Raw genomic sequence first — 57,671 nt, 5'->3', positions numbered from 1 at the left:
CAACCCAGAGGTGGTTAGCATCTCGCTCGGCACCAATGATGCTAAAAGTCCTGATCTTGAGGGTTTCCGTTCGTCCCTGAGTGAGTTGGCCAGGCGGGCTCTCGACGGCGGCGCGCAAGTTATCCTGCACACCCCGGTCACGATGTCGCTGAGCGCAAGCCAGAAGCATCCGCTGCTGGCAGACTATGCCCAGATTGCCCGGGATATCGCCTCGGAGTCCGGGGCGATTCTGGTGGACCACTACGCGCATTGGTCGGAGGCTTTTGGTTCCGAGGAACCTATCCCCTGGCTCGACGATCCGCGGCATCCGAATACGGCAGGGCACCTGGAGATGGCCGAGCTGACTCTCCGAACTCTGGGTCTTGGTCCGCTCGTCGATCGTCCTTAGGATTCTTCTCGGCGGGAACGCTAACTTGGCCGAGCATTTGACCTCAAGAAGACTTGAGGTTCTAGGGTCCTTGTTATGGACAATGAAAAGCCTATGCAGCCAGCCATTCGTCAACCGCTAGGGTTCTGGACTGCGCGCGCCGGGGAGGCAATTCGTAACCGCACGCGCGGCGCACTCGCGGGCCTTGGCGTCAGCCAACCGGAATGGTGGGTGCTGCATCAGCTCTCGCAGCACCCTGAGGGGATCGAGCGTGCGGCGATGGTTGAGGTGGTGGGGCCTAATGAGAGCCTGGAAGCCATTGAAATCGCGATTGCGTCCTCCGCATCGAAGGGCTGGCTGGTGGAGAGCGGTGAGCTGCTTGTTCCCACCGAGGCTGGTTTTGAAATCTTCGCTCGGGCAGCTGGGCTGCAAGCCGAACTTCAGGCCGAGCGGATGCACGGCATTAGCGAAGAAGACTTCGTGACCACCATTACGGTGCTACAACGGACCATCAAGAACGTGGGCGGCCAGGCCTGGCACTGGTGAGTTTCCGCGCCGTGCGGCTGCGACAATTTGTGTACGACGGCGAGCTAAGCCAGGCGGCACAGTCTAGTTTGCAGGATTCGAGGGGAAACTGTCAGTGGCAGCTGAGAGGTTTGATTCTTAGGGATTTTCGATTTGATGCCGCCTCTTGTGTTTGCTTAGCTCCTGTCCGGGCGAGCTTTCACCATGGGCTCGGATAGGCTGGAACCATCATCGAAAAGCCCTCCCGGTTATCGCCATGTTGGCTGTCCGGGACGTCCCGGACAGCCATTAAATAGGAGGAATTATGACTAGACTCCCCATTCATCAACATGCCCCCGAAGGATATAAGGCAGTTGCGGCGCTGGATCAGTACGTCACCAAGAACATCGACCATGTGCTGCTGGATCTGGTGAAACTGCGCGCTTCCCAACTCAACGGCTGCGCCTTCTGCGTGGACATGCATGCGACCGACCTGGAGAAAACTGGCGTGCCTAGCCGCAAGATCTTCGCGGTGAGCGCTTGGCGGGAGACCGACTTCTTCAGCGACCGTGAACGGGCTGCCCTCGCCCTCACCGAGCAGGTGACTTTCATTTCCTCCGGGGTGGATGAAAAGACCTGGCAGGAAGCGGCAAGGCTCTTCTCGGAGCGCGAGCTGTCCGATCTGATTCTGGCCATCGGCACCATCAACCTGTGGAATAGGATCGGGGTTTCGACGCATCTCGCTCCGCCGGCGTTGGGGTAGGTGCGTTCGCGGGTCAACGGACTGTCCGTGAGAAAGCACCGAAACAACGACTGTGAGAATCGGCGACGGTTAAGTGATTATGTCAGCCTCACATGAGTTCGCCAGGACCAATTGATGTGTACCCATTTGATCACCCTGGCTGCCTTTATAACAACCCAGATTAAAAATACAACATTTGGCTACAGCGTGAAAACCTTGACAGGTCGCATATCTGCGCGTAGCTTTCGAGCAAGCCCAATTCAGGGGGTTCGATGAAGCATTTTCTGTGGTGGTCAAAAGCATTTTCCGCGTTATTCCTATGTCTGCTCCTAACTTCCTGCGGATCTGGTCCGGTTGGTGGACCAGGAACGGCGGTGAACACGCCGTCTGCAAGCAGTTCTACACCGCCTCAGGAATCCTGTGCCGTTTTCCTTCCCGCGACTCCGTGCTCTCAATATGTCAGCGTTTCAGGTGCATCACATGGCGTGGTTTTGCCTTGGCTCGCGAAAGGCGGGCTCATCGTGGGTCTGACATCTGTCAATGGCGGGCTTCAGTTCACCGCAAAAACTCCATGTGACCCGATCAGCGGGCCTGCAACTCTTAGCGGAAACTCTCTCACTGTTGGGAAGCTTGCCGTTGGAGCGGCGGGATGTGTAGGAGACCAGTCACAGCAACAGCAATGGATGATGCAGTTTTTGAAACAGCCCATAACCATGACCTTTAGCCAAAATGTGTTGACCTGGACCAGCGGAACGGACACCCTTAGCTTCAAAAGCAGATGACTGTCCCGCGGACTGAATCCTGGACCAAAACAAAATATCTGTATCCGACCCATGTGTGAACTAATCAAACGGGGGACAAGTTGAAATTCATATCGTATGCAGTCCGTGTTTCGGCAGTGGCTTTCCTGGTATCCACCGGGATCGGAAGCGGCACCGCTCTTGCAGCAAGTACCTCGCCTAACATTCCAGGTTTCAGCGAGATAGATAGCTTCATCGCTAATTCTGGTCCTACTTTCATAGCTAACCAACAAAAATTATCGGACTTCAAGCATTGGGTCGCCTTGGTGCCCGGTATTGAAGAGGCGGGCTATGTCGAGCAGGTCAACGACGCAGAAAACCTGTCCACGAAGATTCTTTGGAAAGGACCATCTCGTTTACGTGAAACCGTCCTCGCTGAGGGGCTATCGCGTGGAATAATCACAACCTTTTCAGAGCGGCCATATTCCTTACCGCAAATCCGGACTGCCATTACAAAAATTGATGCTCAGAGCAAGGTCCTTGCGGAACTTGGATTCCAAATTGATGGAATCGCCGGTGTGCGCGACGACGACGGGGCCATTGCCATTGAAGGCCACCCGCTTGACCAGCTGACACCGAATCTAAGCAAAGTGTCAGAAATCGTACAGTTAGCCGCAGGCGGACCAGTGCGAGTAACCGATAACCGCCGGACGACTCCCGCGACCGCAACTCGTTCCAATGACACCGCGCCGTTCGACTCTGGTGGCTACATGATCGAATCAGGTCATGTTTGCAGCACAGGTTTCTCGCTCGCGGACAGTAGACGCACTTATGCGGTTACTGCCAGGCACTGTCCACAGGGCTCGTACTACGATCGCGATAACCCAGGAGTCTATGTAGGCTATGAACTCCGGGATTCGCCCGACGGCCAAGCATCTCTGCTTGACGGAACCGGGAGCAAATGGATGTTCGACGGCGTTTGGAACAACAGTGCGGGATACGCAAAAGGGGTCTCGGGGTTCCAAGACGTTGCTCTAGGTGACAGGGTCTGCACCAGTGGTGGTAACTCAGGAGTTCACTGCAATATCAAGATCATCGGCATGAACTACTGGTGGAACGATGGCTACGGTGGCGCCAATACTATTGAGGCCTACCAGCAGACGGCAGGCCAGATCGCCACTATTCAAGGTGACAGTGGTGGACCCGTCCTCATGCCGCTCTCTAACGGAACGGTTGGCGCTGTGGGTATGATCCAGGCAGTCATCACCGGGCACACGACTGGCTGCGGATCAGTGCATGATCAGGGGGGGGAACCTCTGCTCAGCAGACATGCTGTTCACTTCAACCCGGACTATCGCCAACAGCCTAGGCATGAATCTGGTCACTTGGTAAACGACTTATTGCGAAATCCTGATGAATTGTCCCAGAATTCCGCTCTCTTTGAACCTGCGACCCCCTGACCCCCAGTCAGGTGCGCTACCAAGCTGCGCCACAGCCCGTGGCTTCAATTTTCAGTTACTTCGGGCCGACTGGAAGGGGTGAACCCCTTAACCCCCAGGTGTCAAAACACTTGCTCAGAGCCGGTTTCCCGCGTGATCCTGCGGCGCTAACTGCCCACCTGCACATCATGGGATGCCTGCAATGCATGGTTCTGGTCCCCTTTTGGTCCCCCACGCGCGTGCTGAGAGGTCCGCGGCGGGCGGTCGCTTCCTTCATGCGAACCCGTGCGAGCAGGACGAGGCTGACCGGTCCCATGATGAGGAACTTGAGTGCGTTCCAGATGAACAACAGCACCAGCAGGTTGAGCCATCCTGGACCGTCCCTCTCGATCAGGTTGGTGCAGATGCTCGCGCCGAGTAGATACGGGACCGCGAGAAGCATTGCGGGGACGCCCCATTTGCCTGTTCGTAGGGCCTCGGTCGGCCTTCATATGCCGCGCGTGGCGGTTGCTGTATCGATTCGCCAGATGTCGTGGTAGGCGTCGTGGCAGTTGTTGCGGGCGACGTTCTCGGCACGTTGGAGTCCGTGCGTGGCGTGTTGCAGTTCCACTCCTTCCTCGATCGCCGTGGCGAGCACGTCGGCCCATCGCGCGGCGGCATTGCCCGCCGACCACAGCCCGACTTCGAGCGGGATGGAGGGTAGCCTCTCGCGTCGCCCAGCGCATCGGGGTCGTATCCGGCGACGTCTCGTTGTCCTGCCAATCGGGCGGCTTGGATCCGCTCGCTCCATTGGCGGAGGTTGTCGCCCACGTGGCACACGTATTCGGCAATCGACCAACCCTCAAGGCGTTCGTCGCCGGTCAGGGAGTCAGCCGCTTGCCGGGCGTGTTCCTCGAAGCCGCGCACCCAGGTGACTGCCTCCTGCGGGGTGATCGACCAACCGAAGCCGCATTCGCGACATGGTTCGCGGAAAAGGGCCGCTCCCCCAGAGTTCCACGGTGCCCACCCTAGAGCGAGGGCGTGGTTCGAGGTTCGTGCGGCGGGCTCAGTCGCGCTGCGTCGAGAGCTCAGTTGGGAGAGGGCAGGTGAGGATGTCCTCGGCGTCCTGCAGCGCGTTAACAACCTCGTCCGCGGTGGAGACGTATACGTGCGGGTAGACCCGCTCGCCCTTGGCTTCGTCGATAACGTGGGCAAGTTGCTCGGTGTCGAGCGAGAACCGCGCGTCGATGCCGTCCTTGTTGCCGCGTGGGTCTTGCCGATGCCAGGCGCCGTCGAGGTAGATGGCGACGAGGCCATGGAGGACGCGTCCGTCCTCGGGGTCGCCGAGGCGCTGGTAGCAGAGGCCGGTGGGGATTCCTTGGCTGCGAAGGACCGCTGCGAGGAGGTTCGACTTGGCATTGCAGAGGCCGACGCCCGCGGCGAGGACCTGGGATGCGGTGAGGGTGAGGCGGTGGTCTTGGGTGTCGTACGCGTGGGCGATGTTGTCTCGCACCCAGTTGAAGGCGGCACGCGCGAGGCTGATGTCGTCGGAGTGCTCGTCGCGGAGCCGCTTGCCGAGGGCGATCACGTCGGCGTGGTCGGTCTCGATGACTGCGTCGGCGCCGAGGTAGTGGTTCGGGGGTCCGGTATGCAACTGAACCGCTGGGTGCCGGAGGTCGGTGCGGTGCCGTTGGCCCAGCGTCGAGCGGCGGTCGGCCCAGGCACGCTGGGAGTCGCGAGCCTGGTGCACCGCGGCGGGGTCGATGTCGGCGATCGCGAGGCCCGCCTCCCGTCCGATCCGTGCGATGGGTTGTCCCAGCGGGTCGTAGACGGCCGAGCCTCCAACGAACTCCCCGGTGAGCCCACCGAAGAGCACGTACATGCCGTTGTCAAGCGCTCGGGTCGCGTAGCGGAGAGCGCGCCGCTGCTCACTCCCGGGGAAGTAAGCGCCGGAGTTGACGTAGACGGTGGTGCCATCGGAGGCCGCTGCCGCCGCGTGCTCCGGGAAGTCGACGTCATAGCAGACCGACAGCGCGATCTCGTGTCCGCCCAAGTGATGCTGCCTCCGGCATCGCCGCGGTGAAGGTGCCGACCTCGAGCGGGAAGAGATGCTGCTTGTCGTACACCGGCCGAGGGTCCACACCCGTGGTGAGGACGATCGTCGTTAACCTCTTGCTTCCGCTCGGCGCGCTGAGAGCGGCATTGAGGAGAACGACGATCCCTGTGCGGTCGACGGCTTGTTGGAGCGGCGCCAGCCAACTCAGGTCCTCTGCGCTCGGCAGTTCCGATTCGAACAACTCGGTGTCGTAACCGGTGTTGTTCCAGGCTTCAGGGAAGACCAGCAGCTCGACGCCGGCGTCGGCTGCCTGCTCGCACCATCCGGCAGCCGACTGCATGTTCGCGGCAATGTCACCAGTGACGGGGCGGCGTTGACGGCGGCAACTCGGAGCGGTCGGATCTGCACTGCTCCAGCCTATGACCGCGGGATTCGTGGCTGGACTCGTTTCCGGCCCGGCCCTTCATGTCCGGGTGCTCGATCGTGGCGAGGTAGCGGGTGGCACCTTCGACGCTCCTGCCGAAGAGGTCGGCGATTCCGCGGACAGATAACCTTCGTGTGAACGATGGCCGGGTCTCAAATACCCAAAGCAAAGCGATCTTGAAGTTCAGCCAAGGATTGGCCGTCCTTGAATACGAATGTGACTTCAGTGTCGTCGAACTCGAGCTCACAAACTGGACATTCAAACGCGAATGAGTAGAAAACGTTTGTCGAGACCTCATCAGGGCCTTCATATTCATACTCAACGTCATCTATCATGGCGACAATTTGAGCTTGACTCTCGCATGCTGGGCAGACCTCCGCAATCAAATCTCCTAACTCATGAAGTTCGAGCTTTGACTGCTCGCGATCTTGCCTCCACTTGCTGAAGCTGAGCCTCGAAACATCCTTTTGATGCGCATCAATGATCGCGCTCTTCATCCTTTCGAATTTGGCCCGCGCGTCTGTTATTGCTTCACGGATGCCGACAGTGAAGGCGTTGAATCGGCTGTACTGTGCAGCGGATGCTGAACTGGATAGCCAGTCTGATTCTTTCAGCCCTGAACTCTCTTGTAGGTAGTAAATCCACAAGCTAATGCGATCCAGAATCTCGCCCAGATCGTGGTCTGAGTATCCCAAATGAACGGCTTGGTTCCTATCGCGAAGTATTGACTTGCCAAGATTCACGATCCTCTTGTCTAAAGATAGATGCCTTGCCGCCAATGCATACAGCTCGTTGGCATCGCTGGTTCGCTTGCCAACGAGGTCGTTAACGGTGACGGGGCGCGGCAAAGCGTCGGGGAGGTTCTGAAGGATGAGCGCGGGGTGTTCTCGAGCAAGGATCGACTTAGAAAGAAGCTCGATAGCAGCTCCCGCATGTTGGCTGGCACATGCAGCCACGAAGGACTCTGCCTCGGGGGTTGCGGATGCATCATTCAGTTCGTAAATCGCTGATGCGTGCTGACCTGCGAACACTTGCAACGCCTCGTGAAGGGGCAGCGAGACTCGCCATTTCTTCACATCACTTTTCATGCGGGGTCCTCCGTTAGGGGTTGGCTGTTAAGGTCCGAGAGCGCTTGCCAAAAGGGTATCGATCGCTTGGGCGCGACAGCCTGATCAGACCTGTTTTTCGCGTGGTTCTGCGGTGCTAGTGGCCCATCTGCGCGCCATGGGATGCAGCAAACCATGATTCTGGTCCCCCTTTTGGTCCCCTGGAACATCAGCCCAGTCGGCATGGCTGCGACCGGTCAGCTAGACCCGCTACTGCTCGGAACGGTCTCCAAGTACTCAGCAACAAGGTCGTGGTCAAAGACGTCGAGCGACTCCCGGATCTCCACATATAGGGCGGCAGGCGTCGCGTTCAACGCTACATAGCGCCCATCGGTGAACACAGACTTGGGCGCAAGCGCTGCTAGACCTCGGACCAGCGCTTCAATCTCCGGAACGTCCATGTCATGACCTTTGGTTGCCAAGAACGCGGCGAGACTCTCGAACACAATCGGGGCCTTGCGCTCACTGTTCTCGACCAAGGTCTCGACCAACACTGCGACTGGCGGACGTGGTACGCGTGCCTGAGTCGACTGCGTATCCACCCACGCACGGGTCTCCTCCGGCTTGCGCGTGTCGAACAAGGGGCGGAGGTCAGATGGGTTTAGACCTTGAAGCGCGAAGAGCTCGACGAGCCTGGCAAGATCATCGACGCGGATCGCGGTGATCTCATCATTCACGCATACGTCGTTGATCAAGCCTTCCTCATCCATTGCACCCTGGAAATCTGGCGCCACCAGCAAGGTGAAGCTTGGCGCTACCTCAAGGTTGTGCCGTTCAGCCGCCCTGTCGCGGTGCACACGCAGCACAGAGGTTCGTGCGGTGTCAGCCCGAATCTTGCCAGGAACCTTCACCTGCGAACTTGAGTCATCTGCCAGCACTGCGCGAACGGCGTCCTTGGTTGACTTCGCGTCGTAGGTAAATGCGTACGACGCGCTTAGCTCACCGCGCTTTCCGAGACGAGCAGTCGCGATGCCGTCTGCGCTGTGACTCGCGCCACCTAGGCGAGTCACAGAGAAACCGAGGAGTTCGAGAGCGTCACCAACGGCGTCCTCAAGTGCATTCTCGTCGTTTGTAGCGTCACGCAAACGCTGAGCGATGATCGGGGCCGACCGTGGGAAACGAAGCGTGAGTTCACGTAGGAACGCATCTCGCCTGCGCATGACCCTCGCGATCACTTCAGGAGAGATGTTTTCGTCGAGCAAGTACGCCTGGGTCAATACTTCGCTCAGCCCGAGCAACTTAAGTGGCTCTGCGACCGTTTTGCCGCCGATGTAGTTGTTGACAAACGGGTGGGTTTGGTTGAGGACGACGGCGCGCCGGATGGGGTCATAGACCGCCATCGGACCGCTGGAGTCTTGCTCCTCCAACAAGACGCTTTCGATGACGTCCCCGCCCTCAGCGAGGACCTTCTCCGTGTCCTCGACTGCAGCCTCATCTAGCCCAAGGCTGTCCGCAACTGCCGATTCCCCCGCGACAGCCCGCTGGAGCATTCGGCGCAGCGGTCCTTGGCTTAGAGCTGTACTTGGCTTGGCCAGCCTTCCATTTTTGCCAATGTTGGAGATGACATCTCCATCATCTTCCTCGGCCGACGCGACCCGTGCCTTGTTGAAGACGGCCAGTAGATAGTTCTTTAGTTCCTGGAGTTGAGCCGATTCCTTCAACGTCTCGCGCGCACTTGCGACCTGCTCATCCAAATCGTCAGCGTTGATCTCCATGCGGAATCGAGTGAGCGTTCCGTGCCGGAGCTCAGGGCCGACCGAAAAGTCAGCGTCATACAAATTGATCAGGCGTCCCCGAACCCGAACGAAGAAGCCGTGACTTCTCGCCAAATCCTCGCTTCGCCCCCGCTCGAGCGGTTGCTTGTAGAGGATGGCCTTCCCCCAAATAACTCCGGCGTTTGGAAGTCGCACTGCGGCAATCTTGACTATCTTGACGGACTTCTTGTCCTCGCCCTCGTCGTCACTGTCGTCTTCATCGTCCTCGCGGTCCTCATCTTCGACCTCGACTTCGACCTCAGTCTTCTCGACTGGACCCCAAGGACGATCCTTACTCTTCGGGAGCGTCGCCTCACCTTCACCGACAGTAAAAGTCCACAACTCTTCGCCATCGATCTTGGACGATTCGAGTTTTTCGTCGTTCAACCAGAGCAGAAACTCAGGATTCAATGGAAGCGCGCTGCGCAACACCCAACGAAGCCTGCCCAGCTTAATATCGCGCGCAGTTGGCTTGAGATTGGACAGAATGGCTGCCGTCCAGTGGTCAGATTTGGAAAGTCCACCGAGCACTTTCGCTGAATTTGCGACAGTGGTGCCAGCAAGGGATCGCTTAATCGCATCGATCGCCTGGTCCTTGGTAAGCCTGACAACATCAAGAGCCAAATCGACACCGTCGAGCATTTCGGCTGTGTGTGAGACCCGACCGTAGTCCATCGTGACTGCCATGTATTCGGCGTCGCGATGAACGATGTACGTAAGTCGTTCCGCAAGGACGTAGGTTGCAAGCTTGCCGATGCCGAATTTGCCAACAGGCTTTCTTCTGCCTGGCGGCGGCGTCTCGGTCCGCTTCCGGGACTCACCAATCTTCCAGAGATCGGCGAGTCCTTCCAGGTCCATACTCTCGCCGTCATCGACAACAAGAAGGGTCGCACCCTGCAAAGAAAGGTCCGAAGAGAGGTAGACCCACACCTTTCGCGCACCGGCGTCATATGAGTTTGTAATCAGTTCTTCGAAGGTCTTGTTCGGCGAGCTGTAGAGACCCTCAGAAAACCGCTCGATGATTCCATACGAAATCTTCACTGGAATGAGACCGATATGATCGTCACTCTGAATTAGCTCGACAACCTCGACCGTTTCGACTTTGCTAGGGTCAGTCTGGTCCTCGACCGCCTGGTCGACAGAACTCGTCATCTGTGCTTCCTCTCCCCGCGTTGCCAATCATTCGATGGCGTTCCACACGCCGCACGGTGGCGCAGACTTGATCGCCCGCCACTGGGCATTGCCGATGAAGTTCTGGGCACTCCCGCGCACTTCACAGTGGCTTCTCCATCACCATGACGACTTCCGTGCGCATCCGCTTTGCCATCGACGAAGACTTGTTGTGAGTGTTTACGGGGAGGTATCTACGATTCTCAGGCAGTGCACGTTCGGTTCGATCCTTAGTATGAAAACCGGCATGTTCATACGCGAGCCGCACAAGTTCGTCGTTTCGTATGTAGTTGCTTTTCAGGGTGGAGTTCCCAATCACTGTTACGACTTCCGCGCCTGCTCTACACACGCGATGGAGCTCTAGTGCAAACTTCGACAGATCGTGTGCGTATCGCGTGATCGTCGCGATTGGAAGACGATCAGGATGATCAACACTGGTCTCGATGTAGTCGACCATCTGCTGGACATGCTCTCTCGCGTCAGCCCCGAGTGAACGCTCAGCACCCACGCTGCCAGATCGAATTTCCCGAAGTTCAGGGATCGTGTGACCTAGCCAGATGAGGGACATCTTGTGCCCGCGAAGGTAGTCAATCGCGTTGAGATACGGAGGCGACGTGATGACTAGGTCCACGGACCCGTCAAGAAGGTTCAACGATCGGGCATCGCCGCGCTCGACTGACGCGTCGCCAATGAACTCCCTCTGGTCGAGAAGCCGTGTGAGACCGCTGACCGACGCCTCAAAGCCTTGATAGACGTCATAGTCCGACTCTGTGACGACGCGATGTGGTCTGCTATGTGACGTGTCGGCCGCGAGCGAGGCCTTGGGAGACTTTGTCACGATGATCCGGCTTAGGGCTACCTGTAGAGCCCGCCTTACGGTGACGTCGTCAACCTTCTCAAGTGCGCGAGATAGCCGATTGAGCTGTGTTCGTTGTTCCGCCCCGAACCAGTACTCCGCGAACGCGGTCGTCTCTGGATCAGCCCAGCGCGGCCTGTCGACCGAGGACGCCTTTGCCTTGGCTAGTACTCGCTCTGCTTCGGCAACGACTGTGCTGGTTTCCACGGGCTGGGTGGCAACCGTACTCATGAGCACTGCGAGTGGGTCGACGTCGAAGCCACGCGCCGTGTGACCGCGCGCCGCAGCCGCCGCGAGCACTGTTCCCGAACCGCACATGGGATCGAGGACCACCAGCGGGTCGTCAAATGACGTCTCGCGGAGGTGGTCGATCGCGATGTCGGGAGCCATCCTGGCCGGGAACGGGTGGATCGTCCGTGCGACCATAAGGACTCCTTCGACTCGTACGTCCGGCACGAGCGGGTGTGCTCCTAGAGGCCGTGCATAGGCTTATCATCCCAGCCAGCCTCGGCACAGGTCAAAGCACCTCGCCGCCTAGCTCGAATCTATCGGCCGCCTCGGACATCCGTTCGAGTCCCCCGCCCCGCGAGGCGCCCCCGATTCAGCGCTCCGCGCATTCCTACGCCTAGCCCGTTTGCAAGTCAGTGCACGAGTGTTGGAGAACCGTGCGAGGAAGCCTTTCCCAGGCGCGTGCGGGCAAGGAGTACAGCAGTGATTGGTCCCATCACGATGAACTTCATCGCGTTCCAGATGAACAGCAGGACGAGCAGGTTGAGCCAGCCCGGTCCGCCGTCTGCCATGAGGCTGGTGCAGATGCTTGCGGCGAACAGGTACGGCACAGCAAGGAACATCGCGGGGATGCCCCACTTCAGGCCACGGCGGGTGCGGATCGCATCAAGCAGGCGATTCGTCGGCATGTAGCGGCGCAGGAAGCGCGTGTGGACGCTCGCGGCCCAGATGAGTCGGAACATGGACAGTCCTTTCCAAGAGTTCGGCAGCGAGAACCCGAAAGGACCATCACCGTCGCCGGAAGGTCATGCCACCGCGACGAGCGGCGGCGCGTATTTGAGACTGCCTAGTTCGCCACTGTAGCTCCGACCAGTGACATCCGGTAGCCCTCGGATGACGCCAGGTTCACCGCCGTTTGGTCGGAAGATCCTGCGTGAACTGGTTGGGGTGTCCCGCTCAGCGTTTCTATCTGCCCGGATCAGCGATCGCGTAGAGGAGGTCACGGACGCCGGGACGGTCTTCGCGGTCGGCGCACCAGACCAGGCGCAGTTCAAGTCGCGGAGTCTCGACCGGAAGGCGGACCAGTTCTCCGGCCGCGAGCTCCGTGGTGATGGCGAAGTCAGGAAGTAGCGCTACTCCGTCGCCCTGGATGGTCCAGGCCTTCGCGATGACAACACTGCCAGCTTCGGTTCGTCGCATGCGTGGGGAGAACATCTGGTTGGCTGCGAGCCAGAACGAGCAAGCAGAACTGTTGCCGACCAGCGGGTAGACCTCGAAGTCATCGACTTCCGGACTCCCCCGGTGTGCCAGTGGGTGTGATGCTGCCACCACCAGCGATAGCGGCACCGTCTCGATGTCGAGGTAGGCGAAGTCACCTGGTGGAGGGTCGAACCCGAGGTCGCCGAGGTCGTTACCCAGGTCGAGCAGCAGTCCCGCGTCGATCGCGCCGCTGTTGATGTCGTCGAGGAGGGTGACTCGGCTGGTTGTTGGGGCGGTTTTCACGTGGATGCCCGGTCGTCGAGCGCTGAGCCTGCCGAGCATGCGGGGTACGTGGATCGCCATGACGGTTTCGAGGGCGCCGAGCCGGACCTCGACTGGGGTGGCGGCCACGTCGCTGCGCGCGTCGCCGGACGTTTCGAGGAGTCTGCGCGCCCAGCCTTGTAGCCGTTGACCGGCTGGTGTTAGTTGCATGCCGCGCGATTTCCGTTCGAACAACGTGACGCCGAGAGATCGTTCGAGAGTCCGCAGTTGTTCGGACACCGACGAGGGCGCACGGTCGAGCGCGTTCGCCGCCGCGCCGACGGTTCCTGCGCGAACGATGGCCTCGAATATCTCTAGCTGTCTGAGTTCCACCCCGCGCCTCTCCGTTCGGATTTTCCGAAACCAGCATACGGCTCAGCCGGTGGCTCAGCCGACTCGTCCCGCCCAGGATTGGCTTATCGGTCGATTCAATTCTGTGGAGGACAACAACACATGGTGGAGGCTCGTCAGCAGCAGTCACGTAGTCAGGTAGGTGGCACGGCGGCGCACCCTGGACGCTTCCGGGCGCTGCTCGGTCTGTCGCTTGGCTACTTCATGGTTCTCCTGGATACAACAGTGCTCTCCGTTGCGGAGCCGGACATCGCTCAATCGTTGGGCGCGTCGGTCGGGGGACTGCAGTGGGTGGTCAACGGGTACACGATCACGCTGGCAGCATTCTTGCTGTCGGCCGGAGCGGTCGCCGATCGGCTCGGTGCCCACCGGGTCTTCCGGTACGGGATCGCCGGGTTCGGGTTCCTCTCCTTGTTGACTGCCTTCGCGCCGTCGGTCGGATTGCTGATCGCGCTGCGCGCACTGCTGGGCGTGGCGGCCGCGCTGTGCATCCCGTCGTCGATGGCGATGATCACCCGCCTGTATCCCGAGCCCGCCGCACGTTCGCGGGCACTGGCAGCCTGGACAGCGATCAGCGGTGTCGGTCTCGCGTCGGGACCGATCATCGGTGGCGCACTGGTGGCCTTCGCGGGCTGGCGAGCGGTGTTCACCGTCAACGTGCCGATCGCCGTGGTGGTCCTCGTGCTGGTTACCGGGTCCAGATTCGCCGCCCCGATGACCAAACGACGGATCGACGTTGCCGCGCAACTGCTCGCTGGTGTGACGCTGGCCCTTCTCAGCGGCTCGCTGATCGCGTTCGGCGGCCGGGACATCGCGCTGGCCACCGCGCTGGGGGTGGCTGCGATTGTCGTCGCAGCGGCACTCGTTGTTGTTGAGCGACGCAGCGACTCCCCCGTGTTCGCGCCACAGATACTCCGAGCACGGAGTGTCCTCGCGGGGCTCATCGCTGGTGCAGCGGTGAACTTCGTTCTCACCGGCGCGATCTTTGCGCTGCCGCTGCTGCTGATACAAAGCCTGAACCTGACGCCGATCCAGATTGGCCTGTTCCTGCTGCCACTGACGATCCCGTGCGCGCTGAACCCTCTGCTCACTGGCCAGATCGTGGCCCGCTACGGACCGCGACCTCCGATCATCGGGGGCCTTGCGCTGCTCTCGGTGGGCAGCGCTGTCCTTACCGTGGCGGTAGCCGATCACTTCCCGACACTTCTCACCGCCATGGGCTTGGCCGTCACGGGCTTCGGGGTCTCGTTCACCCTGCCCGCATTGATCTCTGCGGTGCTGTCGGCGGCGCCGGCGGGAACTGCAGGCAGTGTCGGCGGCATTCTCAATGCCGTCCGTCAGATGGGCGCGACAATCGGCGTCGCCGTGATGGGTGCCCTCATCGCCGCCCAGCAAACTGACGCCGGGGGTACAGCGGCGATGCTCACTGCGGCCATCATCGCCGCGCTCGGATGCTGCGCGTACGTGTTGCTCACGCGCGCACGACGATCTGGACTACCGGGGTGACGGGCAGGGCCAGGTCCGTACTCCCCCGCTAATGCCAGGCGCGTTTAGATCCAGCCCTGCTACATCGAGTGGCCCGCCGCTTGCCGTCCTGGTCGGCGTTCTTCGTCTTGTTCGGGAGTACCGACGATGGTTCGCGCCCGGTTGAGAGCTGCTCGTGCTCTCGCGGCATCGATCTTCTGTGCCGTGCTCTCCGCTGGCGCTCCGAGTGCGGTTGCGCCGGTGATGGCGTGCCGATCTCGGTAGGCCGCTACGGTCTGTGCCTGGTGTCGCCAGATGGCTGCGGCCCGTACGTCACTAGGTGGTGTGCCGAGCTCGCCGACCCAGCCCTCGTGGTCATTGAGTGCTTGATCGAGTACCGCATCGGCGCGGGCCTCGATCAACTCGCGCCTCTCGGTCAACGCTTGCCGCATCTCGGCTGGCATGGCTCCGGTTGCTTCGGGGATCAGACCGACGATGAGGCGAGGTGACTTTCGGTTGCGTCCGGAGCCGGCCGGCCGGGCGGTGGCGTTAGCGACTCGGTAGTGCAGGACGGCTGCGATGTCGTCGGCGTCGGCGAACCCACGAGCTTGGACGAGCCGCGGCAGCAGCGTTTCGACGTCGTGGTGGTTCGCTTCGGCTCTGCGCAGTTCGCCGGTCAACGGTCCGAACGCCTCGGACCTAATGGCGTCTTCGGCTTCGTCGTCTGTGAGTCCGCTGGCGTGGATGAGGCTGGCCCACCGGTAGCTTTGCGCTGAGGCGGCGATGGTTTCGTACTCGGCGGCGAGTTGCGCGATCGAGCTCCACGCTTCGTGCTCGGCGGTGATTGTCTCGTGTGCGGAGAGTTCTGCACCGACGTGTTGCAGGACTCCGTAGAGCACGGACCGGGCGGTCGCTTCGGCGTTGTCGCCAGGGTGCGGTTCGGCATGGGTCTGGTCGGGCGCTCTGCCTGTGGATGGACGACTGGTCGACCTCGCTCGGGGGGCCAGAGGGGGACCAGGAAAATCGGGTCCGGAAACGACGAAGCCCTGGTGAGAAACATGCTCTCACCAGGGCTTTTCGGTCGGGCTGACAGGATTTGAACCTGCGACCCCCTGACCCCCAGTCAGGTGCGCTACCAAGCTGCGCTACAGCCCGAACATCAACTTTGCCGAGTAAAACCCGGCGAAAGCCAACTTGAAAATCATACAGTACAGCCGCGCCGGACTCTAACCGAGCGCAGACCTCTAACCGAGAACAAGCAGCCAGAAGAACAACTACCGAAGCGCAAACGCCCGCGCCTCAACCCCGGCCACGAACAACTCAACCGAACTCCGATAGAACTCCTCGGCATCTCCCACCCCGGTCAGCGGCTCCGCAGCGGCCAGAACATGAGGATACTGCTCGGCGGACAAGCCACGAATCGCCGCGAGCTTCCCGGCCAAATGCTTCTCCCGCTCGCACTCGTCCATGCCGATCTCTCGACCGGGCTCCCCCACCACCAGCATGACGCACAGATCCATCGCGGTCCTGGCGATATTTGCCGCCTCGCCGACGGAGAATCCCAGCTCAGCTAATAACGCCAAAGCCCGCTCGGTGACCTGCAAGCCCTGCGAGGTAGCGAACATCTGGGTCGGAACAAGCGATACAGCGGCCGGATGCTTTCGCAAAACAGTAACCAGCCCCCGCAACAGCTCCGAGAACGAAGCCTCAGCCTGCACCTCTAGCTCAAAAAGCACAGCCTGCCCCATCGCAGCCAGTAACTCGTCCTTATTCGCAAAATGCCAATACATCGCCATCGGGGTCACGCCGAACTCCCCCGCCAGCCGCCGCACGGTCACTGCCGGCAACCCCTCGCGATCGGCCAAGGCCAGGGCAGCATCCAGCACGGATTCTCGACTCAAAGCGGGCTTGTTCACACTCTAACTTTACCATGTATAGGAATTGCTATACGGTGTACATCAAGACCCCGGAAAGACCCGGAAGAACCAACAAAACCAAAGGACCCTTATGGATTACTACAGCAAAACCATCCTGATCACCGGAGCTTCCTCCGGCATTGGCGAATCCTACGCGGAGAAATTCGCCAGCCTCGGCGCCAATTTAATCCTGGTCGCCCGCAGCGAAGACTCCCTCAAGAAGCTCGCCGCCAAGCTGAGCGAAAAGCACAAGGTCCAGACCGACGTCGTCGTTCTGGACCTCTCCACTGCCAATGCGGCAGCCGAACTCTTCCAGAAGCACCCCGAGATCTACGGCCTGGTGAACAACGCCGGCTTCGGCACCCACGGGGCCCTCCAAGACCAGGACGCCGCCAAGGTCAACCAGGAGATCCAACTCAACTGCGGCACTCTCGTGGACCTCACCCAAACCTACCTTCCCGGCCTACTGCAACGCAACGAAGGTTTCATTCTGAACGTTGCCTCCATCGCCGCCTTCCAGCCCTCCCCCTATATGGCCGTCTACTCGGCCACCAAAGCCTTCGTACTCTCCTTCACCCAAGCCCTCTGGGGCGAACTACAAGGAACCGGCGTCACCGCGCTAGCCATCTGCCCCGGCGCCACCAAAACCAACTTCTTCGTCGAGGCAGGCAGCGAGAGCGCCGCCGTCGGCCGGATGCGCACGGCCGACCAAGTAGTGAACACCACCATGAAGGCTCTCGAAAAGGGCAAGCACACCGCCATCGACGGCGCCGCGAATAAGCTGCTCAGCTTCTTCGGCCGGGTAGCCCCACGCAATCTGGTGATCCCGATGGTCGGCCGAATGATGAAGAACTAACCGAATGATGAGGAACTAACTAGTTCAATCCCGGAGTAAAATGCTGCCATGCAAAGCGGCAGGGATACGACGGCGGTGCAAGCCACCCGGGTCAGCAAAGGCGTGCTTGGGGTCTACCTCGCCGTCGCCGTCTTCCTGTTCCTGATTGGCCCGGGGATCCTGCTGCTACCAGACGATCCGGGCGACTCGGAGGCTGGCACCATCGGGGCGATCATCGGCGGCGTAATAGGCTGCTTCTTTGGCGTGATCATTCTGATAACTGCGGCCGTTGGACGCGACGAGGACAAGCAACTCACCAAATACGGAGTGCCTGCCAGCGCGGAAATTGAACACATCAAACTAGCCAGTAGCGGCGAAGAGTCGAATAACCTAATGATCCTGAAACTTCAGATCAGCGGCTCCGGCTTCGAGACCTTCGAAGCGACCGCTGAAAAGGACCGAGACGACTCCTGGCGGATCGGCGATCACCTCGTAGCCATTGTGGTTCCGGCTACACGGCTCTTTGACCTGCCCTGAAACGCCTGCCCTGAAACGCCCTAGCCAGCGGAGTTCTTCAGCCAATCATCCAGATCCGGCTGGGCATAGTGCACCTGCTCGACGTCCACTTCCTGAACATACTGCTCGGGACTGATCCGCTCGGGTAGCGCGGCGAACTTGCTCCGCGCCTCAGCGACAACGGTTTCCGAGGTCTCCACGACGATCTTCACATCCGGTGTTTCCGCGCTCTGTTCCATCGTTCCAGCCTAATCGGAGTGGCTGCGCAGCAGGAAGTAAACCTCAAAAGATGTCTCAGGGCGCAGACATCCTCGCCAAAGCCGCAATAAGTTATCGCTCCACTGAAGAATTGTGCCCGCAATCACGTCACGATCCCGGTGCTAAAGCTACTAATGGGTAGGTGCCATCGCGGCCCTACCCCATCTAAGGAGAAGATATGCCCACTCGCAATGAGGCTTGGCCCGAAGGCACCCCGAACTGGATCGACCTGGGCGTCGATGACATCGAAGCGGCCAAGACCTTTTACACCGAGCTCTTCGGCTGGGAGTACGAGACCGGCGGCGAAGAATCCGGTGGCTACGTGCTGGCGCAGAAGGACGGCTCCTCGGTGGCTGGCTTCGGACCGAAGCAGGATAGCCAGCAGCCCACCGTCTGGACCACCTACTTTGCCTCCGACGACGTAGACGCCACCGCGGCCAAGGTCACCGCTGCCGGTGGTCAGATCCTCGCCCCGGTGATGGACGTGATGGACTCTGGCCGGATGACGGTGGCGGCAGATTCCGTTGGTTCGGTCTTCGGCGTGTGGCAGGCCGGTAACCACAAGGGTGTTGGCCGTTTCAACGAAGACGGCACGCTGTGCTGGAACGAGTTGCACACCCGTGACTACGAGCAGTCCCGGCACTTCTACGCCACCGTCTTCGGATTCAGCTACAACGACATCGGTGGCGAGGGCTTCGTTTACTCGACCATCAAGCGTGCCTCCGACGGCCAAGATGTTGGCGGTGTCCACCACGACACCCAGTTGCCCGAAGGCGCCCCGAACTACTGGATGACCTGGTTCGCCAGCAACGACGTAGATGCCTCCCTGGCCAAGGCTCAGGAACTCGGTTCCACCGTGCTAATGCCCGCGGAAGACAGCCCCTTCGGTCGGATGGCCGTCGTTCAGGGCGCCCAAGGCGAGGTTTTCGGCCTGATTTCGCTGCCCGCCGAGCCCGCCGAGCCTGCCGAAGGCGAAGCTGCCACCGTGGAAACTGCTAACGAGGAAGTTAGCACTCAGCGCGATAGCGGTGAAGCCAGCTAGCACTGCGTAAAGCTCACAATGAAAGAGGGCGGAACCTGAACACAGGTTCCGCCCTCTTTCATTTCACCGAAGTCTCCTCCGGCCAACAGTTACTTCCGCTTGCGCTTCTCCCGCACTCGCATCGAAACCTCGATGGGGCTGCCCTCGAAACCGAAGGTTTCACGCAGTCGCCGGGTGATGAACCGGCGATAGCCCGGGTCCAGGAAGCCGGTGGTGAAGAGCACGAACTTCGGCGGCCGGGAGGAAGCCTGGGTGCCGAACAGAATCCTGGGTTGCTTGCCACCGCGCACGGGGTGCGGATGCGCCGCCACTAGCTCGCCCAGAAACGCATTCAGCCTGCCGGTGGGAATCCGCTTATCCCAGGACTCCAAGGCGGTGTCCAAGGCCGGTACCAGCTTGTCCTTGTGCCAGCCGGTCAGCGCGGAGATGTTCACCCTCGGCGCCCACTCCACATGCGCCAGGTCCTGTTCGATCTCGCGCTCCAGGTAACGGCGGCGCTCATCGTCCAGCAGGTCCCATTTATTGAACGCCAGCACCAGCGCGCGGCCGGATTCAATGGCCAGCTGCAAGATGCGCACGTCCTGTTCGGAGAGCACCTCATCCACGGCCAGCAGTACGACGGCGACCTCCGCCTTCTCCAGCGCGGACTGGGTACGCAGCGAGGCGTAGAAATCGGCACCCTGAGCCATATGCTGACGACGACGGATACCCGCGGTATCGACGAACCGCCAGGTGCGATCCCCCAGCTCAATGAACTCATCTACCGGGTCACGGGTGGTCCCGGCCAAGGGGTCAACAACCACCCGGTCGGACCCGGCCAGCTTATTCAGCAGCGAGGATTTGCCCACGTTCGGGCGTCCGATCAACGCCACCCGGCGCGGACCGCCGCGGCGGTCGGTGGTCTCCACCTCGGAGAACTCGGGCAGCACCTCCATGATTTGGTCCAGCAGATCGGCCACACCACGGCCGTGCTGCGCGGAAACAGCCCACGGCTCCCCCAGACCCAGGCCCCAGAGCGTGGCTACATCGGAATCGGTGCGCTGATCATCGGCCTTATTGCCCACCAGGATGATTGGCTTTTTGGTCCGCCGCAACATCTTCATCATGGACTCGTCCATTGCGGTGACCCCCACGGTCGCATCGACCACGAAGAGCACGGCATCGGCAAGTTCCACCGCCATCTCGGCCTGCTCGGCTACCCGCTGATGGATGCCCTTGGCATCGAATTCCCAGCCGCCGGTATCCACCAAGGTGAAGTTACGGCCGTTCCATTCCGCCGGGTACATCACGCGGTCGCGGGTCACCCCGGGGGTGTCCTCGACTACCGCCTCACGGCGGCCCAGAATGCGGTTCACCAGGGTAGATTTGCCCACATTCGGACGCCCCACAATGGCGAGCACCGGGTCTAAGCCCGCTGCGCCGTCGTCGTCAAAATCCGAGTCCAGACCGGCCAGCAGAGCCGCATCGTCTTCGTCTAGTTCGTAATCGGATAGCCCGGCGCGCAGCGATTCGGCTCGTTGTTCGGCCTCGGCGTCATCTAGTGCGGAGATCTTCTCCAGCACCTTATCGTCGCCCTGGGGCTCAAAGTCCTCTTCAGTCATTTCCACTCTTCTCATCATCCGGCAGTTCCTGCCCGGAAATCTTCACGGCTTCACGGATGTGCCCCGAAAGTGCCTCGCGAATCTGCTCCACTGCCGCATCCATTGAAGCACGCCCGGACATTCCGGGTTGCCGTTCAATATTCAGTGCTGGGCCGAAAGCGACTTGGAATCGACGGCGCAGCGGCGGAATGGTGTCCTTATGTTCCCCGGTGATCCGGGTTCCCAGCACGGCAACCGGCACCACCACGGCTCCGGAGTTGAGTGCCAGCCAAGCCACGCCGCTGTTCATCGAGGCGGCGTCGCCGCTGCCCCGGGTGCCCTCGGGCAGAATGCCAACGCACTCCCCGCGTTCCAGCACAGCCTTGGCAGCCTGCAGTGCGGCTCGATCCCCGGCGCGGTCCACCGGAATCTGCCCCGATGAGCGCAGCACCCAGCCCAGAAAGCCCTTGAACATATCGTGCCGCACCATAACGTGCATGTACCGCGGGCTGGCCCCCACCATCACCGGACCATCCAGGTAGCTCAGGTGGTTGGCCGCGAAGATCACGGCACCTTTGCGCGGGATATTCTCCCGGCCGGTCACCGTGGTCCGATAGGTGACATGGTCTAGCACCCTGCCCAGCGGGCGGGACCACCAGGTGCCCCAAGCCGCAGGTGCCTTGGACGTCGGCGATTTAGCCACGGAATTCTTTTTCGACTCAACCACCAACATTCTCCTTTACTAGGCGGATCACCGCAGCAACAGTCTGTTCAAAATCCAGATCGGAAGAATCAATGGTCACCACGCCGTCGGCAGCGCGTTGGAACTCCACAACGGTGGAATCCTTAGCATCGCGAGCCAATACCTGGCGGGCCACATCCGCTGCGGACTGAGTCTCCCCCGAGGACGCCAATTGGGCACCTCGGCGCGCCAGCCTGGCCTCTTCTGAAGCGGTCAGCAAAAGCCTCACCTCGGCCTGTGGGGCCACCACGGTGGTGATGTCTCTGCCTTCCACCACCATCCGGCCGCGCACCGATTCAATCGCGGCTCGCTGCCGGCGGATCAGTTCGGTGCGGGCACCCAGATTGGTCGCTACCGCGGAAACTGCCTCGGAAACCCGCGGCAAGCGAATCTCCTCGGTGACATCCAGCGCATGTTCGACGTCGATTCCGGCGGACACCATGCCCACGCCCGGGTCAAACCATTGCTCAAAGAAGAACCGCTTTGCCAACGCCTCTACCGCGGCCTGATTCTGCAGGTCCAGCTGACTCTCCAGGCATACCAAAGTCAAAGCCCGGTACATCGCGCCGGTGTCCTGGTAAGCCAGGCCCAGCCGCCGGGCGACCTCACGAGCCACCGAGGACTTACCCGAGCCGGACGGACCGTCAATGGCAATCACCAATGATTTGCCCAGCCGCAGCGGAATCGAAGGGGTAGTCGAACTCATTGCAGCACCTTCCAGCCCCGCACCGTGAGCTCATCGATCAATAAATCACGTTTCGCCGGCAACACCGAAATCTCCACAATGCCTGCATTCAGGCCCGAGGAGTGATCCAAGCGCAGATCTTCCAGGTTCACCCCGATCTCACCAATCTCGGTGAGTAGCTGAGCGATCTGCCCGGGCTCATCGGCCACCAGCACGCTCAACCAGGCATAGGGCTGCGCGGGGCCACCGTGCTTACCCGGAATCCGAGCCTGCCCAGCATTTCCCGCGCTAATCACCTTCGCCATCGCCAAGCTAGCCCCGGGCGCGGCCGGCGCGTCCAGGGTGCCAATCAGCTTGATCAAATCCTCGTGCACGGCGTGCAGGATGCCCACAATGGACTCCGCATTCGCCGCCATAATCGGCACCCACATGCTCGGATCGCTAGCCGCGATTCTGGTGACATCGCGTAAGCCGTTGCCCGCCAGGGACAGCGCGTGCGGAGCAGCCTCCTGTAGACGAGCCGCCACCAAAGAAGACATCATCTGCGGGAAGTGCGAGACCAGGGCCACCGCTTCGTCGTGCTCCTCCGGGCTGAACCGGCTGAGCAGCCCGCCCAAATCCAAGGCGAGGTTCTGCGCTACCTGGATGGCCGCCGTCGTACTTCCCTGATGCGGACAGACCACCCAAGGCATCGCGTTGAACAGTTCACCGCGGGCCGAGACCGCACCGGCCCGTTCCCGCCCCGCCATTGGATGAGTGCCAACGTAACGACTCAGATCGAGATGGTTCCGGGCCGAGAGCGCCTCAAGCTCGCGCAAAATTGCACCTTTGACGCTAGAAACGTCAACCACGACGGCGGCCGGGAACCGTTCCAGCGCGTCCGCCACCACGGCAGCGCAAACGTCCGGCGGGGCCGCGACGACGACGAGTTCAGGCCAGACGCCAGGGCTATCCTTGAGCGGGGTCCCGGCGCCAATATCAACGGCTACGGCAAGCGAGGAGGGCGAGGGATCCGAGAGCAGCACCTGGAGGCCCCGGTGGCTCAGTCCGAGACCGATGCTGGTGCCCAGCAGTCCGGTGCCGAAGACCACCACAGGGCCGCGCAAATAGGTTTCGTGCTCTGTCATCACTGTCTCTCGTTCTGCCTCGGGCTAGCTGCGGTTCCGGCTCAGAGCCCGACGGAGGCGAGCAGATGCCCGACTTCCTGCTGACCCAATACCCGGATGCTGCCCTGCTTCTGGTCACCCAGCCGGATGGGACCCACTTGCAGGCGGACCAGCCGCTCCACCGGGTAGCCAACGGCGTCAAACATCCGGCGCACAATCCGGTTCTTGCCCGAGTGCAGCACCACCTCGATCAGCACATGGCCGGGAGTTGAATCAACCAGCTTGAAGGAATCGACCTTGGAGACTCCGTCTTCCAACTCGACGCCCTGCTTGAGCTGCTTGCCCACTCCAGCTTCCATCGGGCCCTTGGTCTGCACCAGGTAGGTCTTGGGCACCTCGTAGCTGGGGTGAGTCAGGCGGTTGGCTAGCTCGCCGTCGTTAGTCAGGAGCAGTAGCCCCTCGGTGGCCTGATCCAGCCTGCCAACGTGGAAGAGCCGTTCTTGCGAGTATTTATTCTTCAGGAAGTCGCTAATGCTGCGGCGGCCTTCTGGGTCATCCATCGTGGAAACCACGCCCTTGGGCTTGTTGAAGACCAGGTAGATCATGTTCTCTTTGAGCTGCAGCCGGATGCCGTCCACCGAAACCACAGCGGCCTTCGGATCGACGCGCAGGCCCAGCTCGGTGATGATCTGGCCATCCACCTCAACCCGGCCTTCCAGAATCATTTCCTCACAGACCCGTCGAGAGGCCACCCCGGCCTGGGCCATCAGCTTTTGCAGCCGAATGCCCTCGGGATCGTGCACATCGCGGACCGGCTGTGAACGGCTCGGCGGGTTCTTCTTCACCGGTCCCAGGCTCTGCCCGAAGCGCTCCCGGCCAAAGGCAGCTGTCTTGGGCGCGCGCTTGGCGCCCTGCGGGCTTTGGGAACCGCGAGTGCTCTGCGCACCGCGAGAACTTTGCGCACCGCGCTGGCTCTGCGCACCGCGGGGGCCGTCCTTCTTCGGCGCCCCTGGCTTTCCGGAACGGCCCTTGCCGCCACGGCCTTGCCCCTGGGAACCTGAGTGGGGAGTCGGTGTCATGAGCAAAGTCCTTAGTCTTGGGTAAAATCGTCCAGGTTCTCAAGCCCTGGCAAATGTGGTGCAATCTGGGGCAGCTCATCGACGCTTTTCAGGCCGAGCCGTTCCAGGAAATAGCTAGTGGTGCCGTACAGGATCGCCCCGGTTTCCGGATCGGTTTCCAACTCGGTGATCAGCCCACGCTGAGTCAACGTGCGCACCACCGAATCGACATTGACGCCCCTGATCGCCGAAATCCTTGCCCTGGAGACCGGTTGGCGGTAAGCGATCACCGCCAAGGTTTCCAAGGCCGCCTGAGTGAGCCGAGCGGTTTGACCCTCCAGTACGAAGCGGGACACCAACGGTGCAAAATCGCTCCGCGAATAGAAACGCCAACCTCCGGCAACACTGCGCAACTCGAATCCCCGCGGCCTCATCGAAACGGTACCTTGCGGATCTGAGCCGTCAGCATCAGGAACGGCTGTACCAGTATACCCGTCGTACTCGCCCCGTAATTGGTCCAGCGCCCCACGCACCTGTGCCAGCGGGCGGTTCAGTGCGGCAGCTAACTCAAGTTCGCTGACCGGTTGATCCACCACCATCAAGATCGCTTCCAGCGCGGCCGGAAGACCGCCGGGTAGATCTTCCACCGCTAATGGTTCTGGCTCGGCTTCTTGCCCGGGCTCCGGTACTTGCTCCGCGACCGCCGTCGGCTCACTCTGCTCAGTCATTCGTCCGCTCCTTTCGCCTGCTCTGCAGCTGCTTCGTACTCTTCACTCAGACTCTCCGCTGTCCACTCTTCATGTGCCCCGGTCCAGCGAATGGTCAGCTCCCCCAGCGGGCTGGCTTGGTCAAAGGCGATCACTGCGTCGCGGAACATCTCCAATAAAGCCAGGAAGCGGGCGACGACGACGAGCGTGCTCCCAGCGTCACTCACCAAAGCGCGGAAAGACATCGGCTTACCAGCCTTGAGCCGGTTCCCGATCAGCTCCGCCTGCTCTTTGACGCTCACTGGCGGGGCGTGCAGATGTTCCAGACCGACCTCGGTGGGCGCAGCCTCTCGCGGGGTGAGGGCCTTGGCGGCGAGCGCCGCGAAATCCTCCGGACTGTGCCGCCAGACTAATTCGGGAAGCAGTGCGGCGAAGGCCGGTTCCAGGCCAACCTGCCGGGGGAAACGCTCCGCTTCCGATTCCAAGGTGCTGCCGATCATCCGAGCCATCTCCTTGAAGGCGCGATACTGCAGGAGCCGGGCGAAGAGCAGGTCTCGCGCTTCCAGCAGCGCAATATCCTCTTCATCTTCGACCTCCCCCGCGGGCAATAGCCGGGCAGCCTTGAGGTCAAGCAGAGTAGCCGCGATGACCAGGAACTCGCTGGCCTCATCGATAGCCCAATCCTCTCCGGCCTCCCGCAAGGCGCGGATATAGGAGATGAACTCATCGGTCACCGTGGCCAAAGCCACTTCAGTGATATCGAGTTCGTGTTTGCTGATCAAGCCCAGCAACAGGTCAAAGGGGCCTGTGAAGTTCTTCAGCCGGACCTCGAAGCCCGGCTTCTTCCCGGAGTCCTGGTTCAGCTCCAGGCCTGGTTCCTGGTTTGGCTCCTGGCCTAACTCCTGGTTTGGCTCAGGGAGCGCCACCACGAGCCACCAGTTCTTTGGCCAGGCGCCGGTAGGCTTCCGCACCCTGATGATTCCCGGCGTAGGAGGTAATCGGCTCGGCAGCCACGGTGGCATCGGCAAATTTAATGGTCCGCTTGATCACCGTTTCGAAGACCTTGTCGCCAAAGGCTTCCACCAGCCGGGAAATCACTTCGCGGCTGTGCAGGGTCCGCGAGTCATACATCGTGGCCAGTACGCCGTCGATCTGTAGCCCGGGGTTGATCCGGTCCTGCACCTTCTCGATGGTCTCCACCAGCAATGCGACCGCGCGCAGAGCGAAGAACTCGCAGATCAGCGGGATGATGACACCGTGCGCCGCGGTGAGTGCATTGACCGTGAGTAGTCCGAGCGAGGGTTGGCAGTCGATCAGGATGACGTCGTATTCGTCTTCCACCTTGCGCAGCACCCGGTCAAGTACCTGCTCACGGGCTACCTCGTTGACCAATTGCACTTCAGCGGCGGAGAGGTCAATATTGGCCGGCAGCAGGTCTAGATTCTCGGTGCCGGTGCGCTGAATGGCCTCGTGCACATCGATCTTGCGATCCATCAGTACGTTATAGATGGTCAGATCCAGCTCATGCGGATTGGTGCCCAGGCCCGCTGAGAGGGCACCCTGCGGATCGAAATCCACCAGCAACACCCGGCGGCCTAGCTCGGCGAGCGCTGCACCCAAGTTAATGGTCGACGTCGTCTTGCCCACTCCGCCCTTTTGATTGACCATCGCGATCACCCGGGCTGGGCCGTGCGAGACCAACACGGGAGGCTCGGGAAACTCGGTCATCGGACGGCCGGTGGGGCCGAGTACGGTTTCAAGGTCGATGCTTGTGTCCGTCTCGGCAAGAGTGCCGGACCCTTGTTCGCTGCTCACCTGATCACGCTTTCCTCGGTTGTTCCTGCTCATGCTCTCTTCGTTACGTTACCGTCCGAGACCGGGCAAGTTTGGCAAATGCGGCGCTAAGCATCGCGAGCCTTGACCCTCCAGTAAAGGTCTAAGGTTAAGCTCCACGGGGGCTGTTCTAGGGTTCCTCCACCTGCGCTTTTCGCTATGTTCCCCTGCCGCTTTTCTAACTCCTTGCTGCCAAAAATGCACCCGTTTCCCTCGAATGCACCCCTAACTTCGGGCGCCGATAGGGGAACCGGGTGCCGGAATCGATGAGGTGCAATGGGTGAGGCGGAATGGGTGTCGTTGGAGCCAGCGGGGATTTTGTTGAAGCTCGGAACAGGGTGTGAAACGAATCTGCGAAGCAGACGCTACTCCGCGACGTTGCTCCGCGATGCGCTTGCAGCACCCTTACCCCCAATGTCCAATCTTTGCCGCCGTCATTCGACAATCAGCATCAGCATCGGCATCAGCACCAGCACCAGCACCAGCACCAGCACCAGCACCAGCACCAGCAGGCACGATTTCATCGGTTGTCGTCAAAAATGCATCCGTTTCCCCTAAATGCGTCCGAAATTAGAGGTGCATTTAGGGGAAACGGATGCCGAACCGAAGGACGATGCGCGAACCAGGCCCCACGCACGACGAACGACGCACGACGCCTAAACACTCAAACCATCGGATTGGCCAGCTTCCCGGAGAATTGCAGACCGCCAGAAGGATCGGTTAGGTCGAGCATCTGCTGGTTATTGCGCAGTTGCAGGCGATTCAGGCAGGAAAAATCAAACTCTTCAGCGAACAAGTTGTGACGCTCAAAGGCCTCTACCAATTCCGGCTGCTTCCCCAGCACTTCCGAACGGTAATCCCGGATCGACTCGGCTACCAAAGCCCAGAATGCCTCCTCACTCAACAGTCCCTCACGCTGCAAAATCTCGGCCAGGAACCGGAAGATGCAATCGAAGACATCGGTGAAGATCGCCAGCACTCGCTCGGATTCCGGTATCTGCTGCTTCACCCGGTGCACCGCCTCGGGCACCTCGACGCCCTCGCCCATCAACACGATTTCCTCGGCGATGTCCTTCATGATGGCACGGACCGGCACCCCGTGCCGGAGCACCAGAATCACATTCTCACCGTGCGGCATAAACGCCAACTCATACTTCACCAGGCAGTGCACCAGTGGTTGCAAATAACAGCGAAGATAGCAGCGCAACCAGTCCTCGGCATGTAGCCCGGACCGCGCGATCAAGGCACCCACCAAACTCTTGCCCTGGCCATCCAGATGGAGTAGAGAAGCCATTGTCGCCAGCGTCTCCCCCTCCGCCAGTTGTGGCAGCGGGCTCTCTCGCCAGAGCGCGGAAAACATCTTGCGGTAGGCCGATCCCTTTGGCGCAGCCGCCTCAAAGTACCGATTGTGATAGCCGACGGCGGCCACCTCACGGAGGATCACCAGGCCGCGGGCCTGCAGCACCTCGTCCTGAGCCACCAGGGAGTGCACCCAGTCGTTGATCGCCGGAGTCGCCGCCATGTATTCCGGCGAGAGCCCTCGCATAAAGCCCATGTTGAGCACCGAGATGGCGGTCTTCACATAGTTTCGCTGCGGCACCGAAGTATTAAAAAACGTCCTAATCGACTGCTGCGCCTGATAGTCATCGTGGCTGTGGCCAAGGAACACAATGCGTTGTTGGGCGATTTCGGCCGCGAAGGTTACCTGTAATTTGTTATCCCACTGCCAGGGATGCACCGGCATTAAGTAATAATCCTCCGGCTCCAGTCCTCGCCCCCGCAAGGCCACCTCGAAACTCTGCCGCTGATCGCCGTCGAACTCAGCCTCCATTAGCGCTTGATAGCTGAGCCCGGAAACGCTGGAGAAAATCGCGTGGCTGCGGGCCACCGCCACCCAGACCAAGCGGACGGCGGCACCAGTCTCCGGGGCGAAGGCTAGGAAGTCGCTGCCACCAAAACCCAACCGACCGTTATTGGCAACGAAACAAGGATGCCCTTCCGTCATCGACCGTTCAATGCTCTGGAACGCTTCCACGCCCTGCCCGGCAGCCAGTTCGGCGGAGCTGAGGGTGGAATGTGACTGTTTGAAAGCGTGCGAACTGAGCGTGCTGCTGATTTCCTCAAGATAGATCGGCAACTGCACCGGGTTGATGCCCAGTACCTCGGAGAAGTCGGTAATGAACTCCAGGGCGTCGAGCTCCAGTGGCTCACCGGCGGCTGCGAACCGATTCAACGTGACCTCATCGATCGACCAGTGTTCCAGGCGCATCCTTTGCGCCTCAAAACGGTAGAGGTCCCCCGCGGGTGAGCGCAATTCGTAGTGCTCACCGCAGTGCACCGGCTGCAGCAGCCGTTCATGGGAAAACTCGGCGATGGCCTTGCGCACCAGATGTCGGTTGGCACGTTGCCAGCGCTCCGGAGTTAGATAATCGGCGAGCATCCGGCCGGCTGGCAGCGCGGCCAGGTAATCTTCCCGGCGGCACAGGCTGAGCCAGGCGTCCTTATCCGGCAAGCTGACGATGGAATCCTTCACGAAGCCCACCTTGGCATTGAGCGCGTGTACCTTTTCATTGCGTACATCGGGTTCCACCACCACCCGCCGCACCTGCGGATCTTCGAAGGTGTCCGCCATAATAAAGCGCAGCACCTCCGTGGTGAAACCAGGCTTCGCGGGGCCCTGCGCCGGAGCCACCAGGAAGTGCATGCCAATGTCCCCGGGCTGCACAGGATAAAGGCGTCCGACGGCGTCTCCCGCAGGATCGTAGCGTTCCAGCAGGAAGGCGGGGCTACCGTTAGCGGTACCTAGGTAGGCGTGATGCCCAGGGGCGGCGTCGATCTGCCGGTAAGCCTCACGTACTTCTTCTACGCTCTGGCCCAGCATGCCCCAGAACCTGGCTCGCTCCTGAGAGACCCAGGAGTGCAACAACTCAGAGTCCTGTTCGGGGTCAAAGCGCCGCAAGCCGAAGTCAAGGGTTGAGTTGCTCATCGGCTCGCTCCTGCCGTAGGAAGGGATATTTGAGGTGTTGCGGAATCGCTATCTCCCGCGGCAAAGCCGAATTCTTGGAAGGCGATCCGCTGCTCCACCGGGTAATACTCCCAGCCGAGGATTTCGCGGATAATGCAGGAGTTCCGGTAAGCGCCCATCCCCAAATCCGGGGCGGCAAAGCCGTGGCTGTGCAGCTCAGCGTTTTGCACGTAAATCTCTCCTGGTTCCGTGGAAATCGAGTACCAGCGATCCACCGCGAAACGGCCTTGTTCATCACGATTGATGCGCTCGCTGATCCCTTCCAGGAAGGCGGGTTCGCGATAACTGTAGCCGGTAGCAAAGACCACTCCCGCCGTCGTGAGCGTGGAGCGTGTGCCCTGCTCAAGCTGTTTGAGTTCCAACCGGATGCCAACATCCGTCAGGCTCGCGGCTTCTACCGTGGTGTTGCTCAGCAATCGGGTGCGCACCGGACCGTCCAGTGAGCGCTGGTAGAGCAGATCGTAGATGCCATTGATCAGTTCTGCGTCGATGCCCTTGTAGAGCCCCTTCTGCTCGGCTCCCAGCCGGGAACGCGCGCCTTCGGGCAAGGCATGGAAGTAGTCGATGTACTCGGGGCTGGTCATTTCAAGGGTCAGTTTGGTGTACTCCAGCGGGAAGAATCGTGGCGAGCGGGTGACCCAATTCAGCAGGTAGTCGTGTTCCGGCTGTGCGCTGAGTAGATCGAAATACACCTCGGCCGCACTCTGCCCGGAGCCCACCACGGTGATCGATTCGGCGGCCTGCAGTTCGGCCTTGCGGTTCAAATAGTCCGCGTTGTGCAGCAATAACCCCGCTTTCCCGACGGCGGTATCAGCGGCGACGGCAGCACCGGCCGCAGCGGTATCAGCGGCAGCGTCCATCAACTCTTGCGCCGCGGCCGGAAGGAAGGGAGCGTTTCCGGTTCCGAGCACCAGGCGGCGGGCTTGGAAGGTCTCCGGTCCCGTAGGCCCCAGTACGTTTATCCGGTAAAGGCCCGCTTGGTGCTGCACCTCGATCACCTCGGTGCCGAAGCGCACGCTGGGCAGCTTCGAAGCCACCCATTGGCAGTACTTGTTGTACTCGGAACGGAGCGGGTAAAAGTTCTCCCTAATGTAGAAGGGATAGAGCCGCCCGACGCTCTTGAGGTAGTTGAGGAAGGAATAGGGCGAGGTGGGATCCGCCATGCTGACCAAATCGGCCATGAAAGGCACCTGTAGATGAGCCTCTTCAAGCATCATGCCCGGGTGCCAGTCGAAACCGGGACGGCTCTCCAAAAACAGCGCCTCCAACTCGGCTATCGGTTCCAGCAACGCGGCCAGTCCTAGATTGAAGGGGCCCACACCGATACCCAACAGGTCATAAACGGGGGTGTTCACGGTAGCGGCCACGGTTAGGAGTCCTTTGTGGTCAAGGTGAGGTCGGTCAGCGCCCGTCCGTGGCCACGGAGCAGCTCAATAACGCCAGTCAGATCCTCTAGCCGCGCCTCCGGGTTGAGTAAGGTGAATTTGAGATAGGCAGCACCTTGGACCACGGTGCCCGCAACGACGGCCTCCCCTGAGGCAAAAAGCCTGGCCCGGATCTGCTGGTTAAGCTCATCGAGCTGTGCGCCGTCCAAGGCGGGCTTCCCGTCCGCTGAACCCAGCGGCCGGTAACGGAAGACGATGGTGCTCAGCGCGGGTTCGGCCAGCACCTCAAATTCGGGGTCGGAGGCAAGCTCGACATACACCTGTCCAGTAAGTTCAATCACCTGATCAATCAGGCTTCCGATGCTATCGGGACCCATCACGCGCAGCGTCAGCCAGAGTTTGAGTGCATCAAAACGCCGGGTGGTCTGAATCGACTTGTCCACCTGGTTGGGGATTTCGGCGAGCGCTGCCGAGGCTGGGTTCAGATAGTCCGCGTAATAGGTGACATAGCTCAGCGAGTCGCGGTGCCGCACTAGCACTGCGGAAGAAGAGACCGGTTGGAAGAAGGTTTTGTGGTAATCCAGCGTGACCGAATCCGCTTCGGCTATTCCTTCCAGCAGCCCCCGGTGTTTAGCCGAGGTGATCAGCCCGCCGCCGTAGGCGGCATCAACATGGAACCAGCTACCGAATTCGCGGGCCAGCCCAGCAAGTCCTAGCAAGGGGTCGATTGAACCGAAATCGGTACTCCCCGCCGTGCCCACAATAGCCATCGCCTGCAGACCGGATGCCTGGCACTCTTGCAGGGCGCGGCGCAGCGCGGCTAAGTCCATTCGCTGATCAGGACCGACGGCGACCGGAACCACCGCGTCATAGCCCAGTCCGAGTATGGAGGCAGACTTCTGCACCGAGAAGTGTGCGATCTCCGAAGCGAAGATCCGGAACTTGTCCAGCAGCACCGGCAGTCTGGGTGGCTGCCCATCAAAGCCAGGTAACCCGGCGTCGTAATTCTCTCGAATCCCCGCTACCGCGTGGTTTCTAGCCATCAGTAGGCCTTGCAGATTGGACTGACTTCCACCCGAAGTGAAAACACCGTCGGCGGCCTCCCCCAGGCCAAGACGGTCAGCGGTCCAATCGATCAGCTTGCGCTCAATCAGGGTGGCTCCGGCACTCTGATCCCAGGTATCCATCGAAGAGTTGAGTGCGCTGAGCACAGCTTCTCCGGCTAGCGCGGGAATGGCCACCGGGCAGTTCAGGTGGGCTGCATAACGCGGTGAGTGGAAGTAGATGGCATCTCGGAAATAGGTCTCTTCAAGTTCCGTGAGCGCAGAATCCAGGGAGTTCAGCGGCCTTTCCAGGTCAATCCGATCGAGCACCGCTTTGAGGTCTTGCGGAGTTTGCCCCGTGAAGGGCCGGTCTGTGCTGGCTACTTTGAAGGCCACTGCGGTGGCGGCTTGCTGCACGCTGAGCAGATAGTCGGCGGCCGTGCGCTGCTGGAAGAGCTGGTCCTGCGCGGACCGCTCCTCCAGCAGCTCCTGGGCTGGGTGAGTATCGCTTGAATCGAGGGTGATCTGGATCGAGGGGGAACCGGGCACGGGAGAACCTTCGCAGTCGGAGTTAGGTAAGACTATCCTTACTTAACTCCAATTGACTGGACAACCGTGTTCGGCAAATGTGAGAAGTCACACAGCGACAGGCTGCCGTGATTTCTCTCCGGAACCTTCGCCCTCCTCGGGTGCCTCTTCCGCGGTGTGGCCGTCGGTATCCATGCTCGCCTCATCGAAGGGTTCCACCCCGCTGAGCACTCGGTCCAGCTTGGGCCGGTCGATTTCCTTGACCCAGGTACCCATCAAAACGGTAGCCACTGCGTTTCCGGTGAAGTTGGTCAGAGCCCGAGCCTCCGACATGAAGCGGTCGATGCCCACGATGACGCCAACACCATTGAGCAGCTCGGGGCGATGCGCCTGCAAACCGGCCGCCAGGGTGGCCAGTCCGGCACCGCTAACTCCTGCAGCCCCCTTCGAGGCAATGATCATAAAGACCAGCAAGGAGATCTGCTCCCCTAGGTCGAGATGTACTCCCATGGCATTGGCAACGAAAAGCGAGGACATGGTCAGGTAGATCGCCGTGCCATCCAGGTTGAAGGAGTATCCGGTGGGTACTGTAACGCCAACCACCGGTTTGGAAACACCCAAGTGCTCCATTTTGGCGATCAGTCGGGGCAGTGCAGCCTCCGAAGATGAGGTGGAGAAAATCAGCAGGTACTCGCGCGCCAGGTACTTCATCAGCTTGAAGATATTGATCCGGGTTGCCGCGTAGAGCACGCCACCGAGCACCACCACAATGAAGAGGATGCAGGTGATGTAGAAGCCGATCATCAGGATCAACATCGACTGCACCGCTTGGAAGCCGGTGGCACCCACGACGGCTGCAATGGCACCGAAGGCACCGATCGGAGCCATCCACATGACCATCATCAGGATTCGGAAAACCAGCGCCTGAGCGGTCCGGACGGCACGCAGAATCGGCTCGCCCGATTTGCCCATTCGCTGCACGGCAAAGCCGACCAGGATGGCCACGAAAAGCGTCGGCAGCACCGGGATGCCCGGCGGAATGATGTCAATCAGGAAGTCGAAGAGGGCATTGCCAGTGCCACCACTGCCTGCGGGCTTGTAAGCCTGAAGCTTCAACCCCTCGCCCGGGTGCAGGAAGTTGCCCACCACCAGGCCAATGGCCAGAGCAAAGGTGGACATCACTAAGAAGTAGCCCAGCGCCAATCCGCCCACTTTGCCGATCGTGACGGCTTTGGCAATGGAGCCAATGCCGGTCACGATGGTGCAAAAGATCACCGGCGCAATCAGCATCTTAATCAGGTTGACGAAAATATCACCTAGCGGCTTGAGGGCGGTGGCGAAGTTGACGGTCGGCGTCTTCGGATCGGCACTGGCCTGCCCCAACAGACCCACCACCACGCCGAGCAGCACCGCGGCGATCACCGCGATATAGAGCCAATGGGTCTTATCCAGCCTTCGCCGGGTGCCACCGGGCCTAGCCGTGGTCGATTCTCTACGCTGAGAACTCATCTTTTCCTCCGATAGTCTTGTGATCGCGCTTCTATCAGATTGCCTAGAATTGTGACTGGGGTCACCATTGCGTTCATATTGTTCATAGCGAGTTGGGGCGGGAGGGAATTATGCGGGGTTGGAGTATCGCTCGGCAGCTCTTCCTCGGCTCGCTGCTCTTCGTCACGGTGATCACCGCCGTCGTGGTCACCCTGGCTTTTCTCGACTCCCGCGACCGCGCCTACGCGCAAGCCACCCAGAATACGACGGCGATCGCCACCACCATTGCCGACTCGCCACTGCTTCTTGAGGCTGCGAAAAGCAGTGATCCCTCGGCCCTCCTGCAACCCTATGCACTCTCCGTCATCGCGGGTACCAAGGTCGATTTCGTGACCATTATGGCCCCGGACCGGACTCGCTGGACACACCCGGACCCGAGCCAAATTGGCAAACCCTATATCGGCTCGGTTGACCAGGCCCTGGCCGGAAAGACCTTCACCGAAATTACCGCCGGCACCCTGGGACCTTCGGTACGCAGCATCGTCCCGGTCAAGGACTCCGCCGGCAAGGTCCAGGCAATGGTCGCGGTAGGCGTCACCGTGAGCACGGTGGAGATTACCCTCAATGCGCGCATCCCGGTGATCATTGGGCTGGGACTGGGGCTACTCGCCGTCGGCGGATTGGTGTCCTGGCTGCTTGGCCGATACCTAAGGCGGGTCACCCTGGGCTGGGGTCCCAAACGGCTGGGCCAGTTGTTCTCCTATTACGAGTCGGTGCTGCATTCGGTGCGCGACGGCTTGGTGCTGGTGGACCGATCCGGCGAATTGGTGATGTACAACGATCAAGCCGCTGATCTGCTGGGGATCCCCCGGCCCTCCGATAACACCGAGCCACCGGCGTTAGCCACCCTGGAGATTCCGGCCTCGCTCAAGGATCTGTTGGCCAGCGGCCGGAGCGTCCGGGATGAGATCCATCTGACCGAGGAACGATTGCTCGTGGTCAGCCAAGACCCCGCAGTGTTGCCCGGCGGACGCCTCGCGGAAGGCACCGTGACCACGCTGCAGGATCACACCGATCTGCGGAGGTTGGGAGATGAGCTGCGCTCCACCCGGACCTTTACGGATGCGCTCAGGGCGCAGACCCATGAACACGCCAATCGAATGCACACCGTCGTGTCTCTGCTGGAGTTGGGGCGCACCAACCAAGCCCTGGCCTTCGCTACCGAGGATCTGAGCCTGAGTCAGCATCTGGTTGATGAGGTGATCGATGCGGAAAAGGAACCCGTGCTCGCGGCCTTACTGATGGGCAAGCTTGCCCAGGCCTCTGAACGAGCCATCGAGCTGGAGGTTTCCTGGGACGAGTCCGTTTCACTGGAGAGCATCAGCCCCCATGATGTGCTCACCATTGTCGGGAATCTGCTGGACAATGCCATGGATGCGGTAGCCCTCAACGAGGGGCCCGAAAGTTCCCGGCTGATCCGGTTAGAACTGCGTAAGGAAAACACCGAGGCGCTGCTAAAGGTGAGCGATAACGGCCCGGGAATCGGCCTAGCTGACACTTCGGTGATTTTCCAGCGCGGATTCAGCACCAAGGAAGCGGACGAGACCGGCCGAGGCATCGGACTGGCCCTGGTGCGCCAATCCGTCCAACGGCTGGGCGGGCAACTGACCGTGACTTCCGAGGAATCCGGAACTGTTTTCAGCGTTCGATTGCCGCTGAGAATCGAAGGAGGGAAGGCATGATCCGGGTTCTTGTGGTCGATGACGAGCCGATTATGGCCGAAGCGCATGGTCTCTATGTGCAGCGACTCGAAGGCTTCGAACTTGCCGGGATTTGCTTCGACGGGCAGAGCACCCTGCACTTCATCGCAGCCGCGGCAACGGCCGGAAACCCCATTGACGTTCTCCTCTTGGATATGAATCTGCCCGATCTACACGGTCTGGAGGTGGCCAGCAGACTGCGATCCTCCGGGCTTCCGGTGGACATCATCGCGATCACTGCGGTGCGCGAGCTACCGGTGGTTCGCCGGGCCATTTCGGTTGGCGTGGTGCAGTACCTGATCAAGCCCTTCGGTTTCCCAGCCTTCGCGGAGAAGCTGGGAAATTACCGGCAATTTCGGGAGCAATTAGAGGCTTCCCCGGCCGCCTCTCAGGAACAGGTCGATCAGGCTTTGGCCAGTTTACGCACTCCGGTACTTGCAGAACTGCCTAAGGGACTTTCAGCCGGCACCCTGGAAGCCGTTGTCGAACTTTTGAAGTCCGCGAGCCTGGCGGTTTCCGCCCAGGAGGTCACCGAGAGACTGGGCATCTCTCGGGTCACCGCGCGGCGGTATCTGGAGTATTTGGCGGACCGTGGCTCGGCGCGACGCACCCCGCGGTACGGCACTCCGGGGCGTCCGGAGAACGAGTACCACTGGATTTGAGCCGGTGGTTGCCTCAATACGGGTAGGTATTCTTAAGCCGCGCCGAATCGAGCGGCGGAGCGGGCTTTAGCCTTGACCGCCTCTTCTTCCCGGTTCTTCGGCGGGGCATTGGTCACCAGCGCCTCCAGCAGGTGCTGGGTAATGTGAGCGATCTCGTGAACCGCTTGATCAAAGGCTTCTCGATTCGCCTGTGAGGGCTTCGTGGTGCCGCTGATCTTGCGGACATATTGCAGGGCGGCGGCGTCCACCTCCGCTGAGGTGGCGCTCGGCTCAAAATTATGAAGGGTTCGAATGTTCCGGCACATGCGAAAAGTCTAGGCCCCGCCGCTAGAACCCGAGGACCTGTCGGCTAGAACTGGCGAGGAACAAGGTGGCTAGCCCAGATCGCCGCTGAGTCAGCAACTTCTATCCCTCCGGTAGCCACTCCGAGAACCAGTTCCATTGCTTGATCAGTATCAAAGTCATGCTGGAACCCATTGATCCAGAAAAACAACACCGTCAAGGTCCAAGCGGTGCGCTTATTGCCGTCAAGGAGAGAGTGATTTCGACAAAGCGACTCAAAGAGCGCCGCTGCTTTGAGCTCCAAGGAACTATAAGCATCTTGCCCGTAAACAGTTGTTGCCGGCCGGGCAAGCGCAGAGGCCAGTAAGCCAACCTCTCGTGGGATAAAACCGAATTTATCGATAACCCACAGAGCATCGTCAAGTTCAAGATACTGAGTCAAGACACAGCTTTCCGATCAGGCATCTTCCAGCCGTTTCAATAATTCCGCGTCGTGAGAGAGTACAAATTCCAAGCCGCCTCCTAGTTCTCGTCGCCGAGCGTGACGCTCGGCAATCAACTCAGCACCTTGCAGAATCAATGCCGCTTTGGAGACGTGCTGTTCTGCAGCGATTTTCTCCAGTGTTTGATCTAGGTCATCCGGCAATCTAAGAGTCATAGCCATACCTCAATGATACCAATGCGGTACCAATATGACTAGAAGTCTCTCTTTGTATACCTGGAAGGAAATGAATGAGAGAAATATCGCCAAATATTATGATTGTGTATACACTAACCCTATGCGCGCCAGCGAGAAGGCTTACCAGAACTTGCATGAGGACATCGTTGCTTGGCGTCTGCTCCCCGGCACTGTTTTGGCCGAAGTAGAACTCTCCGAGCGCCTCGGAGTCAGCCGCACCCCGGTGCGGGAGGCACTCTCCCGACTCACCGCGGAAGGATTGACGACGGCGAAAGGGGGCCGCGGCGTCGTAGTCACCGAAGTCTCGCTAGAGACCGTGCGCGAACTCTACGAACTCCGGGAAACTCTTGAAGCCAAAGCCGCCGCGCTAGCCGCGGAACGAGGCCACGGCGAAGTCTTTTCCGAGCTGCAAAAACGCTTCGAACTAGCCCACGAGAACCTAGCCTCGGGCAAATCCATCGAGGAGTACTACCGGCTTTCCGGTGATCTGGACGCCGCCCTCGATGAACACTGTGGCAATCCCTTCCTAGTGAGCACCCTGAAGAATCTGCGCCCGCTACTAGCCCGCGCCCGTCGAATGGCTCAGGAACACCCGCGACGACTGGAAGCCACCGCCGCCGAACACGCCTCGATCTGCGCCGCCGTCGCGGCCGGAAATCCGCACCTGGCGGCAGCGACCACAACGGTACACCTGAGCAACTCCTTGCAACACATTTTGGATAGCAATCCCCCTCAGACTGAAGAAGACCAGAACTAGAAAGGCACTGCCGTGAAAAACCATCCCGTTCGCGTCTATAAGAGCGAAGAGAACCTGGCCCGCGAGGACCAACTCGCCTACAAGATCGCCCAGGTCGCCGTCGACCCGGTCCCGGTGAGCGAAGAAGTTACTGAAATGATCATTAACCGGATCATCGACAACGCCTCGGTGGCTATTGCCTCCCTCAACCGGGCACCCATTGTGGCAGCCCGCGATCAGGCGCTGAGCCACCAGCCGTCCAAGAACGGAAAGGGCGCGGGTCTGTTCGGTATCGAGGAGAAGTCCAGCCCGGAATGGGCCGCCTTCGCCAACGGCGTTGCGGTCCGCGAACTGGATTACCACGACACCTTCCTCTCCGCCGAATACTCACACCCGGGCGATAACATCCCGCCGATCCTCGCGGTTGCCCAGCACGCAGGCAAGAGCGGCGAGGATCTGATTCGCGGTCTGGCAACCGGCTACGAAATCCAGATCGATCTAGTCAAGGCGATCAGCCTGCACAAGCACAAGATCGACCACGTCGCGCACCTCGGCCCCTCCGCCGCCGCTGGCATCGGAACCCTGCTGGGTCTCGACGCCGAGACCATTTTCCAGGCGGTCGGCCAGGCACTGCACACCACCACCGCCACCCGGCAGTCCCGTAAAGGCCAGATTTCCACCTGGAAGGCCTACGCCCCGGCGTTCGCTGGCAAGATGGCGATCGAGGCCGTGGACCGGACGATGCGCGGCCAGACCTCTCCCGAGCCGATCTATGAAGGCGAAGACGGCGTAATCGCCTGGCTTTTGGACGGACCGGATGCTGCCTACGAGGTTCCGCTACCCGAGGCTGGCGAAGCCAAGCGAGCCATCCTAGATTCCTACACCAAGGAGCACTCGGCCGAATACCAGGCGCAGGCTTGGATTGACCTGGCTCGTAAACTGCATGGCGAGCATCCGGAACTGGCGGACCCCAAAAACGTCAAGGCTGTAGTGCTGCACACCAGTCACCACACGCACTATGTGATCGGTTCCGGCGCGAACGACCCGCAGAAGTACGATCCCACCGCCTCCCGGGAAACCCTGGACCACTCGATCCCCTACATCTTCGCGGTAGCCCTGCAGGATGGTAGCTGGCACCACGTGGATTCCTACACCCCGGAACGCGCCCAGCGCGCCGACACCGTGGAGCTGTGGAACAAAATCAGCACGGCCGAGGACGCCGAATGGACTCGCCGCTACCACTCCCTTGACCCCGCGGAAAAAGCCTTCGGTGGTCGGGTTGAAATTGAGCTGACCGACGGCACCAAGATCGTTGACGAGATCGCTGTCGCGGACGCACACCCACTCGGTGCCCGGCCGTTCGCCCGGGAGAACTACGTGAACAAGCTGCGTACGCTAGCCCTGGGGCCGGACAATACAGGGGCCATCGAACCGGCCGAGCTGGATCGGTTCCTGGCCGCCGTCGAACGCTTGCCCGAACTCGCCGCTGGCGAACTGGATCAGCTAAATATCAAGGCCAAGGACGGTTTCGTCGTAACGAACACCACGAAGGGACTGTTCTAAATGTTGTACGCGAAGACCACCGCAGCGCAGAAGCGAATCGATCTGCGTAGCAAACTGAATTCCGGAAAATTACAGCAGTTCCCCGGTGCCTTCAATCCGCTGTCCGCCAAGCTGATCCAGGACAAGGGTTTCGACGGCGTCTATATCTCGGGTGCCGTGCTCTCGGCAGATCTGGGTCTGCCGGACATCGGCCTGACCACACTGACCGAAGTGGCCGGCCGAGCCAAGCAGATCGCTCGGATGACCGATCTGCCCGCGATTGTCGATGCCGACACCGGCTTCGGTGAGCCGATGAACGTTGCTCGCAGCGTGCAGGAATTCGAGGACGCCGGACTCGCCGGGCTGCATATCGAGGACCAGATCAATCCGAAGCGTTGTGGCCATCTCGATGGCAAAGCCGTGGTGGATCTGAATACCGCGCTCAAGCGGATTCGGGCCGCCGCCGATGCCCGCCGGGATGAGAACTTCCTGATCATGGCGCGCACCGATGTGGCCGCCGTCGAAGGTACCGCGGCTGCGGTAAACAGGGCGAAGGCTCTGGTGGATGCCGGGGCGGATGCGATCTTCCCGGAGGCCATGCACACGCTCGCCGATTTCGAGGCGATCCGTAACGCTGTCGAGGTTCCTATCCTGGCCAATATGACCGAGTTCGGCAAAAGCGAGCTCTTCACCGCGGAACAGCTCTCCGGCGTTGGCATCAATATGGTGATCTATCCCGTCACTCTGCTGCGTAGTGCAATGGGCGCGGCCGAGCGAACCTTGGAGACGATTCGGGCCGCCGGAACCCAGCAGCCCGCCGTCGCCGAGATGCAGACGCGCGCTCGGCTCTACGAACTCGTAGACTACGAGGGATATAACCGTTTCGATTCTGCTGTGTTCAATTTTTCCGCACCGCAGCAGTTCGTGACCCAGCTCGAAGGCCAATCCGACTTGAAGGCCAACCCAAACTTGAAGGCCAACCCCGACTCGAAGGAGAGTGACATCAATGGCTGAAGAAACCCAAGAGATCAAGAAAGGCTTGGCCGGTGTGGTCGTCGACTACACGGCAGTCTCCAAGGTCAATCCGGAAAGCAACTCACTGCTCTACCGCGGCTACCCCGTGCAGGAACTCGCCGCCGAGAAGAGCTTCGAGGAAGTGGCCTTGCTGCTCTGGAATGGCGAGTTGCCCTCTGAGGCAGAACTCACCGAGTTCGAGGCGCTAGAGCGTGCCAACCGCGCCTTGGACAGCAATGTGAAGGCCGCCATTGATCTGCTGCCCACCAGCTGCCACCCGATGGACGTTTGCCGCACGGCCGCCTCGGTGATTGGAGCCAACCACGCCCTGGCCGAGGATTCCTCCCCCGAGGCCAATCTGCGCAAGGCTCAGGAACTCTTTGCCGCGATGCCCGCCGTCGTCGCCTATGACCAACGACGTCGGCACGGCTTGGCCGTGGTGGAAGCTCGCGAAGATTTGGGCTACTCGGCGAACTTCCTCTGGATGACTTTCGGGGAGGAGGCGGCACCGGAGGTGGTGGACGCCTTCAACGTCTCGATGATCCTTTACGCCGAGCACTCCTTCAACGCCTCGACCTTCACCGCCCGGGTTATTACCTCCACCCTGGCTGATCTGCACTCGGCGGTAACCGGTGCGATTGGTGCACTCAAGGGACCGCTGCACGGCGGTGCCAATGAAGCCGTGATGCACACCTTCGAGGAGATTCAGTCCACCGGGGTAGCACCTCAGGCTTGGCTCGAAGAGGCCCTGGCGCAAAAGAAGAAAATCATGGGCTTTGGCCACCGGGTCTATAAGAACGGTGATTCGCGGGTGCCGACGATGAAGGCCGCATTGGAGAAGATGTCGGCGCACTATCAGCGTCCGGACCTGCTGGAGCTCTACTCCGGTCTGGAATCGGCGATGGGTGCAGCGAAGAACATCAAGCCCAATCTGGACTACCCGGCGGGGCCAACCTATCACCTGATGGGCTTTGACACTCCTACCTTCACTCCCCTGTTTGTGGCCTCCCGGATCACCGGCTGGACTGCACACATTATGGAGCAGGCGGCGTCGAACTCCTTGATTCGCCCACTGAGCGCCTATAACGGTGTTGACGAGCGGCACCTCTAAGCCATTACTGCAAACCACACCATCGAGTGTGGAGATCTGCACCTTATAAAAGGGTTTTAAGGTGCAGATCTCCACACTCAGCGGCTTTAAGGGGCGGGCTATTCCGCCGAGACTGCTTCCACGCCTTCACTATCCGCTGCCATCAAGACGGTGAAGTGCCGCTCCGGGCCTTTGAGCAGCGCGGGCAGCCAGTGCTCAGCATCCTGCCACATGCTGTTCAACGGCAGCTCTTCAAGCGGATGCCACTGCGGTGCGATTTCTTCGGTCTCCACCGGCGTCCCTAACCACCTTGTGGCGCTAAAAACCGAGGTATCCATATCCCAGTCCGGCCTGGCCGGAAACCTAAACTTGACCGTTCCCCGGAACACCAGCTCGGCTTCCTCAACCCGCACCGAAGTCTCCTCGAAAACCTCCCGGACAGCGGCTGCCGTCGTACTCTCCCCCGGTTCCACATGCCCACCGATGCCGACAATTTTCCCTTGGCCGAAGCCGGTTTTCTTCAAGCCGAGGAGTACCTGATCTTCACGAAGCAAGAACACCAAAGTCACCGGAGCAGCAGTCATGGCCTCAGTCTAGGGCTCGCTACCGAATTAGAAGTGCGAGGAGCTACCCGAGCCAGAAAAACTACCGCCACTGTGGCCGTAACCGGTGGAACTGCCGGAGGAAGACGATCTGCTGCTCTGCACTGCGCTCTGCCCCGCATCCACCCCGCTCTGGAAGCTCCAGATCGAGATAAAGGGCAAGTTCGGATAGCTAACGTCCAAGATGCTGCCAGAACTCCGCCGGAGTCGGTTACTCTCTTCGCTTTGGCGTTCCTTCATCTTCTGGCTCATCAGCTCCGCCTCCTTTTGAGACTTGGTATTCGCTGCAATCACCGTTTGGGAATGTTGAGTGAGCAGGCCGGCCAGGCTGGACCGGGCATCGCGCAAACCGTCGAGTGCCTGGTCAGGAGTCAGTGAACCATCGGCCAGACCGGCGCCCCATTCCTCAATCGATGACCTAGTCTGCGCTGCTTGAGCCTCTAAGGCTGCCCGGCTCTCTGCGGACCCGGAGGTACTTCCGGTAGCTAGCATCTCCGCCATATTGTCCAGTTCCATGGTGAGCTTACCTGACTGGGACTGCCAGGCCTGCTGCCAGGTGGAGGACATATTGAGCAAAGCATTGGAATCGGCGATGACATCATCCAGACCATCCAACTCGGCACAGTCGCTCGCATACTTTGCAGCCAACCGCACTCCCTCGCTGCCGGACTGCTCAGGTTTCTCCATCGCCTCCAAACGGGTCTTCGACTCGGTTAGCTTTCGGTACCTTGAGGCAAAGCTATGCCAGCGCTCCAACACCTTGGAACCGTAGGCCGAGGAGGACGGGATGGTGCTGGCATTGAGTTCAGTCACCTCCAGGTTGAGGGTGACCGAGGTATAGGACCGACCTCCCTCGGCCATCGATTCGGCGAACTTTCTCCGGTTACTGCTCCGATGTAGCTGCCAGCTACCCACTCCGACGACGCCCACGCCACCGGCGATGCCAACCGTCCAGAGCAGTGCCGGGGCTCGATACCAGGGCCGGGCAATCAAGCCCGCGGCGGACTTCACCCCTTCGACGGTGCCGTCGGTCCACTGCGCCTCCCGGAAAAGCTTCTTAGTGGCTTCCTGAATCTCCTCCTGCTGATCCAATGAAACCTTCCGGTCCTCACCGAAGTAAGTACCGACCTGCCGCCCCTGCGGATCCAGAGCAAAGATAAATAAACCATCCGCCCACTTTTGCTGATCGGCGCTGAGCCATTCGGGATGTTTGGAGCGTGCGTAGTTCAGAACTTCCTCGTTCAGATTGTCCGAATAGTCGCCGTTGCGGGTATAGATCACCACTTTGGTGGGGACATAGAAATCTAGCTTCTGAAGTGCGGGAATCAGCTGCGGCTGATAGAGAACTCCCGCAGTGTCTTCGACCACGATCTGGCTGGGTGAGTCGGCAAAAGCCGCCGGAGCGGCGGCCGTCAAGGTGAAAAAGAGCACTCCGAAAAGCGCAGCAATACGTTTGGCTATTCTCATTAGGCTCTCCCCAGAATGCGCGAAATAGTTCAACCGATCATAAATCGATCCGATGCATTTTCAGGCATTAGTTTGAGGAGAGTTCAACCCATTGCGCGCGGGTGCGCGGCCGCATACACTTCCCGCAAAGTATCAACGGTTACCAAGGTATACACCTGAGTGGTGGTGACCGAGGCGTGGCCAAGTAGCTCCTGTACCACCCGCACATCCGCGCCGCCCTCCAACAGATGAGTGGCAAAAGAGTGCCGCAGCGTGTGCGGAGAAACGTCCTTGGTGATCTGAGCGCGCTCCGCGGCAGCCTTCAAAATGGTCCAAGCACTTTGCCTACTCAGCCTGCCGCCGCGCGCATTCAGGAAAAGAGCGGGAGTTGCCTTGCCCTTAGCGGAAAGCAGCGGACGGCCCCGGACTAAGTAGTTTTCGACGGCGCGCGCGCCATAGGAGCCCAGCGGCACCACGCGTTCCTTGGAACCCTTGCCAAAAAGCCTTACGACGGCGGTCTCATCGCTATCACGCCCGGCACCTACCACGTCATCCACGTCGAGACCGATGGCCTCGGAAATTCTAGCCCCGGTGGAATAGAGGAATTCCAATAGTGCCCGATCACGCAGCCCGGTGGGACTATCGTTTCCAGCCATTTCCAGAATGCTGCTTACCTCGGAAACGCTAATCGCCTTCGGCAAGCGGCGCCCGGGCATCGGCGGATGCACCTCGCTGGCCGGATCCGCCGTGCTGATCCCTTCCAGCGCCCAAAACTTATGCAAGCCGCGTACCGCGACCACTGTGCGCGCAGCCGAGCGGACACCAAGCGCGCTGGCACCATCGGAACCAGTAGAGATAGCCTGGGCAAAATCCGTGACGTTCCGAGGAACGATCTCCCCAGGGGTGCGAAGGCCCTCGGCGGCCAGGAAGTTCAAATATCGATTCAGATCGCGCCGGTAAGCAGCCATCGTGTTGACCGCCAGCCCCCGCTCCACGGCGAGGTGCTGCAGGTAGTCGCGCAGCGCCCGACTGAGCGCCACCGGAAGCTCGATGGCTTCGGCGGGTTCCGGCGCTGCGCTACTCATTGGCTGGACTGCTGGCTGGGTTGTTGACTTGGATGCTCGGGCCAGGGCGTATCCGCCGGACGCAGTCCCTGGAATCCGGAGGGTTGCCCGGCTGCCGCGGCGAGTACCGCACTCACCGCGCTGAAACTGTGCAGCTGACCCGCCAGAACGGCAGCAACCGCCTCCTGAAGCGGAACCCAACGCAGTGCGATTTCGGATTCCTCCGCGGTGCGCTGATGACGATCGACTTCGGGCACCTCGGAGATGCCACGGGCCAAGTAGATCCGTACCGCCTCGGAGGAAGAACCCGCTGAGTTATACACATCGAGCAACAGCTTCCAGTCGGCGGCCAGCAAATCGGCTTCCTCCGCCAACTCTCGGGCGGCGGCAACTTGAAAATCCTCACCCTCAACGTCCAAAAGACCCGCCGGGATCTCCCAGAGCGAAGCACGCACCGGATGCCGGTACTGGCGCAACAAAAGCACCCGGCCGTCGTCGTCCAAAACCAGCACGGCCACCGCGCCCGGATGAGCTATGTACTCCCGGGTGAGTTGCTCACCTCCAGCACTCAGCTCAAAGGTATCCCGCTGCACATCCCAAATTTTGCCGTGGAAGGCTACCTCCTGGCTCAGGACGGTACGAGGGTCCGGGACATCCTGTAACGGCACTCGAGGCTCCCTCAAACTTCCAGTAGCCGGGTTTCGCTTTGCCGGACAAGCGCAGCCCTAATCAGTCCGCTGAACAAGGCGTTTGGCCTGGTGGGCCGGGAGGACAATTCCGGGTGCGCCTGGGTGGCCACGTAGAAGGGGTGTACCTCGCGCGGCAACTCAACATATTCAACCAGCTTGCCGTCCGGGGAGGTTCCGGAGAACACCAAACCAGCGGCAGCGAGCTGATCGCGGTATTTGTTGTTCACCTCGTAGCGATGCCGGTGCCGCTCGCTTGCGGTATTCGAACCGTAAGTCTCGGCAACTACCGAACCTTCCAGCAGCTTGGCTTCGTACAGGCCCAGCCGCATGGTGCCGCCCAGATCGCCCTTGCCATCGACAATGTCGAGCTGCTCTTCCATGGTGGCAATCACGTGATGCGGCGCATCCGGTTCGAACTCGGAGGAAGATGCGCCTTCCAAGCCAACCACATTGCGCGAATATTCGATCACCATGCACTGCAGGCCCAGGCAGAGCCCGAGCGCCGGCAGCTGATTCTCGCGAGCGAATTTGAGCGCCCCGAGTTTGCCTTCCAGGCCGCGGATGCCGAAGCCGCCGGGCACGCAGATCGCGTCCACGCCGTCGAGCGCCTTGGCAGCGCCCTCCGGAGTAGCGCAGAGGTCCGAAGGAACCCAACGAATATTTACCTTGGCCGCATTGGCGAAGCCACCGGCCCGCAAGGCCTCGGTCACCGAAAGGTAGGCGTCCGGCAGGTCAATATACTTGCCGACGAGTGCCACCTCCACCTCGTGTGAGGGGTTGTGCACGGCATCGAGCAGCTTGTCCCAGGTGCTCCAATCCACATCGGTGAACGGCAGGTCCAGGGCACGCACAATGTAGGCATCCAAGCCCTGAGAGTGCAGGGTCTTGGGAATGTCGTAGATGCTCGGGGCGTCGGCCGCGTTGACCACTGCATCGGTATCCACATCGCACATCCGGCCGATCTTGGCACGCATCGCATCCGGCACTTCCCGATCGGAGCGGATCACAATGGCGTCCGGCTGGATGCCGATCGACCGTAGCGCCGCCACGGAGTGCTGGGTGGGCTTGGTTTTGAGCTCCTGGGAAGGACCGATATAGGGCACCAGGGAAACGTGCAGGAAGAAGACATTGGATCGGCCGATGTCCTGGCGGACCTGGCGGGCCGCTTCCAGGAAGGGCTGAGATTCAATATCGCCCACCGTGCCACCGATTTCGGTGATGATGATGTCGGGAGCCTTGCTCGCCGTCGGGCCATCTAGGTGCTCGGTGGCGGGAAGCCGCATCCGACGCTTGATCTCGTCGGTGATATGCGGAATCACCTGAACGGTGTCGCCGAGATACTCGCCGCGGCGTTCCTTAGCGATCACGGTCGAGTAAATCTGACCGGTGGTCACATTGGCTGAACCTTCCAGACTTTCGTCCAGGAACCGCTCATAGTGGCCGATATCCAGATCGGTTTCGGCGCCGTCTTCAGTGACGAAGACTTCGCCGTGCTGGAAGGGGTTCATCGTGCCGGGATCGACATTGAGATAGGGGTCGAGCTTCTGCATGGTCACGGAAAGACCACGAGCTCGAAGGAGATGTCCCAGGCTGGAGGCGGTCAAACCTTTACCAAGGGAAGAAGCCACACCACCAGTGACAAAAATATGGCGGGTAATAGCCGCCGAAGAGCCGTTGGAGGGACTTGAGAACCGGGAGAATGATCGCTGCACCACGGAGTTCAAGCCTATCATCTACACGGCCTGCGGGGTACCGATTCCGGCTGCTATTTGTCGCGAACTAACTCCGAGCTTCGTCCAATAACTCCTGGGCATGAGCCTGGGCACTCGCCGAATCCTCTTGTCCGGCCAGCATTCGCGCCAATTCTCGCACCCGCTCGGCCTCATCAAGGGCTTGCACATCCGAAGAGGTGAAACCGCCCTCAGAAGTTTTCAGCACCCGGATATGACTATCGGCAAAAGCCGCCACCTGCGGCAAATGGGTGACCACCAGAACTTGGACATGCCGAGCCAGCATGGCCAACCTGCGGCCGATCTCCACCGCAGCCTTACCACCCACCCCGGCATCCACCTCGTCAAAGACGAAGGTCGGCACCGGGTCGATGGCGGCCAGCACTACCTCGAGCGCCAGCATCACCCGCGATAACTCACCGCCGGAAGCCCCCTTGCCGACGGGCCGGGCCGGCGCCCCGGGATGCGGTTGGAGCAGGATCGCTATTTCATCGGCACCGTGCGGTCCACGAGCGGCCTCGGTCACCTCCAGGTGAAGAGCCGCATCGGCCATCGCCAAAGCCGCAAGCTCAGCGGTGACTCGCTGCCCCAGCTCTTCGGCTGCGGCCCGTCTGGCCGTGCTCAAGGCATCCGAGGAAACCAAAAGCTGGCGATCCAAGGCCTCTACCTCGGCCTGTAGCTCTTCAATTTTCGTGGAGTCATCCTGCAACTCATCCAAGCGGGCGCGGGAGGCTTCCGCCCAGCTCAGCACCTCGTCGATGCTCGGAGCATACTTACGTGTCAGTGCTCCCAGCTCCCCTCGCCGGTCTTCGATAGCGGCCAGCCGCCCCGGCGCATCGGAATCAAGCGAGGAGAGATAGCTGGCCAGTTCCGCCGCCACATCGGCCAGCAGGTAACCGAGTTCGGTCACTCGCTCAGCCGAGCTTCGCAGTGCCTCATCGTGTTCAGCCACCTGATCCAAGGCTCGCCGCGCGGAATCAACCAGGGTGCTAGCGTCCAGGGCGTCACCGTAATCTTCGGCGATCAAGGCTTGATGAGCCTGCCCCGCCGCCTGCCGGAGAGATTCCAGGTTTGCCAGCTTCACGGCCTCGGCTTTGAGGCTTTCGTCCTCCCCTGGCTGCGGATCGAGGGCATCTATTTCAGCGAGCGCCTGGGATAGCTCCGCGGCCTCACGGGCCCGCTCCCGGCCGTTTTCGCGTAGCTCGTCCAGCTCGTTCTGTGCGGTACGCCAACGTTCGTAGAGGCTCCGGTACTCGGCCAACGAAACGGCGAAATCCGGACCCGCAAAGGAATCCAGGGCCTCCCGCTGAGCGGCCGCGCTCTTCAACCGAATCTGATCCGATTGTCCATGCACCACAACTAGTTGCTCGCCAAGTTCAGCCAGCACGGAAACCGGGGCGCTCCGGCCGCCAATAAAAGCCTTACTCCTACCGTCCGCACCGACGCTGCGAGCCAGCAGCAGCTCCGCCTGGTCCTGGAAAACCTCCAGCTCCGCCCCTGCCTGCTCAGCCCGGTGTAGCGCGGCGTGACCGGCGGGCAGCCGCACGGTTGCCTCCGCGGAAGCCGCCTTTGCCGCCAAGCGCACCGCACCGGAGTCGGCGCGACCACCCAGCAGAAGTCCGACGGCGGTCACCACCATGGTCTTACCCGCGCCGGTCTCGCCGGTCACCACGGTGAAACCGGGTTCCAGGGGCAGAGTCGCCTCGGCGATGACGCCGAGGTCTCGGATTCGGATTTCTTCGATCACGGCGTCGGCTCTTCCTCCGGACTCGCCGTCCGGTCCTTGGCCTGGCTGAGTTGACCGGCTGGGAGTCTCCGCTTGGCTTGCACGACGGGGATTGGCCTGGTGCCAGCGCGATCGGCTTCCGGAACGGGGCCACGCCACCCCTGAATGGGGAGCTGGAACTTGCGTACCAGCCTCGCGGAGAATGGCACCGTGGAGGTACGGGCCAGCCGCACCGGAGTCTTAGACCGGGTCACTTCGATGCGTGAGCCCGGCGGTAGTGGCCAGGAACGGCGGCCGTCGCACCACATCACCCCGTGAGCGCCATTGCGTTCCAGAACTTCCACCGCGAGGCGGGATTGTGGGGAGACCACGAGGGGACGGGCGAAGAGGGCATGAGCGCTGATCGGCACCATCAGCATGGCGTCCACCTCGGGCCAGACCACCGGTCCGCCGGCGGAAAATGCGTAGGCGGTTGAGCCGGTTGGGGTTGCCATCACCACACCGTCGCAGCCGAAGGCGCTCAGCGGGCGGCCATCGACTTCGGTAACTACCTCGAGCATCCGTTCACGGTCGCTCTTCTCCACCGAGACTTCGTTCAAGGCCCAGGTATGGGCGGCTTTTTCACCGTCCACCCAGAGCGTGACATCGATCGTCATGCGCTCCTCCACCGTATATTCCCGGCGCACCACCCAGTCGACGGTCTGAGCCAAATCAGCCCGCTCGCTTTCGGCAAGGAAGCCCACATGCCCCAGATTCACACCCAGTAGCGGCACATCGAGTCCGCGGACCAGTTCGGCCGCGCGCAGAATAGTTCCGTCACCGCCCAGCACCATCACCAGTTCGAGCTCCGTGAGCTCAACATCCTCGCCGAGGGTCTGCGCAGGAACGTGTAAAGGGCCAAAGTGAGCCACCATATCGGCAACATCCTCGGCGGTCATCACCGCTTGCAGGCCAGCGGAGCGCAGTTGTTCGCATACCTGCAGCGCTGCGGTCATCGAATCTTCCCGGCCGGTGTGGGCAAGAATCAGCACACGTCGATCCAGCGTCATCCAACTACCTTTCTGCTCGCCTGTTTGCCTATTTGTTTCTTGGCTTGCTCGCCCGGTTCTCCGGCTGGCCAGTGTTCTTCTAAAAACTCCTGCACTCCGAGCTTAGACTGTCCCTCTGACTCTCCTTTGGTCAACCAAAGGAAATATTCAACATTCCCGTCCTGTCCGGGCAGCGAGCTGGAGGCCAGGCCACGGAGCTGGAGTCCAGCGCTCCGGGCGGCCTCGGCCACTGTCTGGACGGCCCGCCGTCGTTCCTGTTCGGAGCCCACTACCCCGGTCTTTGATAGTCTCTCCCGCCCCACTTCGAATTGGGGCTTGACCATGAGTAGTAGCTGGCCTCCCGGAGCGGTGGCTTGGGCCAGTGGCTCGATGACCAAAGTCAGCGAGATAAAGGAGAGATCCGCTACCGTCAGCCCAGCCTGGCCGCCGATCTGCTCGGCGCTCAGCTGACGGACGTTAAGTCCTTCATGTACCTGGACCCGTGGGTCCTCCCGCAGCTCCGGTACCAACTGGCCGTGCCCGACGTCGACCGCCACCACTTCGCGGGCTCCCGCCTCCAGCAGGACTTGACTGAAACCTCCCGTGGAAGCACCAGCATCCAGGCATCGCTCCCCCAGCACCGAGATCGCCGGGAAACTGCCGAGTGCGCCGAGAAGCTTATAAGCCGCGCGGGAAACGTAGCGGTTAGATTCGCTAGTCCGCACCGTGATCTGCTCATCGCCGCTCACCAGTTGGGACGGTTTCAGCGCGGGTTGACCACCGATCAGCACCGCCCCTTCCGCGATCAGCTTGGCCGCTTGGGTCCGGGAGCGGGCGAGTCCGAGAGCGAGGAGTTCCTGATCAAGACGAGGCATGGTCCGGGCTGGAATCCAATTCGGCGAGCAAATCATCATGCAATCGCTGATACAGCGCAGGATGAGCCTCGGTGGGCAAATCCGGTAGTTGTCCGAGCCCCACTAAAACGTTGTCAACGGCAGAGTCGCCGGTGGCGGCCACTGCCTCGGGCCAACTCGCCGGCTCCGTTTCAAGCAAGGAACCCTGCTCGCCGGGGAGCGGAAATTCTCCGGATTCAGCCATGCCGCCAGTCTATCGTCGGCATCACGGGCTGCTCGGTATTGGGCAGCGCGGCCCACCAAGCAGCGCATCCAGCCCGCCAGCCGTCTAGCTCGCAGTCTGGATTCTGCCCGTTATCCTGGCTCGGGACCGTGATACTCAGGCGCTGCTCCGTTACCGTGGCGGTGGCTTGGCCACAGTGCCAGCCAGCCTCGTCTTGGACGATCTGCGGATACGGTTGATAGAGCCCGGCCAGGGTTGCGATCAGATAATCAGGCCGCTCGACGCTGCGCGCCGCCAAGGCAGTCTGGACCGTGTCGATACCGGTCAACACCAAGACGGTCGGCATATCTGCCTGATTGCCACCGAGGATGTCGGTGTCCAGACGGTCCCCCACCACCAGCGGCTTATCCGCAGCGAGTCGACTGGCGGCCAGGGTAAACAAAGTCGGCTCCGGTTTGCCTGCCACTACGGGGCTGGCTCCGGTCGCATTGGCGACGGCGGCCACGAGGGAGCCATTGCCAGGTGCAATACCGCGAGCCAGCGGAAGGGTCAGATCGGTATTGGTGGCAACCCAAAGCGCACCGGCCTGAATGGCGAACGCAGCCTCGGCTAGGTCAGCCCAGCCCAGTCCTGGGTCGAATCCTTGAATGACTGCCTCGGGCGATTCCTCAGCAGTGGAAACAACTTTCAGGCCTTGGCTTTCCACCTCGCGGACCAGGGCCGCACTGCCGGTGACCAGAACCTTAGCTCCGGCCGGAACCCTTTCGGCAAGTAGCGCGGCACCGGCCTGAGCAGATCCGAAGACCTGTTCCGTGGTGGCGGGGGCGCCCAATTCCCGCAGATGCCCGGCAACCTGCTCTGGAGTACGTGAAGCGTTATTGGTCACATAGCCGAGGGCTATGCCGTATTTTTCGAGTTTCTGGAGGGATTCGATGGCTCCTGGAATGGCGTCCGGACCGGCGTAAACCACGCCGTCCAAATCACTCAGTAGAGCGTCATGAGCCTCGATCAGACTTTCAGTCATTGCTCGGATTCTCCATGGATTCTGATCCGGGCTGGCTGAGCGGCCGCTCGACAAGCTCCGATTCCTTAAGCTGAGTCTCGGCTTGCTCCGATTCCTCGGTTTCGTCCTCATCCTCGTCTAGATCGATGATCTCTGGTTCTTCGTCTCCACTCAACGCTTGATCGGCGAGCGCGGCCTGACGGAGCCAGGATTTAGCTTCCTCTTCCCGGCCAACCGCCCGTAAGGCATCGGCGTAGGCACGGAAAAGTCGTGGTGAATAAGAGAAAGCTCGATTCTTATCCAGTTGTGGAATCTCCAGGGCGGCAAGGGCGGCATCCTGCTGGCCCAAATCTGCGCGGGCACCGGAAACAACCATGGCCAGTTCCACCTGGCCGGCGGTATCCAGTTCGGCGGCTTCTTCGCTCCGGGCCACATCAAGGGCGCGATCGGGACGTCCCAGGCCGCGTTCGCTATCCGCCATTAGCGGCAGATGAACATTAGAGCCCGAAATCCTCCGGAAAGTACGGAATTCGCGTAGGGCCTCGCCGTAGTGCCCGGCGGCGTAGGCCGTAAGCCCTACCGCTTCGCGTACCGCGGCCAGTCTGCCTCCCCTACGGCTTGCGGCCAAAGCATGTTGGAAAGCCAGCTCGGGGTCTTCATCAATCAAGCGGCCGGCCATCACCAGGTGTTTGGCCACCCACTCGCCGTTACGGGTCTCCAGGGTGCGAAGCTGGGCACGGGTGACCTTGTCCAGTTCCGCACCGGTCACGCCTTCTTCGATATCTGGCGAACGCTCACGATCTGGCCGGTTCGCGCTGCGCAGATCGCGCGGGTTGTGGACCTTGGCCGGGGCCTCGTTGTCCTCACGGCGACCCCCAAATCGAGGGGCACCGCCGTACGAGGAACCGTTCTGAGAGGCGCCGTTCTGGGGCCGGGAAGTACGCTCAGTGCGCTCGGGCCGCCAGCCACCTTCAGTGCGAGGGGCGCCGGCTCCTCGGGGAGCCCGATCAGACTGGCGGTTACCCTCGGCACGGAAGCCACGCTCCGAGTTTCTCGGGCGTTCGGCGCCGGAGGAACGCTCCGAACCGAAAGGACGGGCACCTCGCGAGTCGCGGTCAGTTCTTGGGGGCCGATCGGAGTTGTCGAACCGTCGATATCCGTTGGCGTCGCGCTCCTGCGCAGGGCGCTGCCCGGGACGGTCTTCACGAGATTTCCAGGGAGCCCGACGTTCACCGTCCGGGGTTCGCGCCCCGCCACGGTTCCAATCGCCATCGGAGCGACCGCCAACTGGGCGGCCATTTCGCGGCGCACCACTGCTCTCCGGACGGCTCGGACGTGATTGTCCTTCCCGGTCCGAGCGGAAACCCCTGTCCTCTCGACGTGGTTCCCGGCGATCGTGGTTCGGACGGTCATCGCGGCGGTTGTCATCCCTGCGACCCTCGTAGCGTTCGCCGTAGCGACGCTCACCGCTGCCCCCACGATCATTGTCACGGCGACCGCCGGCCGTGCTTTGTTCAGTTCTACGGTTGTCGTAACGGCTCTGACCGTCACGGGAATCGCCTTCGCGGTAACCACGGCTCTCCGCAGAGCGCCCCTCCCCATTACGTCTCTCACCGGCACGCCCCTGATCGGCACGTCCTTCACCGGCACGGAAGTCCCGCCGCTGGGAATGATCGTGAGCACCGCCCTGAGCATCACGATCCTGAGAACGATTCTGCGAGGTCCGGCCCTGCGAGCTAGCCGATGAATTCCACCCTTGCGAGCGTCCTTGAGAACTCCGCGGGGCATCTTTGCCGGAGCGGAAAGAGGAGCGATCGACTCCTCGCCCACCGCGGGAATCGCCGGTTCGAGGTGCACGGCTCCGGTCGTTGTCACCGTGGTCAGCCATTTGTACTCCTCGTCCCGCGAACGGCGCCATTGGCCCGTTCTCCCCTATTTATTAGTTGATTAGGCTTCTATTCTAAGCGAATCCTTCCCTTTCTTCATCGACCGCCCTCCCTGGTCTCTATCCCGGTCTGAGTTGGCCCGCCCTGGAGCGGGATTTTGCTCCTTCAGCACGGCGACCTTGCGCTCGGGCGGCACTTCCTTCGAGCTTTCTCCAAACCGAAAGCAGAACCCATCGAGTTCGGGGTCTCACTGGGACCAGCTGCTAGATCCCAGTGAGTGCTCCGACTCACCGGGATGGAGTTTCTCAGAGGCGGCGTCGTGGTAGATCCGGTTCAGTGCTCTCCGTACTAAGTCAACGAACTCCGCCGGTCGGTGTACAACGAGAGCGTAGCCGACCCGCAAGACGGGAAAGCCTCGCAAGGTATACATATTGAAGCGGCGTAGATCCTCGGTGAAGTCACTTTCGCTGAGATGGAACTCCTTGCCCATGAGCTCAAGCGCCAGGACGCCGTTAACACACTGGTCCATTCTGCCCATACCCGCCAAGAACACCTGAGAACTCACCACAAACCCAGCCTCCTCCAATCGGTAACGTGAGGCGACTTCAAGCGGAGATTCGGCGTGAACATCCACACGGGCGAGTACCGAACGTGCTTTCTGGTCGCGCTGGCCTCGAATTCTGAGCTGAAGCTCAGGAAGCTGAACTCGCCGCTGCCGAACCGCCGAGGTCAGCACCACCAAGGCTTCTAAAGGTTCGGCGCAGCGCAGCACCTGAAGCAAGACATCAAGATCGCTCAGCGGGAGCTTCGCACGATGCTTAATAAATCCTGGCACGGTCCCGCCACGATCAATTGCCAGATGTGGCTTCGTCGGTGTGCTCAGCACCCAAAATCCGCGATCCTGGGCAGCAGTTAGGCACGCCGCTGCCCCACCGGCCAGGTACATCTCTCTGCGTCGCTGACTCGCCTGCGGCAAGCTATACACTCCATAGCCGCAGTGCAAGATCTGCTCGGTCTCAACGGCACGCCCTAAACTCGAGGACGAAACCCCCGAGTTGATCAACGTTCTCCATCGCGCAACACCACCATGTGCTCTGAGGACGGCTATTGGATCGGTCATCTGAACAGTCTTCGCCAGCGTTCCATCAGCCACCAGATGCAGTCACCTGATTGTGAGGAATCGGGTTGAATTACCCAGTTGGGGAGGAATAGTGGACGGCGAAAGCCCGAAAGCAGAACCCATCGAGTTCGGGTTCTCAGTGGGTTCTGGCAGCATCGCCCAGGGAGATGACCAACTCAGTGGGGATGACTTCGCGGACACGAAAATCAGGAGCAAAAGCAAGCACTGCGCCCAAGGAAAACTCGGAGGATCAGCCGCCCATAAATCGGACGTATCGGCCCAGGATGAACGGCCAATCCGAGTACTTCTCATACTGCGAGGCGCCGGCTTGACCCGCCGCCCAGCCATCCTGAACCAGCCGAACCCGAGAGCCGCCGTCGTCGGGCTCAAAATCCGCCCGCAGCCTGGTTGGCCGGGCCGGATCGCCGCCGAGAAAAAAGTCCAATAACACGCTGGCTGAAGGCTGCCACTCCAGCACCGTTCCCCACAGGTACCGCTCTCCCGCAGCGGATTCCTCCAGCAATGACTGTTGTTCGAAGCCCAAGTGGCTCTCCGCCCCGAAGGCACTGTACTCGGCTAATGGCCACCAAAGATGAATGAGGTCTGTAAAAGCCTTGAAGGCCTGCTCGGGAGGCACCGGCACACTTACCGATGTCTCCCGAGCAGGCAGCTCCGCCTCGCTAACCGGTTCGATGACCGGCTGGTCTGAAAACAATCCGTCCATCTACTCAGCCTAGTCACGATTCGGCAGATACCGCTTCCGATTAACTTGCCGACAGGTTATAGACGGTCACCCCGCCCACCGTGCTAGCGGTGTAATTAGCGGCCACCCAGCTGTTAATCTCGTTGGCAGCATCGCTGCCCGAGGAACTCGCCCCGGAGATGGTCCCGGCAATCAAGAAATGGATCTTCCCCGCCGCCACCAAGGCTTTGAATTCGTCCAGGGTCGGGGCCGGATCGGTGCCGTTGAAGCCTCCCAGCGCCATCACCGGTAATTGGGTAGCTAGCTGATAACCGGCGGCGTTGTTCGAGCCAACCACGGCGGCCGCCCAAGTGTATTTCGAAGCATCCGATTCGAGCAGGCTGACCAGTTCGGAGCTCGGAGTGGTCGAGTTCAGCAATCCACCTATCCCGCCACCGCCACCGCCGGTTCCGGCTGTCCCAGTCCCACCAGGACGGCCACCGGCTTGAGCGCCACCGGCAAATCCGCCGCCCGGACCATTGGAGCTTCCGGATGGGCCAGCGGTGACAATCGCCCCGCTATGTCCAGTGGTCAGAGTAGCCACGGTGAAGGACGCCGGCCCAGCCAGCACGGCCAACACCGCCACGGTTGCCACCAGTCGGCGCCCGGCAACCGGGAGGAAGGCATTCAAGATCAGTCCGACGCCGGCCACCAGACTTACTCCGGCCACGAACCACTTGAGCCAGGGCAGGAAGTCGGAGCTGCGGTTCAGCAGGATCCAGCTCCAGATCGCGGTGACGAAGAGCACCCCCGCCAGGACCAGAGACACCGCTGGGCTCTTACGACGTTCCCAAAGCAGCGCCGCACCCAGTCCAACCACGGCCGCTATCGCTGGAGCCAGCGCCACCGAGTAGTACTCGTGAATGATTCCAGCCATAAAGCTGAACGTCGCCGCGGTGACCAGCAACCAACCACCCCAGATAAACAATGAAGCCTTCAAGGATGAGTTTCCGGTGGCAGAAGCTCCCGAGACTACTGGGGACCCGGATTCAGCGGTTCGCGGCACGGCTCGTTGCCGCCAGAGCAGCACCGCCGAGGCCACCAAGAGGATCAACGCCGCAGGCAGCAACCAAGATATCTGCCCGCCGAAGCTTGAGCTGAACAGCCGACCGATCCCGGTCTCTCCCCAGCCACCATTACCGCCCACACTGCCCGATTCGCTACCATCGATCCTGCCCAGACCGTTATAGCCGAAGGTCAATTCCAGAATGGAGTTGCTTTGCGAGCCTCCTATATAGGGCCGTTGATCGGCCGGAGTGAGTTCCACCAGTAGAACCCACCAGCCCGCAGCCACTACCGCGGCAGCACCGGTGGCGAGCAATTGCAGGAGCCGCTTACCCCAGCC

The 57,671-nt window shown here is 60.9% G+C and carries 55 protein-coding genes and 1 tRNA gene (2 of these 56 cut by a window edge); 16 read left to right on the top strand and 40 right to left on the bottom strand.

Annotated features, from left to right (window positions below; genetic code table 11):
• The 5 genes from FHU41_RS00530 to FHU41_RS00510 form a co-directional block, all read left to right on the top strand.
• On the top strand, positions 1-388 hold the 3' portion of the coding sequence (locus FHU41_RS00530) for an SGNH/GDSL hydrolase family protein (RefSeq protein WP_179387727.1). Its footprint begins 224 nt before the window's first position; only the last 388 of its 612 coding nucleotides appear in the window; its start codon lies off the left edge, out of view; the stop codon is at positions 386-388.
• Positions 389-463: 75 nt separating this feature from the next.
• On the top strand, positions 464-913 hold the full coding sequence (locus FHU41_RS00525) for a MarR family winged helix-turn-helix transcriptional regulator (protein WP_218846887.1): 450 nt from the start codon (positions 464-466) through the stop codon (positions 911-913).
• A gap of 283 nt (positions 914-1,196) precedes the next feature.
• A complete protein-coding gene (locus FHU41_RS00520) occupies positions 1,197-1,634 on the top strand; it encodes a carboxymuconolactone decarboxylase family protein (protein ID WP_179387726.1) in 438 nt (145 codons plus the stop codon).
• Between the two features lie 251 nt (positions 1,635-1,885).
• Positions 1,886-2,395: an META domain-containing protein gene (locus FHU41_RS14830; protein WP_218846886.1), complete on the top strand. Its 510-nt coding sequence runs from the start codon at positions 1,886-1,888 to the stop codon at positions 2,393-2,395.
• A gap of 116 nt (positions 2,396-2,511) precedes the next feature.
• The gene (locus FHU41_RS00510; RefSeq protein ID WP_179387725.1) at positions 2,512-3,813 is read left to right on the top strand and encodes a chymotrypsin family serine protease; all 1,302 of its coding nucleotides are present in this window, start codon (positions 2,512-2,514) and stop codon (positions 3,811-3,813) included.
• Positions 3,814-4,837: 1,024 nt separating this feature from the next.
• Here the strand turns inward: FHU41_RS00510 and FHU41_RS15235 are convergent.
• The gene (locus FHU41_RS15235; protein WP_218846885.1) at positions 4,838-5,824 is read right to left on the bottom strand and encodes a nitrilase-related carbon-nitrogen hydrolase; all 987 of its coding nucleotides are present in this window, start codon (positions 5,822-5,824) and stop codon (positions 4,838-4,840) included.
• On the bottom strand, positions 5,787-6,167 hold the full coding sequence (locus FHU41_RS15230) for a nitrilase-related carbon-nitrogen hydrolase (RefSeq protein WP_218846884.1): 381 nt from the start codon (positions 6,165-6,167) through the stop codon (positions 5,787-5,789). Before FHU41_RS15230 ends, FHU41_RS15235 begins: the two co-directional genes overlap by 38 nt.
• Positions 6,168-6,246: 79 nt before the next feature.
• On the opposite strand from FHU41_RS15230, the gene FHU41_RS15225 reads away from it, so the two are divergent.
• Positions 6,247-6,378, top strand: a complete 132-nt coding sequence (locus tag FHU41_RS15225; RefSeq protein ID WP_281360495.1) for a hypothetical protein — start codon at positions 6,247-6,249, stop codon at positions 6,376-6,378.
• A gap of 25 nt (positions 6,379-6,403) precedes the next feature.
• Here FHU41_RS15225 and FHU41_RS00495 read toward each other — a convergent pair whose 3' ends face one another.
• The 5 genes from FHU41_RS00495 to FHU41_RS14945 form a co-directional block, all read right to left on the bottom strand.
• Positions 6,404-7,339 carry a hypothetical protein gene (locus tag FHU41_RS00495; RefSeq protein WP_179387724.1) on the bottom strand — a complete coding sequence of 312 codons (936 nt, stop codon included), beginning with the start codon at positions 7,337-7,339 and terminating at the stop codon, positions 6,404-6,406.
• 215 nt (positions 7,340-7,554) lie between these two features.
• Positions 7,555-10,263: an ATP-binding protein gene (locus FHU41_RS00490; RefSeq protein WP_179387723.1), complete on the bottom strand. Its 2,709-nt coding sequence runs from the start codon at positions 10,261-10,263 to the stop codon at positions 7,555-7,557.
• A gap of 121 nt (positions 10,264-10,384) precedes the next feature.
• Positions 10,385-11,563 (bottom strand): TRM11 family methyltransferase, encoded by a 1,179-nt coding sequence (locus FHU41_RS00485; protein WP_179387722.1) that lies wholly within the window; start codon positions 11,561-11,563, stop codon positions 10,385-10,387.
• A gap of 215 nt (positions 11,564-11,778) precedes the next feature.
• Positions 11,779-12,108, bottom strand: coding sequence for a sulfate permease (locus FHU41_RS00480; protein WP_179387721.1), 330 nt, complete (start codon positions 12,106-12,108; stop codon positions 11,779-11,781).
• 223 nt (positions 12,109-12,331) lie between these two features.
• Complete coding sequence (locus FHU41_RS14945; protein ID WP_179387720.1) at positions 12,332-13,219, bottom strand: LysR substrate-binding domain-containing protein; 888 nt, start codon at positions 13,217-13,219, stop codon at positions 12,332-12,334.
• Between the two features lie 120 nt (positions 13,220-13,339).
• Between FHU41_RS14945 and FHU41_RS00470 the strand changes: the two genes are divergently transcribed.
• Entirely contained in the window at positions 13,340-14,743 is a 1,404-nt protein-coding gene (locus tag FHU41_RS00470; RefSeq protein WP_179387719.1) for an MFS transporter, read from the top strand.
• A gap of 59 nt (positions 14,744-14,802) precedes the next feature.
• On the opposite strand, the gene FHU41_RS00465 is transcribed toward FHU41_RS00470, so the two are convergent.
• From FHU41_RS00465 to FHU41_RS00455, 3 genes are all read right to left on the bottom strand, one after another.
• Positions 14,803-15,600 (bottom strand): hypothetical protein, encoded by a 798-nt coding sequence (locus tag FHU41_RS00465; RefSeq protein ID WP_484573226.1) that lies wholly within the window; start codon positions 15,598-15,600, stop codon positions 14,803-14,805.
• A gap of 182 nt (positions 15,601-15,782) precedes the next feature.
• Positions 15,783-15,856: transfer RNA gene (locus FHU41_RS00460), tRNA-Pro, on the bottom strand.
• A 119-nt stretch (positions 15,857-15,975) separates the two neighbouring features.
• Entirely contained in the window at positions 15,976-16,617 is a 642-nt protein-coding gene (locus tag FHU41_RS00455) for a TetR family transcriptional regulator (protein ID WP_179387718.1), read from the bottom strand.
• Between the two features lie 91 nt (positions 16,618-16,708).
• Between FHU41_RS00455 and FHU41_RS00450 the strand changes: the two genes are divergently transcribed.
• Positions 16,709-17,473, top strand: coding sequence for an SDR family NAD(P)-dependent oxidoreductase (locus FHU41_RS00450; RefSeq protein ID WP_179387717.1), 765 nt, complete (start codon positions 16,709-16,711; stop codon positions 17,471-17,473).
• Positions 17,474-17,521: 48 nt separating this feature from the next.
• A complete protein-coding gene (locus FHU41_RS00445) occupies positions 17,522-17,989 on the top strand; it encodes a hypothetical protein (protein ID WP_179387716.1) in 468 nt (155 codons plus the stop codon).
• A 20-nt stretch (positions 17,990-18,009) separates the two neighbouring features.
• Here FHU41_RS00445 and FHU41_RS00440 read toward each other — a convergent pair whose 3' ends face one another.
• Positions 18,010-18,207, bottom strand: a complete 198-nt coding sequence (locus FHU41_RS00440; protein ID WP_179387715.1) for a hypothetical protein — start codon at positions 18,205-18,207, stop codon at positions 18,010-18,012.
• Between the two features lie 197 nt (positions 18,208-18,404).
• On the opposite strand from FHU41_RS00440, the gene FHU41_RS00435 reads away from it, so the two are divergent.
• The gene (locus FHU41_RS00435; protein WP_179387714.1) at positions 18,405-19,268 is read left to right on the top strand and encodes a VOC family protein; all 864 of its coding nucleotides are present in this window, start codon (positions 18,405-18,407) and stop codon (positions 19,266-19,268) included.
• Between the two features lie 89 nt (positions 19,269-19,357).
• On the opposite strand, the gene der is transcribed toward FHU41_RS00435, so the two are convergent.
• The 12 genes from der to FHU41_RS00375 all read right to left on the bottom strand — a co-directional run bounded on the left by der (position 19,358) and on the right by FHU41_RS00375 (position 34,469).
• Positions 19,358-20,869, bottom strand: a complete 1,512-nt coding sequence (der, locus tag FHU41_RS00430) for a ribosome biogenesis GTPase Der (RefSeq protein WP_179387713.1) — start codon at positions 20,867-20,869, stop codon at positions 19,358-19,360.
• Positions 20,862-21,491: a lysophospholipid acyltransferase family protein gene (locus FHU41_RS00425; RefSeq protein WP_246279464.1), complete on the bottom strand. Its 630-nt coding sequence runs from the start codon at positions 21,489-21,491 to the stop codon at positions 20,862-20,864. Before FHU41_RS00425 ends, der begins: the two co-directional genes overlap by 8 nt.
• Positions 21,492-21,567: 76 nt before the next feature.
• Positions 21,568-22,296: a (d)CMP kinase gene (gene cmk / locus FHU41_RS00420; RefSeq protein ID WP_179387711.1), complete on the bottom strand. Its 729-nt coding sequence runs from the start codon at positions 22,294-22,296 to the stop codon at positions 21,568-21,570.
• A complete protein-coding gene (locus FHU41_RS00415) occupies positions 22,293-23,402 on the bottom strand; it encodes a prephenate dehydrogenase (protein WP_179387710.1) in 1,110 nt (369 codons plus the stop codon). The genes cmk and FHU41_RS00415 overlap by 4 nt, the downstream gene beginning before the upstream one ends.
• A gap of 41 nt (positions 23,403-23,443) precedes the next feature.
• Positions 23,444-24,460: a pseudouridine synthase gene (locus FHU41_RS00410; protein ID WP_179387709.1), complete on the bottom strand. Its 1,017-nt coding sequence runs from the start codon at positions 24,458-24,460 to the stop codon at positions 23,444-23,446.
• An 11-nt stretch (positions 24,461-24,471) separates the two neighbouring features.
• Positions 24,472-25,167, bottom strand: coding sequence for an SMC-Scp complex subunit ScpB (scpB, locus tag FHU41_RS00405; protein WP_179387708.1), 696 nt, complete (start codon positions 25,165-25,167; stop codon positions 24,472-24,474).
• Positions 25,164-26,015, bottom strand: a complete 852-nt coding sequence (locus FHU41_RS00400; protein ID WP_246279463.1) for a segregation and condensation protein A — start codon at positions 26,013-26,015, stop codon at positions 25,164-25,166. Before FHU41_RS00400 ends, scpB begins: the two co-directional genes overlap by 4 nt.
• Positions 26,016-26,058: 43 nt before the next feature.
• On the bottom strand, positions 26,059-26,961 hold the full coding sequence (locus FHU41_RS00395; protein WP_179387706.1) for an AAA family ATPase: 903 nt from the start codon (positions 26,959-26,961) through the stop codon (positions 26,059-26,061).
• 682 nt (positions 26,962-27,643) lie between these two features.
• Positions 27,644-29,965, bottom strand: coding sequence for a GNAT family N-acetyltransferase (locus FHU41_RS00390; protein WP_179387705.1), 2,322 nt, complete (start codon positions 29,963-29,965; stop codon positions 27,644-27,646).
• Complete coding sequence (locus FHU41_RS00385) at positions 29,962-31,371, bottom strand: lysine N(6)-hydroxylase/L-ornithine N(5)-oxygenase family protein (protein WP_343046207.1); 1,410 nt, start codon at positions 31,369-31,371, stop codon at positions 29,962-29,964. The genes FHU41_RS00390 and FHU41_RS00385 overlap by 4 nt, the downstream gene beginning before the upstream one ends.
• Before the next feature lie 2 nt (positions 31,372-31,373).
• Positions 31,374-32,957: a pyridoxal phosphate-dependent decarboxylase family protein gene (locus tag FHU41_RS00380; RefSeq protein WP_425503272.1), complete on the bottom strand. Its 1,584-nt coding sequence runs from the start codon at positions 32,955-32,957 to the stop codon at positions 31,374-31,376.
• Positions 32,958-33,068: 111 nt separating this feature from the next.
• The gene (locus FHU41_RS00375) at positions 33,069-34,469 is read right to left on the bottom strand and encodes a cation:dicarboxylate symporter family transporter (RefSeq protein ID WP_179387704.1); all 1,401 of its coding nucleotides are present in this window, start codon (positions 34,467-34,469) and stop codon (positions 33,069-33,071) included.
• Positions 34,470-34,579: 110 nt separating this feature from the next.
• On the opposite strand from FHU41_RS00375, the gene FHU41_RS00370 reads away from it, so the two are divergent.
• Both FHU41_RS00370 and FHU41_RS00365 read left to right on the top strand, forming a co-directional pair.
• The gene (locus FHU41_RS00370; protein WP_218846882.1) at positions 34,580-36,190 is read left to right on the top strand and encodes a sensor histidine kinase; all 1,611 of its coding nucleotides are present in this window, start codon (positions 34,580-34,582) and stop codon (positions 36,188-36,190) included.
• The gene (locus FHU41_RS00365; RefSeq protein WP_179387703.1) at positions 36,187-36,870 is read left to right on the top strand and encodes a response regulator; all 684 of its coding nucleotides are present in this window, start codon (positions 36,187-36,189) and stop codon (positions 36,868-36,870) included. The genes FHU41_RS00370 and FHU41_RS00365 overlap by 4 nt, the downstream gene beginning before the upstream one ends.
• Before the next feature lie 32 nt (positions 36,871-36,902).
• On the opposite strand, the gene FHU41_RS00360 is transcribed toward FHU41_RS00365, so the two are convergent.
• From FHU41_RS00360 to FHU41_RS00350, 3 genes are read right to left on the bottom strand one after another with little or no spacing between them, the layout of a single operon-like run.
• Positions 36,903-37,175, bottom strand: coding sequence for a DUF2277 domain-containing protein (locus FHU41_RS00360; RefSeq protein ID WP_179387702.1), 273 nt, complete (start codon positions 37,173-37,175; stop codon positions 36,903-36,905).
• Between the two features lie 44 nt (positions 37,176-37,219).
• Complete coding sequence (locus tag FHU41_RS00355) at positions 37,220-37,594, bottom strand: type II toxin-antitoxin system death-on-curing family toxin (RefSeq protein ID WP_179387701.1); 375 nt, start codon at positions 37,592-37,594, stop codon at positions 37,220-37,222.
• A 15-nt stretch (positions 37,595-37,609) separates the two neighbouring features.
• Positions 37,610-37,816: a hypothetical protein gene (locus FHU41_RS00350; RefSeq protein ID WP_246279390.1), complete on the bottom strand. Its 207-nt coding sequence runs from the start codon at positions 37,814-37,816 to the stop codon at positions 37,610-37,612.
• Between the two features lie 115 nt (positions 37,817-37,931).
• On the opposite strand from FHU41_RS00350, the gene FHU41_RS00345 reads away from it, so the two are divergent.
• Genes FHU41_RS00345 through FHU41_RS00330 form a run of 4 tightly spaced genes read left to right on the top strand, consistent with a single transcriptional unit; the run spans position 37,932 to position 42,234 of the window.
• Entirely contained in the window at positions 37,932-38,588 is a 657-nt protein-coding gene (locus FHU41_RS00345) for a GntR family transcriptional regulator (RefSeq protein ID WP_179387700.1), read from the top strand.
• Between the two features lie 12 nt (positions 38,589-38,600).
• On the top strand, positions 38,601-40,130 hold the full coding sequence (locus FHU41_RS00340) for an MmgE/PrpD family protein (protein WP_179387699.1): 1,530 nt from the start codon (positions 38,601-38,603) through the stop codon (positions 40,128-40,130).
• The gene (prpB, locus tag FHU41_RS00335) at positions 40,131-41,123 is read left to right on the top strand and encodes a methylisocitrate lyase (protein ID WP_246279389.1); all 993 of its coding nucleotides are present in this window, start codon (positions 40,131-40,133) and stop codon (positions 41,121-41,123) included.
• Positions 41,116-42,234, top strand: coding sequence for a bifunctional 2-methylcitrate synthase/citrate synthase (locus FHU41_RS00330; RefSeq protein WP_179387698.1), 1,119 nt, complete (start codon positions 41,116-41,118; stop codon positions 42,232-42,234). The genes prpB and FHU41_RS00330 overlap by 8 nt, the downstream gene beginning before the upstream one ends.
• A 98-nt stretch (positions 42,235-42,332) precedes the next feature.
• Here FHU41_RS00330 and FHU41_RS00325 read toward each other — a convergent pair whose 3' ends face one another.
• The 14 genes from FHU41_RS00325 to FHU41_RS00260 all read right to left on the bottom strand — a co-directional run.
• A complete protein-coding gene (locus FHU41_RS00325; RefSeq protein ID WP_179387697.1) occupies positions 42,333-42,797 on the bottom strand; it encodes an 8-oxo-dGTP diphosphatase in 465 nt (154 codons plus the stop codon).
• Positions 42,798-42,824: 27 nt separating this feature from the next.
• The gene (locus tag FHU41_RS00320; RefSeq protein WP_179387696.1) at positions 42,825-44,282 is read right to left on the bottom strand and encodes a DUF5129 domain-containing protein; all 1,458 of its coding nucleotides are present in this window, start codon (positions 44,280-44,282) and stop codon (positions 42,825-42,827) included.
• A gap of 83 nt (positions 44,283-44,365) precedes the next feature.
• Positions 44,366-45,346, bottom strand: a complete 981-nt coding sequence (gene xerD / locus FHU41_RS00315; protein ID WP_179387695.1) for a site-specific tyrosine recombinase XerD — start codon at positions 45,344-45,346, stop codon at positions 44,366-44,368.
• Positions 45,343-45,993, bottom strand: coding sequence for an NUDIX domain-containing protein (locus tag FHU41_RS00310; protein WP_343046206.1), 651 nt, complete (start codon positions 45,991-45,993; stop codon positions 45,343-45,345). The genes xerD and FHU41_RS00310 overlap by 4 nt, the downstream gene beginning before the upstream one ends.
• An 11-nt stretch (positions 45,994-46,004) precedes the next feature.
• Entirely contained in the window at positions 46,005-47,747 is a 1,743-nt protein-coding gene (gene pyrG / locus FHU41_RS00305; RefSeq protein ID WP_218846881.1) for a CTP synthase, read from the bottom strand.
• 46 nt (positions 47,748-47,793) lie between these two features.
• The gene (gene recN, locus FHU41_RS00300; RefSeq protein ID WP_179387694.1) at positions 47,794-49,491 is read right to left on the bottom strand and encodes a DNA repair protein RecN; all 1,698 of its coding nucleotides are present in this window, start codon (positions 49,489-49,491) and stop codon (positions 47,794-47,796) included.
• Complete coding sequence (locus tag FHU41_RS00295) at positions 49,488-50,513, bottom strand: NAD kinase (RefSeq protein ID WP_179389037.1); 1,026 nt, start codon at positions 50,511-50,513, stop codon at positions 49,488-49,490. The genes recN and FHU41_RS00295 overlap by 4 nt, the downstream gene beginning before the upstream one ends.
• A 2-nt stretch (positions 50,514-50,515) precedes the next feature.
• Positions 50,516-51,373: a TlyA family RNA methyltransferase gene (locus FHU41_RS00290; RefSeq protein ID WP_179387693.1), complete on the bottom strand. Its 858-nt coding sequence runs from the start codon at positions 51,371-51,373 to the stop codon at positions 50,516-50,518.
• A complete protein-coding gene (locus FHU41_RS00285; RefSeq protein ID WP_179387692.1) occupies positions 51,360-51,596 on the bottom strand; it encodes a hypothetical protein in 237 nt (78 codons plus the stop codon). The genes FHU41_RS00290 and FHU41_RS00285 overlap by 14 nt, the downstream gene beginning before the upstream one ends.
• The gene (locus FHU41_RS00280; protein ID WP_179387691.1) at positions 51,589-52,599 is read right to left on the bottom strand and encodes an HAD-IIA family hydrolase; all 1,011 of its coding nucleotides are present in this window, start codon (positions 52,597-52,599) and stop codon (positions 51,589-51,591) included. Before FHU41_RS00280 ends, FHU41_RS00285 begins: the two co-directional genes overlap by 8 nt.
• Entirely contained in the window at positions 52,592-54,466 is a 1,875-nt protein-coding gene (locus FHU41_RS14930) for a hypothetical protein (RefSeq protein WP_246279388.1), read from the bottom strand. Before FHU41_RS14930 ends, FHU41_RS00280 begins: the two co-directional genes overlap by 8 nt.
• 245 nt (positions 54,467-54,711) lie before the next feature.
• A complete protein-coding gene (locus FHU41_RS00270; protein ID WP_179387690.1) occupies positions 54,712-55,584 on the bottom strand; it encodes a hypothetical protein in 873 nt (290 codons plus the stop codon).
• Positions 55,585-55,834: 250 nt separating this feature from the next.
• Positions 55,835-56,308, bottom strand: a complete 474-nt coding sequence (locus tag FHU41_RS00265; protein ID WP_179387689.1) for an SRPBCC domain-containing protein — start codon at positions 56,306-56,308, stop codon at positions 55,835-55,837.
• 40 nt (positions 56,309-56,348) lie between these two features.
• Positions 56,349-57,671, bottom strand: partial view of an ArnT family glycosyltransferase gene (locus FHU41_RS00260; protein ID WP_179387688.1) — the 3' portion only. Its footprint extends 627 nt past the window's final position; 1,323 of the gene's 1,950 nt are visible here — the last part of the coding sequence; its start codon lies beyond the right edge, outside the window; it ends in the stop codon at positions 56,349-56,351.

The sequence above is a fragment of the Psychromicrobium silvestre genome, assembly GCF_013408295.1.
GTDB lineage: Bacteria > Actinomycetota > Actinomycetes > Actinomycetales > Micrococcaceae > Renibacterium > Renibacterium silvestre.
Note: the sequence above shows the minus strand (reverse complement) of the source record. Positions and strands in the feature narration are given on the sequence as shown.

Bases quoted from the DNA above. Each gene is read 5' to 3' on its own strand.
- FHU41_RS00525 (WP_218846887.1), top strand. From the start codon at position 464: ATGGACAATGAAAAGCCTATGCAGCCAGCCATTCGTCAACCGCTAGGG.
- FHU41_RS00520 (WP_179387726.1), top strand. From the start codon at position 1,197: ATGACTAGACTCCCCATTCATCAACATGCCCCCGAAGGATATAAGGCA.
- FHU41_RS14830 (WP_218846886.1), top strand. From the start codon at position 1,886: ATGAAGCATTTTCTGTGGTGGTCAAAAGCATTTTCCGCGTTATTCCTA.
- FHU41_RS15230 (WP_218846884.1), bottom strand. From the start codon at position 6,167: ATGCAGTCGGCTGCCGGATGGTGCGAGCAGGCAGCCGACGCCGGCGTC.
- FHU41_RS15225 (WP_281360495.1), top strand. From the start codon at position 6,247: ATGACCGCGGGATTCGTGGCTGGACTCGTTTCCGGCCCGGCCCTTCAT.
- FHU41_RS00495 (WP_179387724.1), bottom strand. From the start codon at position 7,339: ATGAAAAGTGATGTGAAGAAATGGCGAGTCTCGCTGCCCCTTCACGAG.
- FHU41_RS00490 (WP_179387723.1), bottom strand. From the start codon at position 10,263: ATGACGAGTTCTGTCGACCAGGCGGTCGAGGACCAGACTGACCCTAGC.
- FHU41_RS00485 (WP_179387722.1), bottom strand. From the start codon at position 11,563: ATGGTCGCACGGACGATCCACCCGTTCCCGGCCAGGATGGCTCCCGAC.
- FHU41_RS00480 (WP_179387721.1), bottom strand. From the start codon at position 12,108: ATGTTCCGACTCATCTGGGCCGCGAGCGTCCACACGCGCTTCCTGCGC.
- FHU41_RS00470 (WP_179387719.1), top strand. From the start codon at position 13,340: ATGGTGGAGGCTCGTCAGCAGCAGTCACGTAGTCAGGTAGGTGGCACG.
- FHU41_RS00450 (WP_179387717.1), top strand. From the start codon at position 16,709: ATGGATTACTACAGCAAAACCATCCTGATCACCGGAGCTTCCTCCGGC.
- FHU41_RS00445 (WP_179387716.1), top strand. From the start codon at position 17,522: ATGCAAAGCGGCAGGGATACGACGGCGGTGCAAGCCACCCGGGTCAGC.
- FHU41_RS00440 (WP_179387715.1), bottom strand. From the start codon at position 18,207: ATGGAACAGAGCGCGGAAACACCGGATGTGAAGATCGTCGTGGAGACC.
- FHU41_RS00435 (WP_179387714.1), top strand. From the start codon at position 18,405: ATGCCCACTCGCAATGAGGCTTGGCCCGAAGGCACCCCGAACTGGATC.
- der (WP_179387713.1), bottom strand. From the start codon at position 20,869: ATGACTGAAGAGGACTTTGAGCCCCAGGGCGACGATAAGGTGCTGGAG.
- cmk (WP_179387711.1), bottom strand. From the start codon at position 22,296: ATGAGTTCGACTACCCCTTCGATTCCGCTGCGGCTGGGCAAATCATTG.
- FHU41_RS00415 (WP_179387710.1), bottom strand. From the start codon at position 23,402: ATGACAGAGCACGAAACCTATTTGCGCGGCCCTGTGGTGGTCTTCGGC.
- FHU41_RS00410 (WP_179387709.1), bottom strand. From the start codon at position 24,460: ATGACACCGACTCCCCACTCAGGTTCCCAGGGGCAAGGCCGTGGCGGC.
- scpB (WP_179387708.1), bottom strand. From the start codon at position 25,167: ATGACTGAGCAGAGTGAGCCGACGGCGGTCGCGGAGCAAGTACCGGAG.
- FHU41_RS00390 (WP_179387705.1), bottom strand. From the start codon at position 29,965: ATGAGCAACTCAACCCTTGACTTCGGCTTGCGGCGCTTTGACCCCGAA.
- FHU41_RS00375 (WP_179387704.1), bottom strand. From the start codon at position 34,469: ATGAGTTCTCAGCGTAGAGAATCGACCACGGCTAGGCCCGGTGGCACC.
- FHU41_RS00370 (WP_218846882.1), top strand. From the start codon at position 34,580: ATGCGGGGTTGGAGTATCGCTCGGCAGCTCTTCCTCGGCTCGCTGCTC.
- FHU41_RS00365 (WP_179387703.1), top strand. From the start codon at position 36,187: ATGATCCGGGTTCTTGTGGTCGATGACGAGCCGATTATGGCCGAAGCG.
- FHU41_RS00360 (WP_179387702.1), bottom strand. From the start codon at position 37,175: ATGTGCCGGAACATTCGAACCCTTCATAATTTTGAGCCGAGCGCCACC.
- FHU41_RS00350 (WP_246279390.1), bottom strand. From the start codon at position 37,816: ATGGCTATGACTCTTAGATTGCCGGATGACCTAGATCAAACACTGGAG.
- FHU41_RS00345 (WP_179387700.1), top strand. From the start codon at position 37,932: ATGCGCGCCAGCGAGAAGGCTTACCAGAACTTGCATGAGGACATCGTT.
- prpB (WP_246279389.1), top strand. From the start codon at position 40,131: ATGTTGTACGCGAAGACCACCGCAGCGCAGAAGCGAATCGATCTGCGT.
- FHU41_RS00330 (WP_179387698.1), top strand. From the start codon at position 41,116: ATGGCTGAAGAAACCCAAGAGATCAAGAAAGGCTTGGCCGGTGTGGTC.
- FHU41_RS00325 (WP_179387697.1), bottom strand. From the start codon at position 42,797: ATGACTGCTGCTCCGGTGACTTTGGTGTTCTTGCTTCGTGAAGATCAG.
- FHU41_RS00320 (WP_179387696.1), bottom strand. From the start codon at position 44,282: ATGAGAATAGCCAAACGTATTGCTGCGCTTTTCGGAGTGCTCTTTTTC.
- xerD (WP_179387695.1), bottom strand. From the start codon at position 45,346: ATGAGTAGCGCAGCGCCGGAACCCGCCGAAGCCATCGAGCTTCCGGTG.
- pyrG (WP_218846881.1), bottom strand. From the start codon at position 47,747: ATGATAGGCTTGAACTCCGTGGTGCAGCGATCATTCTCCCGGTTCTCA.
- FHU41_RS00290 (WP_179387693.1), bottom strand. From the start codon at position 51,373: ATGCCTCGTCTTGATCAGGAACTCCTCGCTCTCGGACTCGCCCGCTCC.
- FHU41_RS00285 (WP_179387692.1), bottom strand. From the start codon at position 51,596: ATGGCTGAATCCGGAGAATTTCCGCTCCCCGGCGAGCAGGGTTCCTTG.
- FHU41_RS00280 (WP_179387691.1), bottom strand. From the start codon at position 52,599: ATGACTGAAAGTCTGATCGAGGCTCATGACGCTCTACTGAGTGATTTG.
- FHU41_RS14930 (WP_246279388.1), bottom strand. From the start codon at position 54,466: ATGGCTGACCACGGTGACAACGACCGGAGCCGTGCACCTCGAACCGGC.
- FHU41_RS00270 (WP_179387690.1), bottom strand. From the start codon at position 55,584: ATGACCGATCCAATAGCCGTCCTCAGAGCACATGGTGGTGTTGCGCGA.
- FHU41_RS00265 (WP_179387689.1), bottom strand. From the start codon at position 56,308: ATGGACGGATTGTTTTCAGACCAGCCGGTCATCGAACCGGTTAGCGAG.